52 protein-coding genes (2 of these 52 running past the window's edge) are annotated in these 56,526 nt (G+C 63.2%); 23 read left to right on the forward strand and 29 right to left on the reverse strand.

The features are described from left to right. The 3 genes from kdpC to AAHK21_RS22250 form a co-directional block, all read left to right on the forward strand. Positions 1–256, forward strand: partial view of a potassium-transporting ATPase subunit KdpC gene (gene kdpC, locus AAHK21_RS22240; RefSeq protein WP_367858339.1) — the 3' end only. 302 nt of this gene lie to the left of the window's left edge; the window shows 256 of its 558 coding nt (coding positions 303–558); its start codon lies beyond the left edge, outside the window; its stop codon occupies positions 254–256. Positions 257–321: 65 nt separating this feature from the next. Beyond that, entirely contained in the window at positions 322–2,976 is a 2,655-nt protein-coding gene (locus AAHK21_RS22245; RefSeq protein WP_367858340.1) for a DUF4118 domain-containing protein, read from the forward strand. After that, positions 2,973–3,662 (forward strand): response regulator, encoded by a 690-nt coding sequence (locus AAHK21_RS22250; RefSeq protein ID WP_367858341.1) that lies wholly within the window; start codon positions 2,973–2,975, stop codon positions 3,660–3,662. The genes AAHK21_RS22245 and AAHK21_RS22250 overlap by 4 nt, the downstream gene beginning before the upstream one ends. Positions 3,663–3,675: 13 nt before the next feature. Here AAHK21_RS22250 and AAHK21_RS22255 read toward each other — a convergent pair whose 3' ends face one another. The 3 genes from AAHK21_RS22255 to lysA all read right to left on the reverse strand — a co-directional run bounded on the left by AAHK21_RS22255 (position 3,676) and on the right by lysA (position 9,407). Further along, positions 3,676–7,314, reverse strand: a complete 3,639-nt coding sequence (locus tag AAHK21_RS22255) for a transporter substrate-binding domain-containing protein (RefSeq protein ID WP_367858342.1) — start codon at positions 7,312–7,314, stop codon at positions 3,676–3,678. A 5-nt stretch (positions 7,315–7,319) separates the two neighbouring features. After that, a complete protein-coding gene (locus AAHK21_RS22260; RefSeq protein WP_367858343.1) occupies positions 7,320–7,937 on the reverse strand; it encodes a response regulator in 618 nt (205 codons plus the stop codon). Between the two features lie 240 nt (positions 7,938–8,177). Further along, positions 8,178–9,407: a diaminopimelate decarboxylase gene (gene lysA, locus AAHK21_RS22265; protein WP_367858344.1), complete on the reverse strand. Its 1,230-nt coding sequence runs from the start codon at positions 9,405–9,407 to the stop codon at positions 8,178–8,180. 142 nt (positions 9,408–9,549) lie between these two features. On the opposite strand from lysA, the gene AAHK21_RS22270 reads away from it, so the two are divergent. Continuing rightward, positions 9,550–10,464 carry a LysR family transcriptional regulator gene (locus tag AAHK21_RS22270; RefSeq protein ID WP_367858345.1) on the forward strand — a complete coding sequence of 305 codons (915 nt, stop codon included), beginning with the start codon at positions 9,550–9,552 and terminating at the stop codon, positions 10,462–10,464. 92 nt (positions 10,465–10,556) lie between these two features. Next, entirely contained in the window at positions 10,557–10,895 is a 339-nt protein-coding gene (locus AAHK21_RS22275) for a hypothetical protein (RefSeq protein WP_046854794.1), read from the forward strand. Here AAHK21_RS22275 and cynR read toward each other — a convergent pair. Further along, positions 10,883–11,800, reverse strand: coding sequence for a transcriptional regulator CynR (gene cynR, locus AAHK21_RS22280; RefSeq protein ID WP_367858346.1), 918 nt, complete (start codon positions 11,798–11,800; stop codon positions 10,883–10,885). The genes AAHK21_RS22275 and cynR overlap by 13 nt on opposite strands. A gap of 112 nt (positions 11,801–11,912) precedes the next feature. Here cynR and AAHK21_RS22285 point away from each other — a divergent pair, with 112 nt between their 5' ends. The 3 genes from AAHK21_RS22285 (at position 11,913) to AAHK21_RS22295 (ending at position 14,380) form a co-directional block, all read left to right on the forward strand. Continuing rightward, complete coding sequence (locus tag AAHK21_RS22285) at positions 11,913–12,572, forward strand: carbonic anhydrase (protein WP_046854796.1); 660 nt, start codon at positions 11,913–11,915, stop codon at positions 12,570–12,572. A gap of 28 nt (positions 12,573–12,600) precedes the next feature. Continuing rightward, complete coding sequence (cynS, locus tag AAHK21_RS22290) at positions 12,601–13,071, forward strand: cyanase (RefSeq protein ID WP_367858347.1); 471 nt, start codon at positions 12,601–12,603, stop codon at positions 13,069–13,071. Between the two features lie 85 nt (positions 13,072–13,156). Beyond that, a complete protein-coding gene (locus AAHK21_RS22295; RefSeq protein ID WP_367858348.1) occupies positions 13,157–14,380 on the forward strand; it encodes an amidohydrolase family protein in 1,224 nt (407 codons plus the stop codon). Between the two features lie 9 nt (positions 14,381–14,389). Here the strand turns inward: AAHK21_RS22295 and AAHK21_RS22300 are convergent, their stop codons facing one another. From AAHK21_RS22300 to AAHK21_RS22310, 3 genes are read right to left on the reverse strand one after another with little or no spacing between them, the layout of a single operon-like run. Then, positions 14,390–15,643: an arsenic transporter gene (locus tag AAHK21_RS22300; RefSeq protein ID WP_367858349.1), complete on the reverse strand. Its 1,254-nt coding sequence runs from the start codon at positions 15,641–15,643 to the stop codon at positions 14,390–14,392. Between the two features lie 56 nt (positions 15,644–15,699). Further along, positions 15,700–16,041 carry an antibiotic biosynthesis monooxygenase gene (locus tag AAHK21_RS22305; protein WP_052752580.1) on the reverse strand — a complete coding sequence of 114 codons (342 nt, stop codon included), beginning with the start codon at positions 16,039–16,041 and terminating at the stop codon, positions 15,700–15,702. A gap of 6 nt (positions 16,042–16,047) precedes the next feature. Continuing rightward, entirely contained in the window at positions 16,048–16,446 is a 399-nt protein-coding gene (locus AAHK21_RS22310) for a hypothetical protein (protein ID WP_046854799.1), read from the reverse strand. A gap of 177 nt (positions 16,447–16,623) precedes the next feature. On the opposite strand from AAHK21_RS22310, the gene AAHK21_RS22315 reads away from it, so the two are divergent. Beyond that, positions 16,624–17,409: a helix-turn-helix transcriptional regulator gene (locus AAHK21_RS22315; RefSeq protein WP_367859019.1), complete on the forward strand. Its 786-nt coding sequence runs from the start codon at positions 16,624–16,626 to the stop codon at positions 17,407–17,409. A 38-nt stretch (positions 17,410–17,447) separates the two neighbouring features. Here the strand turns inward: AAHK21_RS22315 and AAHK21_RS22320 are convergent, their stop codons facing one another. From AAHK21_RS22320 to AAHK21_RS22335, 4 genes are all read right to left on the reverse strand, one after another. Beyond that, complete coding sequence (locus AAHK21_RS22320; protein ID WP_367858350.1) at positions 17,448–18,236, reverse strand: outer membrane protein OmpK; 789 nt, start codon at positions 18,234–18,236, stop codon at positions 17,448–17,450. A 92-nt stretch (positions 18,237–18,328) separates the two neighbouring features. Then, positions 18,329–18,667 (reverse strand): hydroxyisourate hydrolase, encoded by a 339-nt coding sequence (locus tag AAHK21_RS22325; protein ID WP_367858351.1) that lies wholly within the window; start codon positions 18,665–18,667, stop codon positions 18,329–18,331. Positions 18,668–18,675: 8 nt separating this feature from the next. Then, on the reverse strand, positions 18,676–19,185 hold the full coding sequence (locus AAHK21_RS22330) for a deaminase (protein WP_367858352.1): 510 nt from the start codon (positions 19,183–19,185) through the stop codon (positions 18,676–18,678). Between the two features lie 78 nt (positions 19,186–19,263). Next, positions 19,264–20,598, reverse strand: a complete 1,335-nt coding sequence (locus tag AAHK21_RS22335; protein ID WP_367858353.1) for a nucleobase:cation symporter-2 family protein — start codon at positions 20,596–20,598, stop codon at positions 19,264–19,266. A gap of 181 nt (positions 20,599–20,779) precedes the next feature. Here AAHK21_RS22335 and AAHK21_RS22340 point away from each other — a divergent pair, with 181 nt between their 5' ends. Both AAHK21_RS22340 and AAHK21_RS22345 read left to right on the forward strand, forming a co-directional pair. After that, entirely contained in the window at positions 20,780–21,694 is a 915-nt protein-coding gene (locus tag AAHK21_RS22340; protein WP_046854805.1) for a LysR family transcriptional regulator, read from the forward strand. 125 nt (positions 21,695–21,819) lie between these two features. After that, positions 21,820–23,172 carry a spinster family MFS transporter gene (locus AAHK21_RS22345; RefSeq protein ID WP_367858354.1) on the forward strand — a complete coding sequence of 451 codons (1,353 nt, stop codon included), beginning with the start codon at positions 21,820–21,822 and terminating at the stop codon, positions 23,170–23,172. A gap of 88 nt (positions 23,173–23,260) precedes the next feature. On the opposite strand, the gene AAHK21_RS22350 is transcribed toward AAHK21_RS22345, so the two are convergent. Then, positions 23,261–24,082: a helix-turn-helix domain-containing protein gene (locus AAHK21_RS22350; RefSeq protein WP_367858355.1), complete on the reverse strand. Its 822-nt coding sequence runs from the start codon at positions 24,080–24,082 to the stop codon at positions 23,261–23,263. Between the two features lie 124 nt (positions 24,083–24,206). On the opposite strand from AAHK21_RS22350, the gene AAHK21_RS22355 reads away from it, so the two are divergent. Together AAHK21_RS22355 and AAHK21_RS22360 are read left to right on the forward strand one after the other, a co-directional pair. Then, the gene (locus AAHK21_RS22355) at positions 24,207–24,521 is read left to right on the forward strand and encodes a DUF2834 domain-containing protein (RefSeq protein ID WP_367858356.1); all 315 of its coding nucleotides are present in this window, start codon (positions 24,207–24,209) and stop codon (positions 24,519–24,521) included. Beyond that, positions 24,518–25,012 carry an MAPEG family protein gene (locus AAHK21_RS22360; protein WP_367858357.1) on the forward strand — a complete coding sequence of 165 codons (495 nt, stop codon included), beginning with the start codon at positions 24,518–24,520 and terminating at the stop codon, positions 25,010–25,012. The genes AAHK21_RS22355 and AAHK21_RS22360 overlap by 4 nt, the downstream gene beginning before the upstream one ends. A 19-nt stretch (positions 25,013–25,031) precedes the next feature. Here the strand turns inward: AAHK21_RS22360 and AAHK21_RS22365 are convergent, their stop codons facing one another. Then, entirely contained in the window at positions 25,032–25,799 is a 768-nt protein-coding gene (locus AAHK21_RS22365; RefSeq protein ID WP_367858358.1) for a hypothetical protein, read from the reverse strand. A 152-nt stretch (positions 25,800–25,951) separates the two neighbouring features. Between AAHK21_RS22365 and AAHK21_RS22370 the strand changes: the two genes are divergently transcribed. Next, a complete protein-coding gene (locus AAHK21_RS22370) occupies positions 25,952–27,115 on the forward strand; it encodes an AAA family ATPase (RefSeq protein ID WP_367858359.1) in 1,164 nt (387 codons plus the stop codon). Between the two features lie 48 nt (positions 27,116–27,163). Then, a complete protein-coding gene (locus AAHK21_RS22375; RefSeq protein WP_367858360.1) occupies positions 27,164–27,862 on the forward strand; it encodes a hypothetical protein in 699 nt (232 codons plus the stop codon). 131 nt (positions 27,863–27,993) lie between these two features. On the opposite strand, the gene AAHK21_RS22380 is transcribed toward AAHK21_RS22375, so the two are convergent. The 13 genes from AAHK21_RS22380 to gloB all read right to left on the reverse strand — a co-directional run bounded on the left by AAHK21_RS22380 (position 27,994) and on the right by gloB (position 42,937). Then, on the reverse strand, positions 27,994–28,140 hold the full coding sequence (locus AAHK21_RS22380; RefSeq protein WP_367858361.1) for a hypothetical protein: 147 nt from the start codon (positions 28,138–28,140) through the stop codon (positions 27,994–27,996). A 363-nt stretch (positions 28,141–28,503) separates the two neighbouring features. Next, entirely contained in the window at positions 28,504–28,842 is a 339-nt protein-coding gene (locus AAHK21_RS22385) for a hypothetical protein (RefSeq protein WP_367858362.1), read from the reverse strand. Then, the gene (locus tag AAHK21_RS22390) at positions 28,839–29,462 is read right to left on the reverse strand and encodes a hypothetical protein (RefSeq protein ID WP_367858363.1); all 624 of its coding nucleotides are present in this window, start codon (positions 29,460–29,462) and stop codon (positions 28,839–28,841) included. The genes AAHK21_RS22385 and AAHK21_RS22390 overlap by 4 nt, the downstream gene beginning before the upstream one ends. 249 nt (positions 29,463–29,711) lie before the next feature. After that, positions 29,712–29,981 (reverse strand): DUF3077 domain-containing protein, encoded by a 270-nt coding sequence (locus AAHK21_RS22395; protein ID WP_110703515.1) that lies wholly within the window; start codon positions 29,979–29,981, stop codon positions 29,712–29,714. Positions 29,982–30,135: 154 nt separating this feature from the next. Then, complete coding sequence (locus AAHK21_RS22400) at positions 30,136–30,381, reverse strand: hypothetical protein (protein ID WP_367858364.1); 246 nt, start codon at positions 30,379–30,381, stop codon at positions 30,136–30,138. A 547-nt stretch (positions 30,382–30,928) separates the two neighbouring features. Then, on the reverse strand, positions 30,929–33,019 hold the full coding sequence (locus AAHK21_RS22405) for an AAA family ATPase (protein WP_367858365.1): 2,091 nt from the start codon (positions 33,017–33,019) through the stop codon (positions 30,929–30,931). Positions 33,020–33,087: 68 nt separating this feature from the next. Next, positions 33,088–34,689 carry an ABC transporter ATP-binding protein gene (locus tag AAHK21_RS22410; protein WP_367858366.1) on the reverse strand — a complete coding sequence of 534 codons (1,602 nt, stop codon included), beginning with the start codon at positions 34,687–34,689 and terminating at the stop codon, positions 33,088–33,090. A gap of 1 nt (position 34,690) precedes the next feature. Then, entirely contained in the window at positions 34,691–35,710 is a 1,020-nt protein-coding gene (locus AAHK21_RS22415) for an ABC transporter permease (RefSeq protein ID WP_046854816.1), read from the reverse strand. Between the two features lies 1 nt (position 35,711). Further along, a complete protein-coding gene (locus AAHK21_RS22420; protein WP_046854817.1) occupies positions 35,712–36,785 on the reverse strand; it encodes a microcin C ABC transporter permease YejB in 1,074 nt (357 codons plus the stop codon). 1 nt (position 36,786) lies between these two features. Then, complete coding sequence (locus AAHK21_RS22425; RefSeq protein WP_367858367.1) at positions 36,787–38,619, reverse strand: extracellular solute-binding protein; 1,833 nt, start codon at positions 38,617–38,619, stop codon at positions 36,787–36,789. Beyond that, complete coding sequence (locus AAHK21_RS22430) at positions 38,616–40,448, reverse strand: extracellular solute-binding protein (RefSeq protein ID WP_231867477.1); 1,833 nt, start codon at positions 40,446–40,448, stop codon at positions 38,616–38,618. The genes AAHK21_RS22425 and AAHK21_RS22430 overlap by 4 nt, the downstream gene beginning before the upstream one ends. A 178-nt stretch (positions 40,449–40,626) precedes the next feature. After that, entirely contained in the window at positions 40,627–42,057 is a 1,431-nt protein-coding gene (locus tag AAHK21_RS22435; RefSeq protein ID WP_046854819.1) for a lytic transglycosylase domain-containing protein, read from the reverse strand. Between the two features lie 100 nt (positions 42,058–42,157). Next, positions 42,158–42,937 carry a hydroxyacylglutathione hydrolase gene (gene gloB, locus AAHK21_RS22440; protein WP_367858368.1) on the reverse strand — a complete coding sequence of 260 codons (780 nt, stop codon included), beginning with the start codon at positions 42,935–42,937 and terminating at the stop codon, positions 42,158–42,160. An 84-nt stretch (positions 42,938–43,021) separates the two neighbouring features. Between gloB and AAHK21_RS22445 the strand changes: the two genes are divergently transcribed. The 4 genes from AAHK21_RS22445 (at position 43,022) to AAHK21_RS22460 (ending at position 47,551) form a co-directional block, all read left to right on the forward strand. Continuing rightward, positions 43,022–43,795: a methyltransferase domain-containing protein gene (locus tag AAHK21_RS22445; protein WP_038706475.1), complete on the forward strand. Its 774-nt coding sequence runs from the start codon at positions 43,022–43,024 to the stop codon at positions 43,793–43,795. Between the two features lie 13 nt (positions 43,796–43,808). Further along, positions 43,809–44,255, forward strand: a complete 447-nt coding sequence (gene rnhA / locus AAHK21_RS22450) for a ribonuclease HI (protein ID WP_023629443.1) — start codon at positions 43,809–43,811, stop codon at positions 44,253–44,255. A 157-nt stretch (positions 44,256–44,412) separates the two neighbouring features. Continuing rightward, positions 44,413–45,168, forward strand: coding sequence for a DNA polymerase III subunit epsilon (gene dnaQ, locus AAHK21_RS22455; protein ID WP_367858369.1), 756 nt, complete (start codon positions 44,413–44,415; stop codon positions 45,166–45,168). Between the two features lie 142 nt (positions 45,169–45,310). Further along, entirely contained in the window at positions 45,311–47,551 is a 2,241-nt protein-coding gene (locus tag AAHK21_RS22460) for an Orn/Lys/Arg decarboxylase N-terminal domain-containing protein (RefSeq protein WP_367858370.1), read from the forward strand. On the opposite strand, the gene AAHK21_RS22465 is transcribed toward AAHK21_RS22460, so the two are convergent. After that, a complete protein-coding gene (locus AAHK21_RS22465) occupies positions 47,535–47,753 on the reverse strand; it encodes a hypothetical protein (protein WP_028690532.1) in 219 nt (72 codons plus the stop codon). The genes AAHK21_RS22460 and AAHK21_RS22465 overlap by 17 nt on opposite strands. Positions 47,754–47,911: 158 nt before the next feature. On the opposite strand from AAHK21_RS22465, the gene AAHK21_RS22470 reads away from it, so the two are divergent. Beyond that, positions 47,912–48,472, forward strand: coding sequence for an NADPH-dependent FMN reductase (locus AAHK21_RS22470; protein WP_217866555.1), 561 nt, complete (start codon positions 47,912–47,914; stop codon positions 48,470–48,472). 67 nt (positions 48,473–48,539) lie between these two features. Here the strand turns inward: AAHK21_RS22470 and phnX are convergent, their stop codons facing one another. Together phnX and AAHK21_RS22480 are read right to left on the reverse strand one after the other, a co-directional pair. Beyond that, positions 48,540–49,367, reverse strand: coding sequence for a phosphonoacetaldehyde hydrolase (gene phnX, locus AAHK21_RS22475; protein ID WP_102683689.1), 828 nt, complete (start codon positions 49,365–49,367; stop codon positions 48,540–48,542). A 34-nt stretch (positions 49,368–49,401) separates the two neighbouring features. Further along, on the reverse strand, positions 49,402–50,508 hold the full coding sequence (locus AAHK21_RS22480) for a 2-aminoethylphosphonate--pyruvate transaminase (protein WP_367858371.1): 1,107 nt from the start codon (positions 50,506–50,508) through the stop codon (positions 49,402–49,404). A 113-nt stretch (positions 50,509–50,621) separates the two neighbouring features. Here AAHK21_RS22480 and AAHK21_RS22485 point away from each other — a divergent pair, with 113 nt between their 5' ends. The 3 genes in view from AAHK21_RS22485 to AAHK21_RS22495 are tightly spaced (at most 57 nt apart) and all read left to right on the forward strand, a layout consistent with a single transcriptional unit that may run on beyond the window. Continuing rightward, positions 50,622–51,485 (forward strand): LysR substrate-binding domain-containing protein, encoded by an 864-nt coding sequence (locus tag AAHK21_RS22485; RefSeq protein WP_367858372.1) that lies wholly within the window; start codon positions 50,622–50,624, stop codon positions 51,483–51,485. A gap of 57 nt (positions 51,486–51,542) precedes the next feature. Beyond that, the gene (locus AAHK21_RS22490) at positions 51,543–52,586 is read left to right on the forward strand and encodes an AraC family transcriptional regulator (protein ID WP_367858373.1); all 1,044 of its coding nucleotides are present in this window, start codon (positions 51,543–51,545) and stop codon (positions 52,584–52,586) included. Between the two features lie 49 nt (positions 52,587–52,635). Further along, a protein-coding gene (locus tag AAHK21_RS22495) for an NEL-type E3 ubiquitin ligase domain-containing protein (RefSeq protein ID WP_367858374.1) crosses the window boundary here: on the forward strand, positions 52,636–56,526 show its 5' portion. The gene runs 651 nt beyond the window's last position; only the first 3,891 of its 4,542 coding nucleotides appear in the window; the start codon lies at positions 52,636–52,638; its stop codon lies beyond the right edge, outside the window.

Raw genomic sequence — 56,526 nt, forward strand, 5'->3', positions numbered from 1 at the left:
TTCCCAGCAGTACCAGGCGCAGCAGGGGCCAGTGCCCCAGGCGCTGTTGACCACCTCCGGCAGCGGGCTGGACCCGCACCTGCCGCCCGAGGCCATCGCCTACCAGCTGCCGCGCGTGGCGGCGGCGCGGCAGGTCTCGGAGGAGCGCTTGCAAGCGTTGGTGAATGGGGCCACCCTGCGGCCATTGGTCGGGCCGCCGGTGGTGAATGTGCTGGCGTTGAACCAGGCGCTTGAACGCCTTGCGCCGAGCCACTGAAGCCGGGGCCGCTTTGCGGCCCATCGCCGGCAGGCCCTCATTCGTTACATTTTGAAGGATGAAGCATGAGCAACCCCACCCGCGCCGACGCGCTGTTGGCCGGCCTGCCCCGCGAAGGCCGCGGCAGGCTCAAGGTGTTCCTCGGCGCCGCGCCCGGGGTCGGCAAGACCTTTTCCATGCTCCAGGCCGCCCACGCCCAGCAACGCCAGGGCGTTCAGGTGGTGGCGGGGGTGGTCGAGACCCACGGTCGCGCCGAGACCGAAGCCCTGCTCGGCGGGTTGACCCAACAACCCCTGCTGCGCAGCGAATACCGCGGCGTGATGCTCGAGGAAATGGACCTCGACGGCCTGCTCAAGGCCGCGCCACCGCTGGTGCTGGTCGACGAACTGGCGCACACCAACGCCCCCGGCAGCCGCCACGCCAAGCGCTGGCAGGACGTGCAGGAACTGCTCGCCGCCGGCATCGACGTCTACACCACGGTCAACGTCCAGCACCTGGAAAGCCTCAACGACAAGGTCCGCGACATCACCGGTGTGCAGGTGCGCGAGACGTTGCCCGACTGGGTGCTGCAGGAAGCCTTCGAACTGGTGCTGATCGACCTGCCGCCGCGCGAGCTGCTCGAGCGCTTGCGCGAGGGCAAGGTCTACGTGCCCGAGCAGGCGCGGGCGGCCATCGAGGCCTATTTCTCCCAGACCAACCTCACCGCCCTGCGCGAGCTGGCCATGCAGACCGCCGCCGCCCAGGTGGACGCGGACCTGGCCAGCGGCTACCGCCAGCGCGGCCAGGAAGCCCCGGCCCTGCGCGGCCGGCTGCTGGTGGGTATCGATGGCGACGAGCAGGCCGAACGCCTGGTGCGCCATGCCTGCCGTGTCGCCCAGCGTCGCCATCTGCCATGGAGCGTGGTCCACGTCGACAACGGCCGCCTGCGCGACGAAACGGCCCGCCATCGCTTGCAGGCCGCCCAGCAACTGGCCGAGCGCCTTGGCGGCGAAGTGGTGCTGCTGCGCGCCGGCGAAGTGGCGCGCACGCTGATCCAGCACGCCGCCGAGCGCCGCGCCAGCCTGGTACTGGTGGGCCAGTCCCGTGACCTGTTGCGCCGGCGCCTGTTCGGCGCCGGCGTGGCGGCGCGCCTGCTGCGTGAGAGCCACGGCCTGGAGATCAACGTGCTCGACCGCGATGCCCAGCCGCCAGCGGCGCGCACGGCGGTAAAGCGCGTATGGGTGTGGCGCCATTATGTGCTGGCGCTGGTCGCCACGCTGCTGGCCGCAGGCCTGGCCTGGGCCGTGTCGAGCGTGCTGGCGCTGCCCAACATTTCCCTGGTGTTCCTCGCCGCCGTGCTGCTGGTGGCGGTGCGCAGCAGCCTGGGGCCGGCGCTGGCGTGCGCGGCGCTGTCGTTCCTCACCTACGATTTCCTGTTCATACCGCCGAACTTCTCCTTTGCCATCCAGCGCGAAGAGGACGTGCTGACCCTGGTGTTCTTCCTGCTGATGGCCGCGCTGACCGGCAACCTCGCCGCGCGCCAACGCCGCCAGTTGCAGGCGTTGCGCGAGACCCAGGCAGAGACCCGCCAGTTGCTCGACCTGTCGCGCCGCCTGACCGTGGCCACCGACCGCCAGGCGGTGTTCAGCGCTGCCGGCCAGCATATGGATGGCTGGCAGGGCGTGCAGGTGTGTCTGCTCGAACGCAGCGCCGACGGCCTGCTGCAGGTGGCCAGTGGTGGCTCGCCAGCCTTCACCGACAATGAACGCGCCGCCGCCGAATGGGCCTGGCAACATGGCCAGGCCGCGGGCTTTGGCAGTGACACCTTGCCCCACGGCCGCTGGTGGTGGTGGCCGCTGGCCGTGGAGGAACAACCCCTGGCCCTGCTCGGCATCCGCCCACGCGACGGCGAACCACTGAGTGACCCGCGTCGCCGACTGTTGATGGCCCTGGCGCAGCCCCTGGCCCAGGCCCTGGCCCGCGCCCGCCTGGGCGAGCAACTGGAAGCCGCCCGCCTGCATGGTGAAACCGAACAACTGCGCAGCGCCTTGCTCGCCTCGGTCTCCCATGACCTGCGCACGCCGCTGACGTCGATGCGCGGCAGTATCGACAGCCTGCTGGCGCTGGGCGACGCCATCCCCCCGGACGACCGCCGCGAGCTGCTGGAAGGCACTCGCAACGAAGCCGAGCGCCTGGATCGCTACATTCAGAATCTGCTGGACATGACCCGCCTGGGCCACGGCACGCTCAAGCTGGCCCGCGACTGGGTAGCCCCGGCCGATATCGTCGGCAGCGCCCTCAACCGCTTGCGCGTGGTGCTGGCGCCCCTGCGCGTGCACACCGAAGTCCCGCCCGAGCTGCCGCTGCTGTTCGTGCACGCGGCGCTGATCGAGCAGGCGCTGATCAACGTGCTGGAAAACGCCGCGCGCTTTTCCCCGGCCAACGGCCGGCTGCAACTGCAGGTCTCGGTGCAGGATGAACAGCTGTGCCTAGCGGTCGCCGACGAGGGCCCCGGCATCCCCCAGGACGAGCGCGAGAAGATCTTCGACATGTTCTACACCGCCGCCCGCGGCGATCGGGGCGGGCAGGGCACCGGCCTGGGCCTGGCGATCTGCCAGGGCATGATCGGTGCCCATGGCGGGCGCATCCTGGTCGACGATGGCATCGATGGCCACGGCACCCGCATCACTCTATGCTTGCCGCTGCCGACCCAACCCGACACCGAAAGTGAAGCCCCATGAGCCAAGCCGCCACCCTGCTGGTCATCGACGACGAGCCGCAGATCCGCAAGTTCCTGCGTATCAGCCTGGCGTCCCAGGGCTACAAGGTGATCGAGGCCGGCACCGGTAGCGAGGGCCTGGCCCAGGCCGCCCTGAACAAGCCCGACCTGGTGGTGCTCGACCTCGGCCTGCCGGACATGGACGGCCAGCAGGTGCTGCGCGAACTGCGTGAATGGAGCACGGTACCGGTGATGGTGCTGTCGGTGCGTGCCAGCGAAGTGCAGAAGGTCGATGCGCTTGACGGCGGGGCCAACGACTACGTGACCAAGCCCTTCGGTATCCAGGAATTCCTCGCCCGGGTGCGGGCGTTGCTGCGCCAGGCACCCCAGGTGGGGGCAGCCACGTCGGCGGCGAGCTTTGGGCCGTTGGTGGTGGATTTTGCCTATCGCAAGGTGACCCTGGAGGGCGTCGAGGTGGCGCTGACGCGCAAGGAGTATGCGTTGCTGGCGCAACTGGCCGGGCACCCCGGGCGGGTGATCACCCAGCAGCAACTGCTCAAGGATATCTGGGGGCCGACCCATGTCGACGACACCCACTACCTGCGCATCGTGGTGGGGCACCTGCGGCAGAAGCTGGGGGATGACCCCACCGCGCCGCGGTTCATCATCACCGAGGCAGGGGTGGGGTATCGGTTGGTGACGCCCTGACACGCCAGCAGATTCAGCTATCGGTCTGGCCATGATTGTTGATCTTGAACAGCAGGGCGTCATGCAGGGTCATGATCGCTTCCTCGAGGTTCGCCGCCAGCGCTTCCAGTTGCTCGGTCGATGCCCCGGATCGACAGGCGTCCTCGAACACCTCGCAGTGCCGCTCGATCTCGTAGGCGCAGACAATCTTCGCGCCGCCCTTGATCTTGTGCGAGATGTCCTTGAGCTCGTTGCGGTCACCGTCAAGGTTGGCGTGCAGTGCGCAGATGTCTTTCTCGTTTTCCAGGATCAGCTCGTGTAGCAGCTCGTTGGTGATGAAGTCCGCCTGTGCGGGCTGCCTGCTAGCGTCGTGTGCTTCGGGGCAGGCGATGCTGTGTTCGACAGGGTCGAGTTTCTCCGCCAGGTCTACCAGGCGGGCGGGTTTGAACAGGCAGTCGTTCATGCCCGCCGCCAGGCAGTGCTCGCGCTCACCGGCCTGGGCGTTGGCGGTGAAACCGAATACGGTGCAGCGGGGACGATGCTGGGCAGTTTCCGCCGCGCGGATGGCACGCGCCAGGTCATAGCCAGTCATCTCGGGCATGTTGCAATCGGTGATCACCGCGTCTACCCGATGCGCATTCCACAAGGCGAACGCCTGCGCGCAGGTACTGGCCTGCAGCACGCGATGGCCCAGGTAGTTGAGCTGACGGTCGAGCAAGGTAAGGTTCGCCGGGTGGTCGTCGACGATCAGCACGGTGAGTGTCCGCCGGGGCTTCTCGACGAGCAATTCGGACACCTGCGGAATAGGTGGAAGCTGATCGAGGGTCGGCAAGACCAGGCAAATGGTCACGCAGGTACCCTGGTTGGGTTCGCTGCTGAGGGTAAGCTTGCCGCCCATCAGTTCGGTCAGGGTCTTGCAGATCGACAGCCCCAGCCCGGTGCCTTGCTTGCGGGTGCTCTGGCCATCAGCCACCTGCACGAAGGGGGCGAAGATGCGTTGCTGATCGGCCGCCCGTATGCCGATGCCAGTATCACTGACACTCAGTGCCACCGCCAATTGGTTGTGCGACGCGTCGGGTAGTGAAATCGCCTGCAGGCGAATCAGCACATTGCCTTTGTCAGTGAACTTGATGGCGTTGGCCACCATGTTGGAGAGAATCTGTTTGAAGCGCACCGAGTCGATCAGCACATCAGTCTGGATCGCCGGGTCCAGCTCCAGCTTGATGGCCAGGCCTTTCTGCCGGGCAAGCCCTTCGAACACCCGGAATACCGAAGTGGCGATATCACCCAGATTGCCGCGCGAAGGGGCCAGGGCCAGGTGCCCGGATTCGACCTTGATCACATCGAGGATGTTGCCGATCAACTCCAGCAGGCCATTGGCCGAATCGTAGGCGACTTCGATGGCGAAACGATCCAGCTTGCCCTGGTCGGCTTGCTTCAACGACATTTCCAGCATGCCGATCACCGCGTTCAGCGGCGTCCTGATCTCGTGGCTCATAGTGGCCAGGAAAGTGGTCTTGGCCTTGTTGGCGATGTCGGCCTGTTCCTTGGCTGCCAGCAGGCTGACTTCCAGGACCTTGCGCGCGGTAATGTCGACCCATCCGCCGACGATGCCCTGTATCTCGCCTCGGTTGTCGCGATAAGGCAGGATCCAGTGGTAGATGTCCCGGGTTTCCCCGGTATCGCGCAAGCGGATGCGCCGGTCTGCAATGATTCGGGCTCCCTCCCTGAGCACCCGTGCGTAATCCTGCAGGTAGCGCTCTTCCTCCTCCTGTGTCGCGGAGGGTGCCTGGTCGAGGTTGTCACCGATCACCTCGTGACGCTGCAGTGACAAGGCTTCGAGGTAGGAGGCATTGCAATGCAGCATGATGCCTGCCTTGTCCCGGATGTAGATGGGATTTGGCGTGCCATCGATGAGGCTGCTCATGAAACCCAGCTGGTCGCCGAGTGCCCGTTCGGCCTCTTTGCGCTTGATGACCTGGCGCCGCAGATGCAGACCCCAGCCGAGGGAAACCGCCAGCAGCAAGCTGAGGATCGATCCCAGTTGCAGCAGAATGGTCTTGTTGCGTACCCAGAACGACGGCCCCTCGTGGGGCCCATCGGTCCATTGATCGTTGATCGCGTCGATCTTCTGCGCCGGGGTGGCCAGCAGCGACTTGTCGAGGATGGAGGCGAGGATGTCGTTGTCGTGCAGGCTTGCGAATGAAACGGTTTCGGAGGTATCGCCGACCACCGAGGCGATGCGCAGCCCGTCGAAGCCGTTGCGGATCTTGTACTGCGCCGAGACCAGCACGTCGATGGCGGCGTCGGCCTTGCCGCTCTCCACCCTCTGGAACGCTTCGCCGATCGTGTCGACCTTGACCAGCCTCACATTCGGGATGTCCTTGAGAATGCGGGCGCTGGCCCTGCTGTCATGGATGGTCGCCAGCTTCTTGCCGGCCAGTGACGACGCCGAAGAGATGCTGGTATCGTCCTTGCGCGCCACCAGCACCAGCGTACTGACCAGGTAGGGCCGCGAGAACGACACTTTCGGGTTCTGCACCAAGTCAGGGTTGAGCGCGCCCACCATGTCGTATTCACGACGTGCCAGGGCGTCGACAAGCTGCTGCTCGGTCATCCCTCTGGTCGGCAGCATCGTAAAGGAAAGGCCCGACTGGGCGCTGATCACGTTCAGCAGGTCGTTGACGATGCCTTCGACCTGGCCATCCTTGAGCGCCTTGGACAAGGGCAGGTCATCGGCGTCGACCATGACACGCACCTTGGGATGGGTCGCTATCCACTCCAGCTCGGTTTGCGAATACTGGACGCGCTGCGCCCCGAAGATATAGCTGCCGTTGACGTCCCAGCGCCGGATGATGGGCATGCTGTCGCTGGGCAAGACCGAGAGCAGGGCAGTATCCACCAGCCGCTTCAGCGTCGTGTCGGTCTTGTTCAAGGCAAAGGCGAAGTTCGCCACGTGGATGGCCGAGAAATTGGCGGCCCGCAACTGCCTGAACGAGCTGTTGGCGGCCCAGTGCCCGGTGCTGACGAGGTCGCCCAGGTAGGCGTCGGCCTGGCCGAATGCCACTGCACCGATACCGCTGGCCGTCGACGGGAACAGTTGCACGGTAGCTTCCGGGTAGAAGTCATGCACTGCCGCCACCGGGAGGTAGTGGTTGAGCATGGCTATCCGCTTGCCCGCCAGGCGGGTGTTGACCAAGCCTTCCTCGCCTACTCGGGTCAGCAGCACTGGCTGGTCGTCGAGGTAGGGCAAGCTCAGTCGCAACGTGGGGTCGGCCGCCTCGAAGCTGTTCGCGCTGCCCAGCAGGTCGATCTCGCCATGCTTGAGCGCTTCGATAGCGCGGGTGCGTGAGGGGAACTGGCGAATCTGTATGGCTACATCGAGGATCTTGCCGATGAGGCCTGCGTACTCGGCGGTAATACCGTCGTACATCTGGCCATTGATACTGATATCGAGCGGTGGATAGTCCGGCGCGGACACTCCGATGGTCAGGACGCCCTTACGCTTCAACCATGCTCGGTCTTCGGCGCTCAGGGTCACCATGGAGGAGGTATAGGCGCGCTCGACCAGCTTCAGGGGTTTGACGGCCAGAGGCTGCGCTTCGCCGAAGGCGAGGCTGCTGATGGCCAGGCAACCGACAAGGGCCACCTGCACGCGAAGCAGAGTGGGCATGGATATCATGCAATCAGGTCTCGCCGGGCGATGTCGATCAGGTCCACGAAGGTATTGACCTGCAGCTTGTCCATGATCCGGTGCTTGTAGCTGCTGATGGTCTTGTTGCTGAGCATCATGGCATCGGCAATTTCCTTGTTGGTCGCGCCCGCTGCCAGTTGCCTGAGCACTTCGATCTCGCGGCCGGTCAGGCGGTTGATGCCGCTGTCTTCCTTGGGTGTATTGATCACGCTGCTCAAGGGCAGGTTCGGGAAGTATGAATAGCCGGCCTTGATGGCTGCCAGGGCACCGCTGAACTCGCTCAGGTCGCCGGCCTTGCAGACGAAACCGGCGGCACCCGCCCACATGCAACGTGGGGAAAACACCGCAGCCGGCTGTGAGGTGAAGACCAAGGTCTTGGTCAGGCTGCCTTGCAGTTTCAGGCGCTGGATGACGGCAAGTCCGTCGATTTCGGGGATGCCGATGTCGAGAATCAGCAGGTCGGGCATCAGTTCACGGGTCAACTGGATGGCTTCCTTGCCATTGCTGGCCTCGCCGACGACGGTATAGCCGCTGTTTTGCAGGACGGTTTTCACGGCCATGCGGATGACTGGGTGATCATCGATGATAATCGCGCGTTGCATGTTGTTACCTCGTTTGTCCATTCTCCCTCTATCCATATTTCAAGCTTGGTTTGATTGTTGCCTGACATTGCTTGTCAGACACACTGATGCTATCGCTGGCCTGGAAATGGAGAGAACAAGGCAGGGCTGATCTTCGTTTGAGACACGCTCGCAAATCTGTGTTGAGAACTCCCGGACATCGGGAAGTGCGCACAGGTAGGTTGCGGAGAAGTCTGCATGGCCGCCTGGCGTGCGTCGTTTCTACACCTCCTGCTCCAACGCCAACAGCTCTTCCACACGCTGACGACGACGGATCATCTTCAGGCCGTTGTTCTCCAGCAGAAACTCCGGCAGCAACGGTCGGCTGTTGTAGTTCGACGACATCGATGCGCCATAGGCCCCGGCGTCGTGAATCACCAGCAGATCGCCCACTTTGGCCTGGGGCAGGTCCTGGGGCGTCAGCTCCTCGTCGTTCTGGGTGAACACATCACCGGACTCGCACAGCGGCCCGGCCACCACGGTCGGTTGCAGGGGGCGATTGACTGGGCGCCCCACGGCATCGAACAGGCTCATGCGGTGATAAGCCCCGTACATCGCCGGGCGCATCAGGTCGTTGAAGCCGGCATCGACCAGGATGTAGTGGCGGTCGCCCATCTGCTTGACGGCGCGCACCTCGGCTACCAGGTAGCCGCACTCGGCCACCAGGAAACGCCCCGGCTCGATCTCCATGCGCACGGGGTGGCCGAGCATCGCCTCGATCTCCGAACGCGCCACCGCCCAGGTGCGGGCATAGCGCTGCAGGTCAACCGGCTGGTCGCAGTCGCGGTAGGGCGTGGACAGACCGCCGCCGATGGAGAAGGCCTCGATGTCCATGCCCAGGCGGCCGATCAGCCCGACCATCGCGCTGGCCACCTGCTCCAGGTGCTGGTAGTCCACCCCCGAGCCGATGTGCATGTGCACGCCCACCAGATGCAGGCCGTGTTCTTTCACGCAGGCCAGCGCCTCGGGCAGTTGTTCGTGCCAGATGCCGTGCTTGCTGTTCTCGCCGCCGGTATTGGTCTTGCGGCTGTGGCCATGGCCGAAGCCGGGGTTGATGCGCAGCCAAACCCGGTGGCCGGGGGAGCGCTCGCCGAGCTGACGGAGCATGTCGATGGAGCCGGCGTTGACCTCGATACCGGTCTCCACCACCCGCGCCAGGGTCGGCTGGTCCAGCACGTCGCAGGTCAGCACCACGCCGGCGGGTTCGCCGCCCACCGAGGCCCCGGCGGCGAAGGCGCGTTCCATTTCGCCCAGGGACACCGCGTCGAGCACCAGGCCGCGTTCGCGGATCAGGCGCAGCACGTGCAGGTTGGGGTTGGCCTTCTGCGCGAAGCGCACGGTGTCGAAGTGCTGCGTGAGCTGGTCGATGCGCTGATGGATGGTCTGGGCGTCGTATGCCCACAGCGGCGAGCCGTGCTGGCGGACGGCGTCGGCCAGGAGGGTGGTGGTCATGGTGGCGTTCCTTGTTTTGGATACGCCGATGGTGAGGCAGTTATGGTGATTCAGAAAAATAGCTATTGTTCTGAAGGTAATTCATATTTGATATGAACCAGCCCCTCCAGATTTCTGCTCACGCCCAGGTCTTGCCTCAGCCATGCGACTTTCCATCCGTCATATCGAAGTGTTCCGCGCCATCATGGCCGCCGGCAGTGTCACCGGCGCCGCGCGCCTGCTGTTCACCTCGCAGCCCACGGTCAGTCGCGAGCTGGCGCGCATGGAGCAGGTCACCGGCCTGAGCCTGTTCGAACGCGAAGGTGGGCGCCTGGTGCCCAGCGCCCAGGCCTTGCTGCTGATCGAGGAAGTCGAGCGTGCCTTCGTCGGCCTCGAGCGCATCGACCGCTTCGCCCAGGCCATCCGCAATTTCGAGCAGGGCCGGCTGGCCATCACCTGCCTGCCGTTGTTCTCGCAAACCCTGCTGCCGAGGGCCTGCAAGGCGTTTCACCAGCACCATCCCGGGGTCAGCCTGAGCATCACTGCCCAGGAGTCGCCGTTGCTGGAGGAGTCGCTGGTCGCCCAGCAGCACGACCTCGGCCTGACCGAAACCGCGCAGGTGCCGCGGGGCGCGGTCGGCGAACTGTTGTTCAGTGCCGACATGGTCTGCGTACTGCCCGCGCAGCACCCCCTGCTGGCCAAGCCAGTACTCCAGCTGCAGGACTTCCACGAGGTCGATTTCATCAACCTGGCCAGCCTGGACAGTTACCGGCAGCAACTCGACCGGCATTTCCGCGAGGCCGGCGTGAACCGCCGCACGATCATCGAGACCACCAGCGCCGCCTCGGTGTGCGCCATGGTCCGCCAGGGGTTGGGGGTGGCGATCATCAACCCGCTGAGCGGGCTGGAAGCGGGGCAGGGCGGGCTGGCGATCCGCCGCCTGGACCTGTCGGTGCCGTACCAGGTAATGCTGATCCGGCCCGAGCTGCGGCCCGCATCAGCAGTGCTGGAGCCGTTCTGCCAGGCGCTGCGGGAGCAGGCCAGGGCAATGAAGGCGGCCTTGGCGCAAGGCGCCTGAGCGGCTGGGCGAACGATTGGAACGTTCCGAACCACGCCAGGGTCAACCCCATCAGCAGTGATCGAAAATGCTCCACAGCATGAGGAATCGCCATGAGTACGCTGACGATCGAAGGCTGGTTCAAAGGTGAGGGTGATCGCAGGTCCACCCCGGTGGGTGATATTCACTTCGACATCCAGGGCGTGAACCACCGCAAGTTGGAGCAGGCCGAGGAACGCCTGCAACAGAGCCACGAGCCCGAGGCGATGGTGGATGTCGACATGGACAGCCTGAACCTGGTGCTGCCCGAGGGCTACGGCCCGTTGTCGGACTGCCGCCTGCGCGTCTACCTGAGCGACGACGAGCGTGGCCAGTTCCACCTGGTCGGGCATCGGGCCAGCGATGGCAGCCTGATCTACACCAATGCGGTGTTGATCGCTCAGCTGAGCTGAGTATCGGCAGCGCTGTCGCCGGTTTCCAAGCGTGCCGCCACTGACGTTGCCACTTCGATGAAAGCCCGCGCTGCCGCGCTCTGGTAGGCGCCCCTGCGCTGCATCAAGACTGCGGTGCGCTGCAGGCGCAATGGGTCCAGGGCAATGGCGGTCAGGTCGTCATGGGCCAGGGCGAGGTTGGCGGGCAGCAAGGTCGACAGTGTCGTGCGGCGCACCACTTCGATCACTGCGCCAATGGCGTTGGCCTCCATCCGTACCCGTGGGCGTATACCGTGCTGGCGGCAATAGCGCTCGATCTGCTCGCGCGTGGCGAACTCGGCGCTGAGCAGGATCAGCGACTCGTCGTTGAGTGCCTGCGGGCCAATGCTGCGGGCAGTGGCCAGCGGATGCGCGCGGCCGACCACCAGCGCCAGGGTTTCCACCAGCAGCGGGCGGCTGTCGATGTCCTGGTTGTGGACCTCATCGAAGGCGATGCCGACATCCAGCTCATCGGCCTGCAACAGCTCCTCCATGCTCTCCTGGGCGATTTCGCGCAGGTTCAGGGTGATGTTCGGATAACGCGCATGGAAGGCCTCGACCAGCGGGCCGATCAGGTAGGTGGTGAAGGTCGGCGTCACCGCCACCCGCAGCGATCCCCGGCTCAGGTCGCCCACGTCATGGATGGCGCGCCTGGCCTCCAGCAGTTCCTGTTCCGCCCGCTTGGCATAGCGCAGGTAGACCTCCCCGGCATCGGTCAGCCGTGTGCTGCGCCCGGAACGGTCGAACAACTGCGCGCCGAGGCTTTCTTCCAGTTGCCTGACCTGCTGTGACAGCGCCGGCTGGGAGACATGCAGCGCCGCTGCGGCGCGGGTGAAGCTGTGGTGTTGCGCCACTGCGAGAAAGTACTGGAGGTGCCGGGCAAGCATGACTGTTCCCATAAGATAATCTGATGTGCTTCATCATAAATGAGACTTTTACCTTATGTAATGCGCTACGTAACCTTTGCCTCAACACACCGCGACATTGAGGCAAGCAGCCATGAAAGACATCATCGACGGTTTTCTGAAGTTCCAGCGCGACGCCTTCCCCGAACGGGTCAAGCTGTTCAAGGACCTGGCCACCCAGCAAAGCCCCCGGGCGCTGTTCATCTCCTGCTCCGACAGCCGCCTGGTGCCCGAGTTGGTCACCCAGCGCGAGCCGGGCGACCTGTTCGTCATCCGCAACGCAGGCAATATCGTGCCGTCCTACGGCCCTGAGCCTGGCGGGGTATCGGCCTCGGTCGAATATGCCGTCGCCGCCCTGCAGGTAGCCGACATTGTCATCTGCGGCCACTCCGACTGCGGCGCCATGACCGCCATCGCCACCTGCAAGTGCCTGGACCACATGCCCGCCGTGGCAGGCTGGCTGCGCTACGCCGACTCCGCCCGGGTGGTCAACGAGGCGCGCCAGCATCACAGCCCGCAGGCCAAGGTCGAGGCCATGGTGCGCGAGAACGTGATCGCCCAGCTGGCCAATATCCAGACCCACCCCTCGGTGCGCCTGGCCCTGGAAGAGGGCCGCGTGCGCCTGCATGGCTGGATCTACGACATCGAAAGCGGCCGCATCGACGCCTTCGACGGACGTACCGGCCAGTTCGTCGCCCTGGCGCAGAACCCCGACGTCAATGCCGTTTCCCACCCTTCCAGGCACGTTGCCTGAACCCCTTTCAAACCCAAGGAGACACACCATGATCCAGTCGCAAATCAGCCAGAACGCCCGCCTTGCCCTGAGCGAAGTCATCCTCCTGGCCAAGGCCCGCAAGGACCTGTCGTTCGCCCAGATCACCGACGGCACCGGCCTGTCCGAAGCCTTCGTCACTGCCGCGCTGCTGGGCCAGCACCCGCTGCCGGCGAGCGCTGCCCAGGTGGTGGGCGACAAGCTTGGCCTGGACGCCGATGGCATCGCCCTGCTGCAGACCGTGCCACTGCGCGGCAGCATCCAAGGCGGCGTGCCGACCGACCCGACCATCTACCGCTTCTACGAGATGCTGCAGGTGTACGGCACCACCCTCAAGGCACTGGTCCACGAGAAGTTCGGCGACGGCATCATCAGCGCTATCAACTTCAAACTGGACATCAAGAAGGTCGACGATCCGGAGGGTGGCTCCCGCGCGGTGATCACCCTGGATGGCAAGTACCTGCCGACCAAGCCGTTCTGATTCGCCCTTAGGGAAATGGCCCGGGCGTCGCACGACGCCTGGGTCATTTCCACGCAGGCTATTGATCCCCTACAGGAGCGACGGCATGGACCTGATCTTCAGAAATGTCCGCATTGACGATGCAAGACCCTTGATGGATGTGGCCGTGCGCAACGGCAAGATCACTGATATCGCCCAGACGATCACGGCAACGGCAAACCAGGAAATCCAGGGCAACGGCAATGTCCTGGTCCCCGGCTTCGTCGAAGCCCACCTGCACCTGGAAAAAGCCAATGTCATGCAGCGCAAGGCCAACCGCTCCGGCACCTTGAAGGAAGCGATCGCCGTCACTGCGGCGCTCAAGCCCACCCTGACCCGTGACGACATTCGCGAGCGCTCTGTGCAGGTGTTGCGCGCCCTGGTGCAGGCCGGCACCACCCATGTGCGTGCCCACGCCGAGTTCGATCCGGCCCAGGGTTTCACCGGCCTGGACGTGGTCCTGGAGCTGCGCGAGACCTTGCGTGATGTCATCGATATCCAGGTAGTGGCGTTTCCCCAGGAAGGCATCCTGAAACTGCCCGGCATGAAAGCGATGATGGTCGAGGCCATGGAGAGGGGCGCCGATGTGGTTGGCGGCATTCCCTACAACGACGTCTCGCCCCTGGAGCACATCGATTTCGTCTTCGACCTGGCCCAGCGCTACGGCAAGGACATCGACCTGCACCAGGACTTCGCCGACGACGCCGAGCACATGACCATCGAATACGTGGCCCGGCGGACCCTCGCCGCGGGCTACCAAGGGCGCGTCAGCGTCGGCCACCTGACCAGCCTGGCGGCCGTCGAGCCAGAGCGCCAGGCGCGCATCATCGCGCTGCTGCGCGAAGCCGGCATCAGCGTGATGTGCCTGCCCGCCACCGACCTGCACCTGGGCGCCCGTGGCGACAGCCATAATGTGCGGCGCACCTTGACCCCGGTGCGGGCGTTGCGCGATGGCGGGGTGAACGTGTGCCTGGCCACCAACAACATCCGCAATGCCTTCACCCCCTACGGCACCGGCGACCTGCTGCACATCGCGCAGCTGGCCATCCCCGCCTGCCACCTGGGCGGGGCGGACGACCAGGCCACGGTGCTGCCGATGCTCACCAGCAACCCGGCCAAGGCCCTGGGGTTGCAGAACCATGGCCTGGCGGTGGGTAACGACGCGGACCTGGTGCTGATGGATACCCACCGTGTCAGCGACGTGATCCTCGACCTGCCGGCGCGGCTGATGGTGCTCAAGCGCGGCAGGGTGGTGGCAACAGCCGAGCAGCGGCGTTCGGTGGTGTTCTGAAGGCCGGGCTCAGACCGCCAGCAGCAACAGCGCCGCCACCAGTGCCGGGGGCATTACCAGCACGCCCAGGCGCAAGAAACTCAGCGCGCCGACATGCTCGCCCTCGCGGCGGATCGCCACCAGCCACAGCAGCGTGGCCAGGGAACCGGTGATCGACAGGTTCGGCCCCAGGTCGACGCCGATAAGCAAGGCGGCGGTGGTCTGCCGGGGCAGCTCGACCAGCTGGCCGATGGAGCCGGCGATCAGGCCGGTGGGCAGGTTGTTCATCAGGTTGCCGGCCACTGCGGAGATCACGCCCGCGGCCCAGCTCGCCGTGCCCGGCGATTGCTGCGCCAGGGTCGCCAGCATATGCGCGAGCCGTTCGATCACGCCGGTATGGGCCACCGCCTCCACCAGCACGAACAAGCCCGCGACCAGCGGCAGCACGCCCCAGGCCACATGGCGCAGCAACGGCGCCGGGCTGCGCCGCTGGCGCAGGTGGATCAGCCCGACCGTGGCCATGCCTGCGCAAAAGGTCGGCAGCCCCAGCGGCACGTCCAGTGCCGATACCGTCAACAGCAAGGCGCCGGTGAACATCAGGCCCAGCGCGCAAAGCCGGGCGCCGGCCGACAAGGGGCGCATCTCGATGGCCACGGCCAGCGGCTGGCGGATGCGCTTGCGCATGGTCAGGCGCAGCATCAGGTAGGTCGCGGCGATGGCCGCCAGCGACGGCAGGCTGAACTGGCGCAGCCACTCCAGGAGCGGCGGCATCTGGCTGCCGAAGACCACCAGGTTGGCCGGGTTGGAGATGGGCAGCACGAAGCTGGCGGCATTGGCGATGAAGGCGCAGATGAACAGGTAGGGCAGCGGCTCGGCCTTGGCCGCCTTGCATGCCGCGTACACGGCCGGCGTCAGCACCACGGCGGTGGCGTCGTTGGACAGGAACACCGTAACCAATGTACCGACCAGGAACACCAGGTCGAACAGGCGCTGGCCGGAGCCCTTGGCGTGCTGCACCGCGTACCTGGCCAGCCAGTCGAACAATCCCTCCTGGCGCGCCAGTTCGGCCAGCACCATCATGCCGACCAGGAACAGGTAGACATCGCCACCTTTGGCCACCGCCGACAATGCCATGCGCCACGGGATCAGCCCGCAGGCCGTCAGCAGCACGGCGGCGCCCAGCGCCCAGACGTATTCCGGCACACGACCGGGGCGAACGATGACCAGGGCGGTGGCCAGGGCCGCGACCGACCAGATGATCAGGGCGGTATCAGGCGCGAGCATGGGAAGGCGAGGTCACGTGGCACTCCGTCTATTTGTGAAACACCACACTAGCACCCCTATGCACGGGCATCGATACCCTTCACGTCGCCCGGGGGTGTGCCGGGTGTGGCGAGCAGAAATGTCCTGAAGCACAAGCGCACGAGCAGCCGCTGCGACGCCAGTTCAAACAGCTCAGCCAGGCAGGGCAGCTCGAAGTGCGCCGTCATCCGTTCGGTGCACTGCCAATAGCCGGTGATGAGCCAAGTTGCGCGTGCACCTGCAGGGCAGGCGAGGGTGTAACCCGCGCAGCCTGAGGTGCGGTTGAGCGTCTCCAGCAGGGTGTCCAGGCGCAGCTGCAGGGCAGCCGTGGTGCCGGGGGCGGGGTCGATCTCCACGGTATTGATTGCAACCAGGCCCATGGTTCATCACTCCATCGGTTGTTTCGCCAGCAGCCGGTCTGCGACCGTGAAGGCTTCTTCCTGGGTGTTCACGACGAACAGCGGATACCCCCAGAACGCCTCGAACATGGGCATGAACGCGCGCAGCGGCGCTTGCCTGGCAGGGTCGGGCTGCACATTGATCTGCCCTTTGACAAAGGCACGCAGCGCGGCCTTGTGGCGTTTCATCCACAGTGACAATTGCTTGCGCTCTTCATGGGAGTGTTGCTGATTCTCGTGCTGGGCGCTGTCGGCATCCAGCAACACGAAGGGTTCTTCGCGCAGCAGCAAGGCCTCGAAAGCCGCAAAGCCCTCGTCGCCGATATCGATACCAGCGCTGCCGTGCTTCATCCAGACCAACGGAAAATAGGTGGTGTTCAACAGCATCTAATGTGCCCTCCAGAAAACAAGGCGTCGATGACGCAAGGCCACGATAGCCCTGGCTTCGCTGGACGTCATTACGCAATCTTGTCATTCTGTTTTTCATTTCGGCCATCACCCAGGACATGCGTCGTGCAGCCTATTCCCGCAGCAGACAACCCGCGTTCATGGGATATCGACCGCATGGCCTGCCAGGTCATCGCCCTGAACGCCTCTTCGGTTGGCAGGGACTGGGAGCATGCGCCGCACCGCCATCGCAAGGCGCAGTTGATCTACTCGGTGCGTGGCATCCTCAACTGCGAGGTGGACACCGGGGTGTGGATCGTGCCGCCGCAATGCGCGCTGTGGATCCCGGGCGACCTGCTGCATTCGGTGCGTGGCTCGGGGGAAACTGAATGCTACTGCCTGTTCGTCGAACCACAGGCCGTGGCGGGTTTGCCTGCGGTGTGCTGCACGCTGGCAGTGCCGCCCTTGCTGCGCGAGCTGTTGCTCAAGGCCAGCGGCTTCAAGATGCCATACCCCCAGCAGGGGCCGCAGGCCCGGTTGATCGCAACACTGCTGGATGAGTTGTGTGCCGCCCCGGTGGAAGACCTGTACCTGCCAATGCCCAGCGACCCCAGGCTGAGGCAACTGGCGCAATGGCTGCTGGCCGACCCCGCAAGCAAGGTGCCGAGCGGCGAATGGGCCCGGCGCAGCGGCATGAGCGAGCGCAGCATGAGCCGGCTGCTGCAGCAGGAAGTTGGCATGAGCTTCGGCCGCTGGCGCCGGCAGTTGCACGTGATTCTGTCGTTGCAACGGTTGGCCAGGGGCGAGCGTGTGCAGGCGGTAGCGCTGGACCTGGGGTACGAAAGCGCCAGTGGCTTCGTCACCATGTTTCGCAAGGCGATGGGCAAGCCGCCGGCGCGGTATCTGCTGGAGCGCGGTGGTGCTGAAGAAGGCGAGGCGGGGCGTATCGTGCTGGCACCCTGAGCGCTGGCGCGCCCGCCCCTGCGGTAGGTGTGCGTGGTTCAGAAGTGGTACTTCAGCAGAAGACTGGTGGTGTTCTGGTCCGTACGAAAGCCCTTCGAATCCTGGATGCCGTACTTGTTCGACCAGTAGTCGTATTCCACCCCCACGTACAGATGCCTGGCCTCATGCCCCAGCGCCTTGCCCAGGTCGTATTTGATCTGGGGGTTGAAGTGCAGGTTGGCATGGTAGTCGCTCTGGTGGCTGCGGCCGCTGCTGGCGTCCTTGTTGTTCACGACCCAGTCGATATAGCCGTCGATCAGCAGGTTCGACCGCCCCAACGGCAGGGTGTACGACCAGGCGGGGGTGATTTGCCAGGCGCCGGCCGGTACACGGTGGCCGTCGGGTTTACGGTAGTAGAGGTTGACCTGGAAGTAATCGAAGCCGGGGATGTCCAGGTCCAGGCCCGGCCCGATCAGGTAGCTTTCACTGTCGCCTTCGCCGAACTCGAAGGCGGTGGCCAGCAGCACATCCTTGACCGGGCCGAACGACAGGTCAGCGCCGCCGAGTTTGCCGAACGAAAGCCGTGGCTGCAGCTCGCCATAGTAGGTACTGCTGCCTTGGCCAGGGTCCTTGCGGCCTTGATAGTTGATCTGGTCGACGAACAGGAACAGGTCGCCCCAGCTCCAGCCGCTGGCGTGTTCCAGGGTGAAGGTCTGCTGGGTCGCCGGGTTGACCCGGAAGTTGTCGCCCCACAGGTAGGTGAGGCTTTCATCGTGCCAGAGCAGCCCGGCCTGGGCGGCGGGGGCGAGGAGGGCGATGGACAGCGCGCCGATGCGAAGTGGTGACATGATGGGCTCCGTTGTTGTTCTTGTGGGCAGCAGCGTCCGCGGCATCACCCCAAGGTGATGCCGGGAAGCGCTGTTGGGAAAGGTGTTACGGGTCAGGCGCCGCCGCGGAAGCAGGAAACGCCCCAGGCGGTGAGCTTGAACGGCAGGTGGTAGTGCTGGCTGGCGTCGCCGATGCCGAAGCGATAGACCAGCACGTCGAGGAACGGCGTGTCGGGCAAGGTGGTTCCGGCTGCGCGGTAGAAGTCAGCCACCTGCAGCCGCACCTCGTAGACGCCGCTGGCCAGATGCGCGGCGAGGGTGTCCAGCCCTGGCAGCAAGCCGTGCTCGTCGATGCGTCCCTCCAGCAGGCATTCACCGCCCTGGCGCTCGAGGCTCAGCGCGAGCCCCTGGGCTACGCGCCCGCTGGCGATATCCACGACATGGATGGACACCCCGCCGTTCATTTCCAGAACCCTTCGTGCACCACGCCGGCTTCCGCCTCCAGCAACGGCCCGTGCACCACGACCGCCCGCTGGCCACGGGCGAACACTTCACGGCACGGCAGGGAGAAGGTCGGGTTCTCCGGGTGCGCGCCGGTCAGGCCCAGCAGTGCATGCTCGGACAGCGCGTAGACCACCCGGCCAATGCCAGTCCAGTAGATCGCCCCGGCGCACATGCAGCAGGGTTCGGCGCTGGTGTAGAGGGTGCAGTTGGCCAGCTGTTCGGGGGTCAACAGCGTCGCGGCGCGGGCGGCGGCGACCAGCTCGGCGTGCTGGGTGGGGTCGCCCTCGGGCGGCATCGAGTTGTTGCCGGCGCTGGCGATCACCCGGCCCTCGGCGTCGGCGACCAGCGCGGCGAACGGGTGCCGGCCACGTTCGCGGGATTCCTCGGACAGGCGGATCGATTGACGCAACAGGTTGAGGTCCAGCTCGGACAGGGTGGCGGGGGTGAGCTTGCTGATGTTGTTCATGGTGATTCCTTGGCAGATGAACATGAATCGCTTGCACAAACCCTGTGGGAGCAGGCTTGCCCGCTCCCACAGGGCCGTTCAATGAGTGGTTTCTGGTTGTTCGGCGAGGCTCTGCGCCTGCTTGTCGTTGTTGAGCAGCACGTTGAGCACAATGGCCGTGATCGCGCCGAGGAAGATGCCGCTTTCCAGCACCAGCTTCAGCGGCCCGCTGGCGTGCTCGAACAGGGCGGGGAAGGACATCGGCAGCACGCCGACGCTGACCGATACGGCGACGATGATGCCGTTGCGGGTGCCTTCGAACTTCACCCGCGACAACTCCTGGATGCCGGCCACGGTGGTCATGCCGAACATCACGATGGCGCAGCCGCCCAGCACCGGCGTCGGCACCGCGGCGATCAGCGCGCCCAGCTTGGGGAACAGCCCCATCAGCACCATGATTGCCCCCGCCGCGGCCACCACGAAGCGGCTCTTGACGTTGGAGAGGGCGATCAGCCCGGTGTTCTGGGTGAAGGCGTTGTACGGGAAACTGTTGAACAGGCCGCCGAGCATGGTCGACAGGCCGTCGGCGCGAAACGCGTCGCCCAGGGTGCGCTGATTGGTCGGCTTGCCCACCAGCTTGCCGATGGCCAGGCAGTTACCGGTGGTCTCGGCCATGATCACCAGCATCGCCAGGACCATGATCAGGATCGGCGTGATCGAGAACTGCGGCGTGCCGAAGGCCATCGGCGGGCTCAGCTCGAACCAGCTGGCGGCGCTCACCTGGCCGAAGTGGGTCATGCCGAAGGCCGCCGCGATCAGGCTGCCGAGCACCAGGCCGATGAGCACGCTGAGGTTGCCGATAAAGCCCGAGAAGCGTGCATAGATCACCAGGGTGATGGCCACCGTGGCCAGGCCCAGCAACAGGTTGGCCGGCTTGCCGAAGTCCGCCGCGTCCGGGTTGCCGCCGCCGAGCCAGATGGCCGCGGCGGGCATCAGCGAGATACCGATGATGGTGATCAGGCTGCCGATCACCACCGGCGGGAAGAACCGCAGCATACGGCTGAACACCGGTGCCAGGCCGATGGTGATGGCCCCGGCGGCGATCACCGCGCCGAACACCTCCTGCAGGCCGAACTGCTTGCCGATCATGATCATCGGCGCCAGGGCGATGAACGAGCAGCCCTGGATCATCGGCAGGCGGGCACCGAAGCGCCAGAAGCCGAGTGTCTGGATCAGCGTGGCGATGCCCGAGGTGAGCAGGTTGGCGTTGATCAGCGTGACGATCTGCGCCTGGGTCAGGCCCAGGGCGCTGCCGAGGATCAACGGCACCGCCACGGCGCCGGCGTACATCACCAGCACATGTTGCAGGCCGAAGGTGAACAGCTGCCGCAGAGGCAGCACTTCGTCCACCGGGTGGACGCGGGTAAGGCTCATGTCGTGGATCTCCTGAAGGTGCGGCTGTTGTTGTTATTCGGGCGCCCGGAGTGACAGTCAGCACAGGTCTGGTCTGGCAGCTGGCTGATGTCGAGCGTGATGGTCTTACGGAATGAGCGATGGAACAAATGAGTAACCATCGTTAGGATCGATGGATCAGTCAGGGGACAAGGAGGGCGCAATGCGTTTTTCGCTGGAGCAGTTGCAGGTGTTCACCACCGCCGTGCAGGCTGGTTCGTTCTCGGCTGCGGCCCGGCGCCTGGGGCGCACCCAGTCGACCGTCAGCGCGGCCATTGCCAACCTGGAAACGGACCTGGGCGTGGAGTTGTTCGACCGCTCGACCCGTGTCCCCACGTTGACTGCGGCCGGGCAGAAGCTGCTGCTGCAAGCCGAGACGGTGCTGGAGCGCTGCTATGCGCTGGAAGGCAGTGCCGACAGCCTGGCCGAGCAGGTCGAGGCCTCGCTGACCCTGGCCATCGAGGTACCCTACGGGCCGTTGATCCCGGTGCTGCGTGAGTTCGACGTGGCGTTCCCCTATGTAGATCTGCTGATCCGCCACCCGGTGCATGGCGATGTCAGCGAGATGGTGCTCAAGGGCGAGGCCAGCGTCGGCGTGGCGTTTGCGCAGCCGCAGTACCCGCAGGCGCTGGAGTTCCAGCAGCTGGGCAAGTTGATCATGGCCCATGTGTGCCAGGCCGGCACCGCGCTGGCGCGCCTGGAACGGGTGAGCTTTGCCGACCTGCACGCGCACCGCCGCCTGGCGTTCCACGCCCACACGCAGAAGCTGCCGAGCAGCGAGTACCTGCGCGCCGCACAGGTGTGGCAGGCGGAAAGCTACCTGGCGCTGGTGGAGATGGTGCGTGCCGGGCTTGGCTGGGCGACCTTGCCCAGGCAACTGATCCAGCGTGAGCTGGAACAGGGCGAACTCGTGGAGTTGCAGTTGGAGGCCTATCCGCACACCGACTGGCTGGTGGGGGTGGATCTGCTCTGGCACCGCCAGCGGCGCCCGGGCAAGGCCGAGCGCTGGCTGCGCGAGTGCCTGCGGCGCAGCAAGGTGTTCGAGCTCGACCGACGTGGGGTGGCGACGACGTTGTAGGTCGAAAGGCCAGGTTCATGACCTGCCATCAATGCAGTCAATGTTGGCAGACGACCCGACCATCCCTCTCTAGATTGCGTGTGGCGTGCTGGACGCCCCGAACAACAATAACGAGGGACCTGACTATGCCCACCGCCCCCCAAGCGTCCAACGCCTGGCGCATCCTGTTCCTGCTGTTCCTGGCCAACCTGTTCAACTTCTTCGACCGCACCATTCCCGCCATCGTCATCGAGCCGATCCGCCTGGAGTGGCACCTGAGCGACTTCCAGATCGGCATCATCGGCACCGCTTTCACCCTGGTCTACGCCATCGCCGGCCTGCCGCTGGCACGTATCGCCGACACCGGTTCACGCAGCAAGCTCATGGGCTGGGGGCTGCTGGCCTGGAGCGGGCTGACGGCGGTCAACGGCATGGTCGGCAGTTTCTGGAGCTTCCTGCTGGTGCGCATGGGCGTGGGCATCGGCGAGGCCAGCTATGCGCCCGCCGCCAACTCGCTGATCGGCGACCTGTTTCCCGCCGGGCGGCGGGCAAGGGCGATGGGCATCTTCATGCTCGGCCTACCGTTGGGCCTGTTGCTGGCGTTCTTCACAATCGGTGCGATGGTCGAGGCCTTCGGTACCTGGCGGGCGCCTTTCTTCATCGCCGCCGTGCCCGGCGTGCTGCTGGCGCTGTTCATCTTCATGATCCGCGAACCCGCGCGCGGTGCGGCGGAGACCGTGGTCATCGCCCAGACCCCGCTGGACCGCCCGCTGCGCCGGGTGCTCAGCGTGCCCACCTTCGCCTGGCTGGTGCTGGCGGGGCTGACCTTCAACTTCTCCACCTACGCCTGCAACTCGTTCATGGTGCCGATGCTGCAGCGTTACTTCGCGCTAACGCTGCACGACGCCGCAGTGGCCACTGGGCTGATCGTCGGCCTCAGCGGCCTGGTGGGCCTGACCCTCGGCGGCTGGGTGGCCGACAAGGTGCACCAGCGCTTTGCCAATGGCCGCCTGGTGTTTGCCGCGCTGAGCATGCTGGTGGCCAGCCTGTGCACCGCTTGGGCGCTGCATGCCGGGCGCATCGAGTTGGGCGTGTTCGTGGCGGTCTTTGGCATTGGCTGGCTGTTCTCGTACAACTTCTACACCTGCGTGTACACCGCTATCCAGGACGTGGTGCAACCGCGCTTGCGGGCCACGGCCATGGCCCTGTTCTTCGCCGGGCTGTACCTGCTGGGTGGCGGGCTGGGGCCGGTGGTGGTCGGCGGGCTGTCCGACCACTTCGCCGTGGCGGCCATGACGGCGGCAGGTGAGGGCCTGATGAACGAGGCGTTCAAAGCACAGGGGCTGCATGACGCAATGTACCTGATACCCGTGGCGCTGATGCTGACCATGGTGTTCCTGCTGGCGGCTTCGCGGTGTTTCAGCCGGGATGCGCAGCGGATGCGCGAGGGGATGGTGCTGGAGGGTGGGGCGGTGGCGGGGCAGGCGGCACAGGCTTGAGTCCGTGCTTACCGGCCTGGACGCTAGCACTTGCTTGTCGAGAAGGTTGGCATTGAAGTTCATCGAGTCCTGACGCCGCGATTGTCACTCAAATCTCGGCGTTGCGGATCACCCGTTGATACGCCGCCGTCATGGCTTGCCATGTCTCGCTGTCGGCGGGCACCAGGTGCTCGATACGCAGCGACGCCACCGTGATGTCCTGCGGCATGCCGAAGGTGGTGAAGGTGGACAGGAAGCGCAGCTCACCCTCGGCAGCGCGCACCCGGGTCAGCACCAATGGAGACACAGGCGTATCTGCCGCCCATGCGGGTGGCACGGGCAAGTCTTGCAGCAGTCTCGCCAGGTCAGGATTGCTCACCGCCTCCCTGGCCGCCCGCTGCCAGGCGATCGCCCGTATCTCGTCGGCATTGACCAGATGATCCCCTAGCCCGCCCGGGCGCAGCAGGGTGTCCAGCAGGTTGAGGCCCGAGGTGCTGCTGGTCGGTATGCCGGCCATGGCGAACAACAGCCCGGCACTGGCATTGGCCGCCGTGATGTCCCAATTGCTGGCGATGACGATGGCCGGTGCGGGGTTGTTGGCCTGCAGGATGTGCTCCACGGCGTCGTGCACCATCTTCATGGCCGGGGCGTCCGCTGCAGAGGCCATGTAGCGCGGTGCATAGCCAGCCGCGAGGAACACTTCGTTGCACTGATCGAGCGGTACCTGCAGCGCGCTGAGCAAAGCATGCAGGGTACTTGTGCTGGCCTTGGCGCGGCCGGTTTCCACGCAGCTCAGGTGGCGTTGCGAAACACCGGCGAGCAACGCCAGGTCGAGCTGGCTGAGCCCGGCCTGGCGCCGCAGGCGGCGCAGATGCGCGCCCGCGTCGGTAGCGGTGGGCGGGTGCGGGGTGTGGAAGGGAAGAGGGCTCATGCTGCGACTCTGACTGTCCTTGGCTGAAGCGTCCATGACCTGTGAGGTCATTGCTGCGCAGGCGACTGTATCACTACCGTGAGGCCAACTTCGTCCGCCAGATCGACAGGTATGGAATTCGACTATGAGAGCTGAATGGATCGCGCTGCCGCTGTTGCTGCTGTTCGCCCTGTACACCGGCTGGACCATGATGATTGCGGAGCAATCACTGATTGCCTTTGGCCTGGAGCTGATGTCCCGGCCGGACACCGCGCAGGTGGTTATCGACCTGTACGTGATGGCCGGGCTGGGCTGCGTCTGGATGGTCAGCGACCAGCGCAAGCGCGGCGGCTCTTTGCTTGGCGTGATGCCCTATCTGCTGCTGACACTGGTGTTCGTCTGCATGGGGCCGCTGCTGTACATCGTGGTCAAGGGTGGCATGCCGAGGCACGGGCAATGAGCACCGCCCTGTTGGTTTATGCCTGCTGTGTGGTGGCGTTGTTCATCAAGATGCTGGCGATTTCCTGCTACCAGGGTTACTTCCGCCTGCGTTTCCTGGCCTTCACCAACAGCGAGGATGCGGCGGTGTTCAGACGCTCGGCTTGTCCCGCTGAACTGCCGCAGGTCACGCGCGCCGCGCAGGCTTGGCGCAATGACCTGGAGAACATTCCGCTGTTTCTCTCGTTGTCTGGGCTGGCAGTTGCGCTTGAAACACCGTCGATCCCGAGCGCCTGGCTGATGGGGCTATTCACCGTCGCACGGATACTGCACACGGCGACCTACCTGGCGAGCATTCAACCGTGGAGGACAGTAAGTTACGCCTTGGGGGTAATCTGTTTGATCGGGTTGGCGGCCTTGGTCATCGAGGCAGTGGCCAATTTCAGCAGCGACGGGCGCGTTTGCGAGCACCCCGCCCCAGCTCGACTCCAGCTCGACAACGGTTCTGGATAAGCCCTTGGGCGCTGCGGCCTCAGCGAACTTTCTGATTCCCATGCCGATCATTGGCTGTGCGCCTGTGGTCGGCAAGGCAGGTCGAGGTCAGGGCCTGCATTTGCTCGTAATGAGCGCGCGTTTCCGGCGCGTCGGGGGCGCCAGTGATGGCCAGCAGGTAATGGGTGTCAGCCTGGTACTGCTTCAGGTCCAGCTGGGCCGAGGTGAAGTTATCCGACAAGTCGGCTGACGGCCCCGCGAATTTTTTGAAGCAAGCCGATGATCGGGTTGGCAGGGGGTAAAAGGCTGCATACGGGTCGGGCTGCGCCAACGCTTTGGTCGCTTGCATGCGCAACCGTACCAGCGTGGGTTCGGCGAGGTCGACGGGGATTGGCTGTACGCGGCATGTGCGTAGCGTCGCCACCGCCGCGGCCAGTAACCCTTGCTCCGCAGCGGCCTGGTATAGCGCGCAGATTCGTGGCCGTCGCTCGATCCATGGCGTTTGCCTGCTCGATTCCACGAAAGCCAGGAGGTAGCTGACTACGGGGTGGCCACTGTCGTTGACCGCGTTCAGCTCGTCGGCGATCACCTCGGTTTTCTTCACGATCTCGGCCCTGGCCTTGACCCAGCTCGGCCAGTCGAGCTGGCCCTGTCGTTGCTGTTCGACTGTGCGGTCGATCCACTGCAGCTCCGCTTCAGCCTTGCGTATGGCCTGTTGCACGGTGGCCTCATGCGCGATGTTGGGGGTGGCGTGCACGGCGGTACTCAGCGCGAGGCAGAAAAACAGGGTGGGAAATTTGAGTATCAACGGGTGGCTCCTCCTTGAAGCGCAGCCTGGTTGTGCCAGCTGGGGGCGGCGGATTCTACCGAGAAAGCCGGACGTTCGCCTGCGGGCTGCGTCTTTACATTGAATTATTCCAGGACAATAATTATTGCCATGGAATAATTGCGGATAAACCCATGGCTGACATCTTCCTGCGACCTGAACTGGCGGCCGACATGGCCCGGCAACTGCTCGAGCCGTCCGCGCTGGATATCGGCCTGCGGTCCGGATTGTTCCTGTCTGGCCTGCGGCGCACCGGCAAGACCACCTTTCTCAGGAACGACCTGATCCCGGCGCTGGAGGCCAAGGGCGCGCTGGTGATCTACGTCGACCTGTGGAGCGACACCCAGACCAGCCCGGTGCAGCTTGTACTCACTGCTGTGCGCAAGGCCCTGCGCGAGCTGCAGACGCCGGCCTCGTCGTTCATGCAGCGGCTCAGGGCCCTGCGCGGCGCCGAGGTGGAGCTGGCCGGGTTCAAGTTCGGCTTCAACCTCGACACCCTAGGCGAGGCGGGCGGCGTGACCTTGGCCCAGGCCCTGGGCGAAGTGGTCGACCAGGCCAAGGCCAATGTGGTGCTGATCGTCGACGAAGTGCAGCACGCCATCACCACCGAAGACGGGCAGCAGATGATGCTGGCGCTGAAGGCCGCGCGTGACGCCATCAACCCACGCCCAGCCCCGGCTGGGCATTTCCTGTTCATCGGCACCGGCTCGCACCGGGCGATGGTCAACGAGCTGACCGCCCGGCGTAATCAGGCCTTCGCCGGCGCCACCAACGTGGCCTATCCGGTGCTGGGCGAGGACTATGTGGCGTTCTGGCTTGAACGGCTCGCAGCCGATGGCCTCGACAACCTGCCTTCGCTGGCGGTGGCGACCGAGGCGTTCCAGACGCTGGGCAGCCGCCCCGAAGAGTTCATCCGCGCCCTGCGCCAGTTGATTCATTCGCCCAGCCTGGCTTCCGGAGCGGATGTGGTGTTGCCGGTGATCGCTGCCACGCTGCGTTCGGCGGCGGCGGACCTGGAGCTTATGAAGGTCGAGGAGCTGGGTGTGCTGGCCCAGGCCATCTTCGCCCGCATCGCCTCGGTGGACGGCGAGACACGCGGGGTGTTCTCCGCCGAGGCGGCGGCGCAGTACTCGACGGTCGTCGGGCGTGAAGTGCGGGTGGAGGAAGTGCAGCCCGTGGCCAACGACCTGCTGGCGGCCAATCTGATCATCCGCCGCGGGCATGGGTTGTATGGGGTGACGGATCCGTTCGTGCAGGAGATCTGGCGGGAGCGCCAGGCGATGTTGGGCAAGCGCTGAAAAGATTAATGGGGACCGTTTTTTACTTTACTAATTGGGGTAATAGATATGCTGTCGCTTCCTTTTCATGGCGTAATTTTGCTTGAAAAATCTGAGAAAAATTTAACGGACGACGGGGCTGTACACGTTGCGTTGTGTGCGATGGCGGTAGAAGCTTTTCTTCAAGACTTCAAGAGCTTTTATCAGTCCGTTTCGAAGCTACGCCCTTATTCAGTTCCACGTACTTTGTTCAAACCTGCGGAAACCAGATTTTCTGGTGGTGGGCTTCTAGTTGGCGAGACAATGGAGTACATCCAGCGTGATGAACGGTGGTTGATGGCATTGCTTGATGGGCTAGAGAAAGAAGGGCTAAAGGCAAAATATGAAAAGCTGCTGATCGCTTTGGTGCCCGGGTGGAAGGAAGGTGAGGATGAGGTATTTAAAAATCTCAGTCGGTTGGTGAAGTTGCGAAATAGTCTTGTTCATATAAAATCGGATGAGCTTGAGCTTGATGAAGAGCAGAATGTAAACAAACTGCCTAAAGAAATTTTGGAGCTTCAACGACTTGGCGTGATTGGTAGCGATAGAAGTACTGTTTCTTGGGTTTTTATGCTTGACGATGCTCGACTGGTGCGGTGGGCTAGAATGACAGCAGTGAAAATCATCAAGGCTGTCCTACAAAGTGCTCCGGATTTTCCTGTGACGAGTGTCTTCAGGGATAGTTATGTTTTCGAGATCGATAGTCTAAATTTTGAAGTTCCGACCTAGGTTTTTTGGTTTGGCGCATAATGCTGTGTATGGATCGCTGTGTCGCGCTTGCGAATTTTTGGTAGGTCCAAATGCTATGTTGCTATTATTTGCCTCCGACTCTGTACTAAGATTGCTCGTGACAGCCTGTCTCAATATTCAAGCCCAGCCGTCAGTTCGTCCATCGCGGCAAGGTTGGCTTTGTCACAATTGCCCTGAAAAGCCCCTAAATCTGAGAATGTGATACCCCGTTCACCGTCAGTGATATTGCGCTTAGCGCGACGGATCTGATGTTCCATGAGCGTATCCCGGATTGATGTCTCTAAAGCCTAAACCCGGTTAGAGCGGCCTTGTGTTGCGGAAGTGTCGCAAAGCGGGCATTTCTCGAAATCGGCACGACCCTCGATCAGGGCTTGCCAATCATCAAGCAGGGAGGTGTCCACTCTGGCTGGCTGGCTGGCTGGCTGGCTGGCTGGCTGGCTTGGCTTGGCTGGTGTGTGGTGGGTTGTACCTGATGTGGCTGACGGCGGGGTTCAGCAAGCTCCACGCGGGGTTTCATTGAGGTCGAGAGCTGAAAGCGCAGGGCGCCCAAGTCAGGTATCTGGTGGGAGCGGGCTTGCCTCGCGATCAGCTGAGTTCGAAATAAAACGAGGCATGGCAAGCTATACCTCAGTTCCACGACTGAATCCTGCCATGAACTTTTCCATATCGCTTTTGACATCGTTCGCGTTTGCAGTAACTTCTTCAAAAATACCCTTCATAAGCCCATATCCCTGTTCTTTTTCAGAAACGGAAAATGGCGTAGAGCGCGTGCTGCCATTCAGGCGGAACCAGAATGTGTTGATATCGCGGTCTGGGTCGTAATCAGAGGAGATGATCAAGGTGATGTCCTCGTGAGACGCAACGAAGCTACCGCCCTCGCCAATGCCCCATTGCAAGTCGCCATTTTGAGTATGGGCCAAGACGAATTGCATAAAGCGTTCGAAGTGAGATGGAATCATGCGGGGTCACCTATGTATTCATTTTTTGAAGCCGAATGGATCAGCAGGTCATCTTGCATTCGTTTCAGTGTATCGATGGTCAGTCTATAGGGGTTGTCGGAAGTGCCGGGATTGGGTTTGGGATACTGGCTTCCTGCATAATTGGGATTGGTTTTGGTCTTGAGCGCTCGAGATTGCACGAGATGTTCGTAGCTATTCAGAATGCTCAGGTTTTCTCGGTAACGATCAGGTATCCCGGCTTTTGCGAATGACGAGATGTAACCTTGTTTGATTCGGGTGATAAAAATGACTGGAACGGCCTTCTTGTTGTACAGGTCGCTTAGTGCGGAATTTATTATTTCAATGCAGGCTTGGACTTCATGATGTTCCATTTGACGCTTGAGCCTGTTGTGTGAGGCCTCAGCAACGCGAGCCATTTGATGAGCCACTGAGCCGTTGCGTACAATTTCGCATATGGCAACAATCAAGCCGTACAGTGTTAACCAGAACCCCAGGAAGCCCAAGGTGTTGACGTCGGTGTCATGCAATGCCGGATATCTATGTGCAGTGAAAAGTGCACCTGCTGTGAGGAGTACCAGGATAGCCATGTACATCAATCGGCTTAAGGGGATTCCTTTCATGGGTGAGTTCCATTGTTTGTACTGTATCGGTCCGAACAAGAAAACTGATTGTAGTGTCAAGGCAAACGGTAAAGTTGTCCGATAGCGTGACTCGATGTGTCAGTACTTTCCCAAACAGCACTGAGGTGGCGCTTCTGCCATGTCCAACCTCATACAAATCTCCAGGAGTGGCGTTGTGCCGCGAAGGGCCGCGACGCAGCCCTTTCGCGGCACAGGGCCGCTCTTACACGGGCCGCTTGTGCCTGCAAGTCAATGCTTCATCCCCAGTTCCGCATCATCCATCAGCGCCTTGGCCAGCGCGCTCAGGTAATACGATGCCCAGATCAGCTGAGGTTTTTCCTCCATGATCCCGGTGATGGTCAGGTCGCACACGCAGCCCATCAACTCCGAAGCCTGTTCCCGTGCGTGCTGGCAAGGGATGCCGGGTTCGATGCAGAACAGCGGGTCGGTATGCCCTTCACCCTGGTAGAACCGGGTCTTGCCCACCGTGGTGTGGGGCGTGGTGTCGTTTGTGCTCATTGCTCAATCTCCCTGAAATGATCGGTGCCTGGGCGAGCTCTCGCAGTTAGATCCGCTATCAGCTACACAGCATCTGCCGCGCAATCACGCCGATCCCCTGTGGGAGCCGGCTTGCCGGCGATGAGGCCAGCCCAGGCAACCCATGGCTAACGGCCTAGTGCAGTGTGCGAGGCTCCACCTGCGGCATCTGCACCTGAATCAACGCTGATTCGAGCAGCACCCGCAGCGCCTCCATTTCATGCATCGCGGCCAGGACCAGAATCGACACGGGCGACTTGGGATGCAGCAGAACAGCCTGATGCGCCACGGTCTGCGCGCACAGGGCGTATTCCGTGGCCTGGATGATGGTGTCTTCGAGGGAGTGGTGGTTGTGGGGTGAATCGGGGACTATCTTCAGCATGGTTTTGTGCCCTTTGATGGGGCCGCTACCGGACTGCTGTCAAACAGGTAGGTGGCAGCTATGCATAGGTTGACAGACCGGCGGACACAAAAACCGGCGCACGCAAGCGTGCCCCATGCACAGCCGCCATAAAGGGCAAGCAGTGCGGGTGTCGCGTCGCGGCCTGTCAAAGCCGATCGCTGATTTGCAGCGACCTGCCGAGACTAGAGTGATGGCAATGCGAGCGCAACGAAAATGTGATCGTAACAGTATGTTTGGGAAATGGACTACAAGGAAGGGGAGAAGTCTGATTTTTTGCAGTCTTGGGATTAAAGTTAAGGTATGTAGCTAGGTTTGTTTGAGTGGAATAGGAGTTTTGATAAATTGTTAACGGATGGTTACTGACTAAAGGTTGGACGGGCTTGCGTGGTGCTATCTAGCTTTTGAGTGAGGTGAGTGTTTTTGGTTAAAGAAAAGTATGCGTGAATTTTATGGAACTCCTAGGCAGGAAGTGGGTCGAAATTCTGCCTAGGATGCTATGAGCTAGATTCTGTCGCAAAGGTAAGCTCTAATGCTCCCGTGTGATATTTTCTTTGGTTGTCGTCAGTGAGAAAATGTTTTCTGCGTGTTCTAGTACTTGATTTAATCTTTCTAGTGTAACTTGCGCTAATTTTGCTTTGTCGCCAATGGCGTTTGCGCAAGCCTCTGCTAAATACCATCCGATTTGTTTTTTGCTTGGCGATTTTTCAAGTTTTAAGTGCTGCATTGCAAGTTTTATTGTTTCATTGCATAGAAGTTTTTCTAATGCCATTCCTCCAAATTCTGCATTCACGCAACCTAAAGTGAAAACAGTTTTTTTTGGTAAGAACCATTCGTCCCGATAGCGCGCTGCTGCTTTTTTTCCTTCGTGATCATCATCGAGAAGGATTGCGAATTCTTGAGCTTGGCCTATTAGTTGACTAATTATTGGGTCCGATGCCCCTGATCCAACGCCGGGCATTATGTTGAATTTTAATTCCTTTTTAAGGATTTTTTTTGCTAATTCGAGGGAGTAGTAGTCGGAGATTCCTTCTACAATTAAGTATGGACCTTTTCCAATTAGCTCTGGAGGGGTGTATTCGAGTTTCTCGATGACGGGCTGAAAGTAGCTTGATCTTGAAGGAAAGTTGGCTACGAACTGCCTGTATGGTGTGGCACTTATCTTTGTTGGTTTGGCATTTAATCCGAAATAGCTATCTTGATCGAAATCTAGTGCATCATTCTCGATTATGTAGGCTGAGCCTAGCCATCTTGGGTTGATCATGTGATGGCTGTGGGTTGAGTAGACTATCATGTTGCCGTCGGAGGCTATTCTAGAAAAACTAGTTAATAGTTCCGCCTGAGCTTTTGCATGTAGGTTTGCAGCAGGCTCATCAAATATCAGCATGGCCTTTTTTTGTGCGGATCGTTTAAATGCGGTGAACAATAGGAATGAGAAAAACCATCGGAAACCTAGAGATCTTTCGTTTATTGTAAAGCGTGACTCACCATCGGAGACAAAAAAAGTGGCATAAGGAGTATTGTTTTTTGTGGAGTCAATGTTCCATTCCACAGCAATCCTATTTGCTGAGATAGGTCTTTGGAATATTCTTTGCCAACTACCTAGAACTTCTTTTGTAATGGCATTCGATAATTTTTGGAATACTGAGTCTATAGGGCCCTTGTCGGGGCTTCCAAAAAATACTGACAGCCAGTTGGAGCTTTTATCTTTTTCTTGGTAGTCGCGAATTCTTTGGCAGACATGCTTTTCGAGGTTTAGATCCTCTGCTAGACTGTCTAGAACTTCCTGGATTACGAATCTGTAGTGCCGGTTAATTGCTGTTTCGCCGTCGTGCTCTTCGAGAAGTATTCGAGAAGGGATGTCGACAAGGAAGGTAGGGAAATAAGATATTTGTGGTAGCTTGTTCTGTATATGCCTAACTGACTCTAGCCACAGGTCTTTTGTGTTGGGGTTTTTTTCTGGTCGCTCATATTCATTGAATTTACCTTGTTTTTTCTTTTTGGTGTTTATAGGTATCCACCAGATATTAGTTGTCTTTTCGAGGGCGCTATCATCGAATTGAAAATCCCTGCTAACTAGAAAAGGCTCGCGTAAGGAGTTGGTGTCTAGAATTAATTCGTGAGAGTTTGCTATTTCGACTAGTTCATCTATGTCTTTGCTATCTAGCTGTATCACTGCTTGAACCGCAACTGTAGCGCTGAATGCGGCTTTGCGGTGCATTGGTATAATCCGGTAGCCAGAGGAAATAGAATATGCGCCATCAAACAATGCTGCCATGGTTTTGTCACCAGTGACAAAGTGAGATAGTGCTTCAAGGATCGTTGTTTTCCCACTCTCATTGAGCCCTATGAGGGTGATTACAGGGCATGTTGCTCTTTCAGATACGTCGATTTCAATGTGCTCAATGCCTTTGAAGTCGCGTATTATAAATTTCCTTATTTCTGGCATGCTTTGCTCCAATTTCCTAGAGGAGTATTTCGAATAGTTTTGCGATATGTTGTGCTTTTTTGGTTTATTTTTTGTTTTTCTATAGGGTTTTTTGTCGGAGTTATGCTTCTCTCTATCTATATGAAGGTAGCATCTGTTGATTTTTTGCTGAATTGGGTTGTCGTTACTCAAGCGGGTTGTTGTTACTTTCTTGGCTGTTTCTAGATGGCAATATGCCTGTGTTTACGGCATCAGAACACTTAGGTTATTCCCAAAAACGCCGCCTCCAACAACTGCCTCGTATACCCATGCTGCGGCTCGTGGAAAATGGCCCCCGCATCCCCCTGCTCAACCACCTGCCCATGCTTGATCACCATCAACTGATGACTCAACGCCTTGACCACCGCCAGGTCATGGCTGATAAACAGATAAGTCAGGTTGTACTTAACCTGCAAATTCCGCAGCAACTCAACCACTTGCCGCTGCACCGTCCGATCCAGCGCCGAGGTCGGCTCATCCAGCAGAATCAACGCCGGCTTCAACACCAACGCCCGAGCAATCGCAATCCGCTGCCGCTGCCCGCCGGAAAACTCATGGGGATACCGATGCCGCGTCCGCGGATCCAGCCCCACTTCCTCCAACGCCGCGATAATCGCCGCTTCCTGCTCAGCCGGTGTGCCGATCTTGTGAATGCGTAGCCCCTCGCCAACGATATCCGCCACGCACATGCGCGGGCTCAAGCTGCCAAAGGGATCCTGAAACACCACCTGCATCTCTCGCCGCAGCGGCCGCACTTCCTTCTGGTTCAGCCCTTCCAGATTCTGCCCGTGGAAGCGAATCCCGCCCTGACTGGAGATCAACCGCAAGATGGCCAGCCCCAAGGTGGACTTGCCCGAGCCACTCTCGCCAACGATGCCCAGCGTCTGCCCCTGGGGTAGGCTGAAGTTCACCCCGTCCACGGCCTTCACGTGGTCCACGGTGCGGCGCAGCAGCCCCTTCTTGATCGGGAACCACACCTTCAAGTCCTTCACCTCCAGCAACGGCGCGCCTTCGGCATTCGCAGCCGGTGCGCCGCTGGGCTCGGCATTGATCAGCATCTGCGTATACGGATGCTGCGGCTTGCTGAACAACGTGGCGCAGTCGGCCTGCTCGACGATCTTGCCGCACTGCATCACGCACACGCGGTGGGCGATGCGGCGTACCAGATTGAGGTCGTGGCTGATCAGCAGCAGGGCCATGCCGAGGCGCGCCTGCAACGACTTGAGCAGGTCGAGGATCTTCAACTGCACGGTCACGTCGAGCGCCGTGGTGGGCTCGTCGGCGATCAGCAGTTCGGGTTCGTTGGCCAGGGCCATGGCGATCATCACCCGCTGGCGCTGGCCACCGGACAGCTCGTGGGGCAGGGCTTTCAGGCGCTTGTGCGGCTCGGGAATGCCGACCAGCTCCAGCAGCTCCAGGGTCCGCGCCGTGGCGGCCTTGCCGGTGAGGCCCTTGTGCAGCAAGAGGATCTCGTTGATCTGCTTCTCGATGCTGTGCAGCGGGTTCAGCGAGGTCATCGGCTCCTGGAAAATCATCGCGATGCGGTTGCCGCGAATGCGCTGCATGGGCTTTTCGCCCAGGTGCAGCAGGTCCTTGCCTTGGTAATGGATGGTGCCAGAAGGATGCCGCGCCAGGGGGTAGGGCAGCAGGCGCAGGATCGAGTGGGCGGTCACCGACTTGCCCGAGCCGCTTTCGCCGACCAGGGCCAGGGTCTCGCCCTTGCGGATGTCGAAGCTGATGCCGTCGACCACGCGGTTGACCTGCTCGCCGGTGACGAACTCCACCGCCAGGTCGCGGACTTCGATCAGGGTGTCTTGGCTCATGTCATTTCCTCGGGTCGAAGGCGTCGCGGGCGGATTCGCCGATGAATACCAGCAGGCTCAGCATCACCGCCAGCACGGCGAAGGCGCTGATGCCCAGCCACGGGGCTTGCAGGTTGGACTTGCCCTGGGCCACCAGCTCGCCCAGCGAGGGGGAGCCGGCGGGCAGGCCGAAGCCGAGGAAGTCCAGAGCGGTGAGGGTGCCGATGGCGCCGGTGAGGATGAACGGCATGAAGGTCATGGTCGAGATCATCGCGTTGGGCAGGATATGCCGGTACATGATCGGGCCGTTGCGCATGCCCAGGGCGCGGGCGGCGCGCACGTATTCCAGGTTTCGCCCGCGCAGGAACTCGGCGCGCACCACGTCCACCAGGCTCATCCACGAGAACAGCAGCATGATGCCCAGCAACCACCAGAAGTTGGGCTGCACGAAGCTGGCGAGGATGATCAGCAGGTACAGCACCGGCAGGCCGGACCAGATCTCCAGGAAGCGCTGGCCGGCCAGGTCCACCCAGCCGCCGTAGAAGCCCTGCAGGGCGCCGGCGATCACGCCGACGATGGAGCTGGCGATGGTCAGCGTCAGGGCGAACAGTACCGAGATGCGGAAGCCGTAGATCACCCGGGCCAGCACGTCGCGGCCCTGGTCGTCGGTGCCCAGCAGGTTGTCGGTGGAGGGCGGCGCGGGGGCGGGCACCTTCAGGTCGTAGTTGATGCTCTGGTAGCTGTAGGGGATCGGCGCCCACAGCACGAAGGCGTCTTTCTTGGCCAGCAACTCGCGGATGTACGGGCTCTTGTAGTTGGCCTCCAGCGGGAACTCGCCGCCGAAGGTGGTCTCCGGGTAGCGCTTGAAGGCCGGGAAGTACCATTCGCCGTCGTAGCGCACGGCGATGGGCTTGTCGTTGGCGATGAACTCGGCGCCCAGGCTGAGCACGAACAGCACCAGGAAGATCCACAGCGACCACCAGCCGCGGCGGTTGGCCTTGAAGCGCTCGAAGCGCCGGCGATTGAGGGGGGAGAGGGCCATGTCAGTGCTCCCGGCTGGCGAAGTCGATGCGCGGATCGACCAGGGTGTAGGTGAGGTCGCCAATCAGCTTCACCACCAGACCGAGCAGGGTGAAGATGAACAAGGTGCCGAACACCACCGGGTAGTCGCGGTTGATCGCCGCTTCGAAACTCATCAGGCCCAGGCCGTCGAGGCTGAAGATCACCTCGATCAGCAGGGAGCCGGTGAAGAAGATGCCGATGAACGCCGAGGGGAAGCCGGCGATCACCAGCAGCATGGCGTTGCGGAACACATGGCCGTAGAGCACGCGGGTGCGGCTCAGGCCCTTGGCCTTGGCGGTGACCACGTACTGCTTGTTGATCTCGTCGAGGAAGCTGTTCTTGGTCAGCAGGGTCATGGTGGCGAAGTTGCCGATCACCAGGGCGGTGATGGGCAGCACCAGGTGCCAGAAGTAGTCGAGCACCTTGCCGGTGGTGCTCAGCTCGTCGAAGTTGTTGGAGGTCAGCCCGCGCAGCGGGAACCAGTCGAAGTAGCTGCCCCCGGCGAACAGCACGATCAGCAGGATGGCGAACAGGAACGCCGGGATGGCGTAGCCGACGATGATCGCCGAGCTGGTCCACACGTCGAAGTGGCTGCCGTGGCGCACGGCCTTGGCGATCCCCAGCGGGATCGATACCAGGTACATGATCAGTGTGCTCCACAGCCCCAGCGAAATGGACACGGGCATCTTCTCGGCGATCAGGTCGATGACTTTGGCGTCGCGGAAGAAGCTGTTGCCGAAGTCCAGCTGGGCATAGTTCTTGACCATGATCCACAGCCGCTCGGGCGCGGATTTGTCGAAGCCGTACATGCGCTCGATCTCGGCGATCAGCGCCGGGTCCAGGCCCTGCGCGCCACGGTAGTTGGAGCCGGCCACCGAGACTTCGGCGCCGCCGCCGGCGATGCGGCTGGTGGCGCCTTCGAAGCCTTCGAGCTTGGCGATCATCTGCTCCACCGGGCCGCCGGGGGCGGCCTGGACGATGATGAAGTTGATGATGAGGATGCCGAACAGGGTGGGGATGATCAGCAGCAGGCGCCGCAGGATATAGGCCAGCATGTCAGTTGGCCTCATCCGGTGCAGCGGCTTCGCTTACCGCGGGCGTGACGTCGGGCTTGATCCACCAGGTGTCGATGCCGATGTCGTACTTGGGCGATACGGCGGGGTGGCCGATGTGGTTCCAGTAGGCCACGCGCCAGGTCTTGATATGCCAGTTGGGGATCACGTAGTAACCCCATTGCAGCACGCGGTCCAGGGCGCGGCAGTGCTCGATCAGGCTCTGCCGGGAGTCGGCGTTGATCAACTGCTCCACCAGCTGGTCGATGCCAGGGTCGCGCAGGCCGATGAAGTTGCGGCTGCCGGGGTTGTCGGCGGCGGCGCTGTTCCAGTACTCGCGCTGCTCGTTGCCGGGCGAGTTGGATTGCGCGAAGCCACCGACGATCATGTCGTAGTCACGCGAGCGCAGACGGGTGATGTACTGCGACACGTCCACGCGGCGGATCTCGAGGTTGATGCCAAGGTCCGCAAGGTTGCGCTTGAACGGCAGCAGCACGCGCTCGAACTGGGTCTGGGCCAGGAGGAACTCGATGGTCATCGGCTTGCCGTCTTTATCGACCATCTTGTCGTCGACGACCTTCCAGCCGGCCTCCTGCAGCAGCTTGTACGCCTGGCGCTGCTGGTCGCGGATCATGCCGCTGCCGTCGGTGACCGGGTTGTGGAAGGCGCCGTTGAACACCTCGTCCGGCACCTTGCCGCGCAGCGGCTCGAGGATCTTCAGCTCGGCGGGGCTGGGCAGGCCGCTGGCGGCCATTTCGGAGTTCTCGAAGTAGCTGCCGGTGCGGGTGTAGGCGCCGTTGAACAGCTGCTTGTTGGTCCACTCGAAGTCCAGCAGCAGGCTGATGGCGTGGCGCACGCGGATGTCCTGGAACATCGGCTTGCGCAGGTTGAAGATGAAGCCCTGCATGCCCACCGGGGTGCCGTTGGGCAGTTCTTCCTTGATCAGCCGGCCGTCGCGCACGGCGGGCACGTTGTAGGCGGTGGCCCAGTTCTTTGCGCTCACCTCCAGGCCGTAGTCGAACTGGCCGGCCTTGAGCGCTTCGAGGGCGACGGTGTTGTCGCGGTAAGAGTCAAAGGTCATCACGTCGAAATTGTAGAAGCCGCGGTTGATCGGCAGGTCCTTGCCCCAGTAGTCCTTGACCCGCTCGTAACGGATCGAGCGGCCGGCCTTCACCTCGGCGACCTTGTACGGGCCGCTGCCGAGCGGGATCTCCAGGTTGCCGCGGTCGAAGTCGCGGCCTTGGTACCAGTGCTTGGGCAGCACCGGCAGCTGGCCGAGGATCAGCGGCAGCTCGCGGTTGTTGTTGTGCTTGAACTTGAACAGCACCTTGAGCGGCGCTTCGGCGACCACTTCGGCGACGTCGGCGTAGTACTGGCGGTACAGCGGCGCGCCGTCCTTGATCAGGGCGTTGAAGGTGAATAACACGTCCTCGGCGCGCATCGGGTGGCCGTCGTGGAAGCGTGCTTCGGGGCGCAGGTAGAAGCGCACCCAGCTGTTGTCGGGGGCCTTTTCGATCTTGCCGGCCACCAGGCCGTACTCGGTGAAGGGTTCGTCCAGGCTCTGGCGCATCAGGGTGTCGTAGATGGCGCCGACGTTGTCGGCGGGCACGCCCTTGTTGATGAACGGGTTGAGGCTGTCGAAGCCGCCGAAGCTGGACTGGCGGAAGGTGCCGCCCTTCGGTGCGTCGGGGTTGACGTATTCGAAGTGCTTGAAGTTGGCCGGGTATTTCGGTGCCTCGTCGTACAGGGTCAGGGCATGCTGTGGGGCGGCCACGGCCGGGAGCGTGAGGCAGGCCAGCAGCAGGCTGGCGGCCAGGCGGCGCAGGGTCGGCGTCATTTGGCTTTCTCCGAAGTCTTCTTGATCCACCAGCTGTTCAGCCCGAGGGTGTAGGGCGGCGTGGTGACGAAGGCGAACCGGTTGCGGTAGGCCAGGCGGTGATTGTCGAGGTACCAGTTGGGGATCATGTAGTACTGCCATGAGAGCACGCGGTCCAGGGCGCGCGCGGCGGCGATCTGGTCATCGCGGCTGCGGGCGGCGAGCAAGGTGTCGAGCAGGTGGTCGACCACCGGGTCCTTCACGCCAGCATAGTTCTTGCTGCCCTTGGTGGCGGCCTGGCTTGAGTGGAAGTACAGCCACTGCTCGAGGCCCGGGCTCAGGGTCTGGTTCAGGGTCATCAGGATCATGTCGAAATCGAACTGGTCGAGCCGTTGTTTGTACTGGGCGCGGTCCACGGTGCGCAAGCGCGCATCGATGCCGATGCTGGCCAGATTTTCGACATAAGGTTGCAGGATGCGTTCGAGGTTGGGGTTCACCAGCAGCAGCTCCAGCCTGAACGGTTGGCCTTTGCTGTCCACCAGGCGCTGGCCGTTGAGCTTCCAGCCGGCCTGGGCGAACAACGCCAGGGCCTGGCGCAGGGCCGGGCGGCTGATGCCGCTGCCGTCGGTGTGGCTGACCTGGTAGGGCTCGGTGAACAGCTTGTCCGGCAGCTGGTCGCGGAATGGCTTGAGCAGCAGCCATTCCTTGCCGGTGGGCAGGCCGCTGGCGGTGAAGTCGCTGTTGGGGTAATAGCTGGTCGAGCGGCGGTAGGCGCTGCTGAACAGGGCGCGGTTGGTCCACTCGAAGTCGAGCATCAGGCCCAGCGCCTGGCGCACCCGAGGGTCGCTGAACGCGGCGCGGCGGCTGTTCATGAACAGGCCTTGGGTCTGGGTGGGGATCTTGTGCGGGATCTGCGCCTTGATCACCTCGCCACGGCGCACGGCGGGGAAGTTGTAGCCGTTGGCCCAGTTCTTCGCCTGGTGCTCGATGTAGATGTCGAATTCACCGGCCTTGAACGCCTCGAAGGCCACGGTGGCGTCGCGGTAGAACTCGTATTCGACGCGCTTGAAGTTGTACTTGCCGCGGTTAACCGCCAGGTCCTTGCCCCAGTAGTCCTTCACTCGTTCGAACACCAGCCGGCGGCCGGGTTGCACTTCGCTGATGCGGTAGGGGCCGCTGCCCAGCGGCGGCTCGAAGGTGGTGGCCTTGAAGTCGCGTTTGGCCCAGTAGTGCTTGGGCAGCACCGGCATCTCGCCCAGGCGCAGGATCAGCAGCGGGTTGCCGGCGCGCTTGAACACGAAGCGGATGCGCAGCGGGCCGAGGATATCGACGCGGGCCACTTCCTGCAGGTTGGTGCGGTAGATCGGGTGGCCGTCCTTGAGCAGGGTGCGGTAGGAAAACGCCACATCCTGTGCGGTGATCGGCACGCCATCGTGGAAGCGCGCCTCGGGGCGCAGATTGAACACCACCCAGCTGCGGTCCTCGCTGTACTCGACCGAGCGGGCGATCAGGCCGTAGCTGGAGGTGGGCTCGTCGCCCGAGGGGTCGTACATGCCGGTGCCGACCATCAGCGGCTCGTTGAGCTCGTTGATGCCGTACTGCAGGAAGTTGGGCGTGGTGACCGGGCTCGAGCCCTTGAAGGTGTAAGGGTTGAGCGTGTCGAAGGTGCCGAAGGCCATGGCCCGCAATGTGCCGCCTTTGGGGGCTTGCGGGTTGACCCAGTCGAAGTGGGTGAAGCTGGCCGGGTACTTGAGCGTGCCGAACTGCGCGTATCCGTGGCTTTCGCTCACCATCGCGACGGCGGGGAAGCTCAAGGCCAGGCTGAGTGACAGCAGGAGGGGACGTATCAAGTCGGCATCCGATCCAGAGGGCGTTGGGCTTGGTTCGGGGTACAGTAACAGCTTGTCTGGAATGGAAAAAGGGTAGGGCGCGGGGCTTTGCTTCAGCCTTCAAAGCATCGCGGGGCCAGCCCGCTCCCACGCCGATCGCGACTGGCGTGGGAGGAGGGCTGGCCCCGCGAGCGAGGTATCAGCGCGCCAGGTAGACGGTCAGGGTCTGGCCTGGCTTGAGCGCGTGCCCGGTGCGTGGGTTCCAGCGCTTGAGGTGCTTCATCTCGACGTTGAAACGCTTGGCTACCAGGTAGTACGAGTCGCCCTTGCGCACCTTGTACTGGGTGGAGCGCTGCTTGGAGTCGGCCACGCGGTTGGCCGCCGCGCTCGGCGCGCTGCCGCCACGCAGGGCCAGGACCTGGCCGACCTTGAGGTTGTTGCCACGGATGCGGTTCCAGCTTTGCAGCTGCTTGACCGACACCCGGTTGGCCTTGGCGATGCTGCCCAGGTTGTCGCCACGCTTGACCCGGTAGCTGCGCGCCGCAGGTGCCTTGGCCTCGGCCAGGGCGGCCTGGAACACGGCCTTGTTCGGTTGCAGGCTGACCAGTTCCTCGGGCTTGAGGTTGGACATGCGGTCGCTGAGCAGTTGCGCCTTGGCGGTCGGCACCAGCAGTTGCTGCGGGCCGTCCACGGTCATGCGCTTCTTGAAGGCTGGGTTGAGCTGGATCAGTTCGTCTTCGTCGATGTCGGCGAAAGCGGCCACGCGGGACAGGTCGAGGCGGTCGTTGATGGCGACGGCTTCGAAGTACGGCTCGTTGGCGATCGGGTTCAGGTTGACCCCGTAGGCGGCCGGGGTGTTGACCACCTGCGACAGGGCCAGCAGCTTGGGCACGTAGTCACGGGTTTCCTGCGGCAGCGGCAGGTTCCAGTAGTCGGTCGGCAGGCCCAGGCGCTCGTTGCGCTCGATGGCGCGGCTGACCGTGCCTTCACCGGCATTGTAGGCCGCCAGGGCCAGCAGCCAGTCGCCGTTGAACATGTCGTGCAGGCGGTTCAGGTAGTCCAGCGCGGCGTTGGTCGAGGCGGTGACGTCGCGACGGCCATCGTAGAAGTTGGTCTGGCGCAGGTTGAAGTGGCGCCCGGTGGACGGGATGAACTGCCACATGCCGGCGGCGTGCGCGCGGGAGTAGGCCATCGGGTTGTAGGCGCTCTCGATGGCCGGCAGCAGGGCCAGCTCCAGCGGCATGTCGCGTTCTTCGAGGCGCTCGACGATGTAGTGCAGGTAGAGGCTGCCGCGCTCGCCAGCGTTCTCGAGGAACGACGGGTTGCTGGCGAACCACAGGCGCTGCTGTTCGATGCGCGGGTTGACGTCCATGCCGTCCTGCAGGGCGAAGCCCTGGCGCATGCGCTCCCAGACGTCCTGCGGCGGTGCCTGCTCCTTGGGCTTGACCACCAGCGGCGCCGGTTTGTGCTTGATCCGCGCCTGGTAGTTGTGCGCGCGAACGCTGTCGGCTTCGTCGAGCTGACGGGTGCTCTGGCAGCCGACCAGGGTGGCGGCCAGCGCCAGTGCACTGATCTGGGCCAGTCGCGTCAGGGCGACCGAATGAGAGGTTCTGCGGCTACGGGAAGACATCGGCTGGGACGGTTATCCGGGCGAAAAAGTTGGGCGATTCTAGAAACCGCTCCCCGCCGGGTCAACCATCGGGCCTATGATGCGATATATCTTGGGGTTATCAGAACACGTCCTTCCAAGACCTCAAGGCAGCAAAAACAGTGGCTTGGCTGGGGTTGGAATGTCCCTTCCATTCGTCTGCTTTTTGTTTAACGAATGTTTCAGCGGTGCGCAAAAACGGGTTGGTCAGGCGCTCCAGGCCAATGTTGGAGGGCAAGGTGATGCGATTGTCGGCGCGCAACCGGGTAACGTCCTCGAACCGTTGGCGAACGTGTTCGTTGTCGGGTTCCACGGCACGGGCGAAGCGCAGGTTGCTCAGGGTGTATTCGTGGGCGCAGTACACTTCGGTCGCGGCGGGCAGCGCCGCCAGGCGTTGCAGCGAATGGTGCATCTGCTCGGGCGTGCCTTCGAACAGGCGGCCGCAGCCGGCGGCGAACAGGGTGTCGCCACTGAACAGTAGCGGTGTGGGCGATTGCGCAGTGTAATAGGCGATGTGCCCCAGGGTGTGGCCGGGCATGGCCAGGACCTCGAAGGCCAGGCCCAGCACCTCGATGCGGGCGCCGTCTGCCAGGGCGATATCGCGGCCCGGGATATGTTCGCTGGCCGGGCCATACACCTGGGCGCCGGTGGCCTGTTTCAAGGCTTCGACGCCGCCGACGTGGTCATGGTGGTGGTGGGTGACAAGGATTGCCTCCAATGCCCAGTCCGGGTGCTGCTCCAGCCACGCGCGCACCGGCTCGGCGTCACCGGGGTCGACCACTGCGCAGCGGCGATTGGCAGTATCCTGTAACAACCAGATGTAGTTGTCGTTGAAAGCGGGTAGGGCATCGATCTGTATCATGTGCGGATCCGTATCGCCAAGCCTGGACATTGAGGGCATCTTAGCCGCGATGGCGCGAGCGGAGAACCTTCGAGGGAGAACGCAATGACCGACCAAGCCTTCGCCCAGGCCGACCCCGACTGGGTCGAGCTGATCCGCCTGGCCCGCGACTGGTTCGATGGGCCTCTTGGGCAGTTGATGCTCAAGGAGGAGGAAAAGTTGCTTGAAGAAGAGCTGCGGCGCTTCTTCGGTGGCTACCTTGTGCACTACGGCCCCTGCGCCGAACCCCCGCCCAACGCCCCGCAGGTGCAGCGCAACGTGCGCCTGGGCGCGCCGTTGCCGGGGGTGGAGATCGTCTGCGAAGAGCAGGCCTGGCCGCTGTCGGAGCACGCCGCCGACGTGGTGGTGCTGCAGCACGGTCTGGACTTCAGCCTGTCCCCCCACGGGCTGCTGCGCGAGGCCGCCAGTTCCGTGCGCCCGGGTGGCCACCTGCTGATCATCGGGATCAACCCCTGGAGCAGTTGGGGCGTGCGCCATTTCTTCAGCCACGGGGCCTTGCGCAAGGCCCGTTGCATCTCGCCGTCGCGGGTCGGCGACTGGCTCAACCTGCTGGGCTTCGCGCTGGAGAAACGCCGCTTCGGGTGTTATCGTCCGCCGCTTGCCTCGCCGGCCTGGCAGCAGCGCCTGGCTGGCTGGGAGCGCGTGGCCGGCGGCTGGCAGACTGCCGGCGGCGGTGTCTACCTGCTGGTGGCGCGCAAGATGGTGGTGGGCCTGCGGCCGCTGCGCCTGGAGCGCCGCGAGCCGATGGGCAAGCTGCTGCCGCTGCCGCTGGCCAAGGTCAACCGCAGCGCCACCCATCCCGAATCCGAAAAGCACTGAACATGAGTGGTACATGAGCGATAGCGTCGAGATCTACACCGATGGTGCCTGCAAGGGCAACCCTGGCCCGGGCGGCTGGGGCGTGCTGATTGTCTACAAGGGCGTCGAGAAGGAGCTGTGGGGCGGCGAGCGCGAGACCACCAACAATCGCATGGAGCTGATGGCGGCGATCGAGGGCCTCAAGGCGCTCAAGCGCGAGTGCGAGGTGCTGCTGACCACCGACTCGCAGTACGTCATGAAGGGCATCAACGAGTGGATGGTCAACTGGAAGAAACGCGGGTGGAAGACCGCCGCGAAAGAGCCGGTGAAGAACGCCGACCTGTGGGTGCAGCTCGATGAACAGGTCAACCGGCACAAGGTGACCTGGAAGTGGGTCCGTGGGCATATCGGCCATCCGGGCAACGAGCGGGCCGACCAGCTGGCCAATCGTGGGGTTGATGAGGTTCGCGCTCAGCGTTGATCCGATTGGGGCTGCTGTGCAGCCCATCGCCGCGGTTCGTCGCCACGGCAAGCCGGCTCCCACAGGGATCGCGTGAACCCTGCGGCGGGCCGCAAAGCGGCCCCGATTTCGTTATACTCCCACCCCGAATTCAAGCACCGCCAGTTGGAGTCCCCGCGTGGAGCAGCAGCAAGACAAACGGTTCGTCATCCTCGACACCGAGACCACCGGCATGCCGGTGGCCGAAGGCCACCGCATCATCGAGATCGGTTGCGTCGAGGTCGTGGGCCGGCGCCTGACCGGGCGGCACTTCCATGTCTACCTGCAGCCCGACCGCGAGAGTGACGAGGGCGCGATCAACGTCCACGGCATCACCGACGCCTTCCTGGTTGGCAAGCCGCGTTTCGGCGAGGTGGCCGAGGAGTTCTTCGAGTTCATCCAGGGCGCTACCCTGGTCATCCACAACGCCGCGTTCGACGTTGGCTTCATCAACAACGAGTTCGCCCTGATCGGCCAGCAGGATCGTGCCGATATCTCGCAGCATTGCCCGATCCTCGACACCCTGATGATGGCGCGCTCGCGCCACCCGGGGCAGCGCAACAGCCTCGATGCCCTGTGCAAACGCTACGGCATCGATAACTCCGGTCGTGAGCTGCACGGCGCACTGCTCGACTCGGAACTGCTGGCCGACGTCTATCTGGCGATGACCGGTGGCCAGACCAGCCTGTCGCTGGCGGGCGAAGGGGCGGGCGACGAGGATGGGCAGGGCGGCACCGGCAGCGAAATCCGCCGTATCGTCGGGCGTGCGCCGGGGCGGGTGATCATGGCCAACGAGGAAGAGCTCGAGGCCCATGCCGAGCGTTTGGCGGCCATTGCCAAGTCGGCGGGTGGGCCGTCGATGTGGCAGGCATTGACCGAGCCAGCCGCCAGCTGACTTGAAGGCAGGCCCGGCCCATCGCTGGCAAGCCAGCTCCCACAGGGACCGGATCCAGCGCTGCACCTTGTGAGCCGGCCTGGCGATGACAGCATCACACTCGACTACCCTGAGGGAAATTACCCGCAGAGGTAGCCGCCCGATGTACAAGGACCTGCAGTTTCCGATCCTCATCGTCCACCGGGCCATCAAGGCCGACAGCGTCGCCGGCGAGCGGGTGCGTGGCATCGCCGATGAACTGGCCCGTGACGGCTTCGCCATCCTCGCCGCCGCCGACCAGGCCGAAGCGCGGCTGGTGGCCGCTACTCATCATGGTCTGGCCTGCATGCTGATCGCCGCTGAGGGCGTCGGCGACAACAGCCGCCTGCTGCAGAACATGGCCGAGCTGATCCGCCTGGCGCGGCTGCGGGCGCCCAACCTGCCGATCTTCGCCCTGGGCGAGCAGGTCACCCTGGAAAATGCCCCGGCCGAGGCCATGGGCGAGCTGAACCAGTTGCGCGGCATCCTCTACCTGTTCGAAGACACCGTGCCGTTTCTCGCCCGCCAGGTGGCGCGGGCCGCGCACAACTACCTCGACGGCCTGCTGCCGCCGTTCTTCAAGGCCCTGGTGCAGCACACCGCGCAATCCAACTATTCCTGGCACACACCGGGCCACGGCGGTGGCGTGGCCTACCGCAAGAGCCCGGTGGGGCAGGCCTTCCATCAGTTCTTCGGTGAAAACACCCTGCGCTCGGACCTGTCGGTCTCGGTGCCGGAGCTGGGTTCGCTGCTCGACCACACTGGCCCGCTTGCCGCCGCCGAGGCACGGGCGGCACGCAACTTCGGCGCCGACCATACCTTCTTCGTCATCAATGGCACCTCCACCGCCAACAAGATCGTCTGGCACGCCATGGTCGGGCGCGGGGACCTGGTGCTGGTGGACCGCAACTGCCACAAGTCGGTGGTGCACGCGATCATCATGACCGGTGCCATCCCCATCTACCTGTGCCCGGAGCGCAACGAGCTGGGCATCATCGGGCCGATCCCGCTCAGCGAGTTCAGCCCGGCGTCTATCCAGGCGAAGATCCAGGCCCATCCTCTGGCCCAGGGAAAGCCTGCGAAGATCAAGCTGGCCGTGGTCACCAACTCCACCTACGACGGCCTGTGCTACCACGCCGGGATGATCAAGCAGGCCCTGGGTGCCAGCGTCGAGGTGCTGCACTTCGACGAGGCCTGGTTTGCCTATGCCGCTTTCCATGAATTCTTCGTTGGGCGCTATGCCATGGGTACGCCGCGTGGCGACGATGGGCCGCTGCTGTTCAGCACCCACTCCACCCACAAGCTGCTGGCGGCCTTCAGCCAGGCCTCGATGATCCATGTGCAGGACGGTGCCAGCCGCCAGTTGGACCGCGACCGTTTCAACGAAGCGTTCATGATGCATATCTCCACCTCGCCGCAGTACAGCATCCTCGCCTCGCTGGATGTGGCCTCGGCGATGATGGAAGGCCCGGCGGGGCGTTCGCTGTTGCAGGAGATGTTCGATGAGGCCCTGAGCTTTCGCCGGGCGCTGGCCAACCTGCGCGAGCACCTCGCTGCAGATGACTGGTGGTTCAGCATCTGGCAGCCGCCGACGGCGCAGGCCGGCGAGCTGTACACGGCGGACTGGCTGCTGCAACCGGGGGCCCAGTGGCATGGCTTTGGCGGGCTGGGCGACGACTATGTCTTGCTCGACCCGCTCAAGGTCACTTTGGTGATGCCGGGCGCCGCTGGCGCAGCGGATGGCCATGGAATTCCCGCGGCAGTGGTGGGCAAGTTTCTCTGGGAGCGCGGGCTGGTGGTGGAAAAGACCGGCCTGTATAGCTTCCTGGTGCTGTTCTCGATGGGGATCACCAAGGGCAAGTGGAGCACGCTGCTCACCGAGCTGCTGGAGTTCAAGCGCCACTACGACGCCAATACCGCACTGGCCGACTGCCTGCCCAGCGTGATGGTGGAGCAGCCGTCACGCTACCAGGGGCTGGGGCTGCGCGACCTGTGCCAGCAACTGCACGATTTCTACCGTGGCAATGCCACGTCCAGGCAGCTCAAGCAGCTGTTCACCCGTTTGCCCGAGGTGGCGATGGCTCCGGCCGAGGCCTATGACCGGATGGTGCGCGGGGAGGTGGAGGCGGTGCCTATCGAGCATCTGCTGGGCCGGGTCGCGGCGGTGATGCTGGTGCCCTATCCACCAGGGATACCGTTGATCATGCCGGGCGAGCGCTTCACCGAGGCGACCCGCTCGATCCTGGTCTACCTGGACTGCGCCCGGGCCTTCGACCAGGGTTTCCCGGGCTTCGTCGCCGACGTGCACGGCCTGCAGCGGGATGGGCAGTTGTATACGGTGGACTGCGTCAAGGAATGCGAATGATCTCGACGCCAGTCTGGGCCAGCTCGAAACGGTCGTCGCCCAGGTGGTTGACGCGGTCGCCGATAGCCAGGCGATAGCTGGTAACCGGCGCGCCGAGGGTGCTGCCGTCGGCCTGGAGGGTGGACTCCTGGAACTCGTGGACCGGGTAGATACGGCCTTCGGCGTCGCGGGCGTGGAACTGGCCGACCATTACTGCTGCCATTTAGGTGGAAACCTCTGAATCGTGTAGGAAATGTCTGTAGGCATAGACCAGTGAAACGCCCGGGAAGTTTTCAGCCGAATGGAAAAAAACCGCGAAGCCGAGGAACGGTCATCTATAACTAACTGGTCCCATTCCCAGAGCAGAGGTTGCAAAACGCCATGAGCCAGGTCTATTCGGTAGCGGTTGTCGTCGGCAGCTTGCGCAAGGAGTCCTACAACCGCAAGGTGGCCCGCGCGCTGTCTGAGCTGGCGCCGTCCAGCCTTGCCCTGCGGATCGTCGAGATCGGCGACCTGCCGTTGTACAACGAGGATGTCGAGGCCGAGGGCGCTCCTGAGGCGTGGAAGCATTTTCGCGACGAGATCCGCCGCAGCGACGCGGTGTTGTTCGTCACCCCGGAGTACAACCGTTCGGTGCCGGGCGGGTTGAAGAATGCCATCGATGTGGGGTCGCGACCTTACGGGCAGAGCGTATGGGGTGGCAAGCCGGCGGCGGTGGCCAGTGTGTCGCCCGGGGCGATCGGCGGATTTGGTGCCAATCATGCCGTGCGTCAGTCACTGGTGTTCCTTGACATGCCGTGCATGCAGATGCCCGAGGCGTATATCGGCGGGGCGGCGACGCTGTTCGATGACAGTGGCAAGTTGAATGACAAGACCCGGCCGTTCCTGCAGGGGTTCATCGACAAGTTTGCCTCGTGGGTGAAGCTGAACCGGGCGGTCTGAAGCCTCATCGCCGGCAAGCCGGCTCCTGGGGGAGCCGGCTTGCCGGCGATGGCCATCACGCGGGCGATCAGCAAGCCTGCGGCATCTCACCCTTGGCTAGCCGGCGGTTGATATCGGCGATCACCTCGGGCAGCTCGTTGATGGTGTCGATCAGGTAGTGCGGGCGCGACCCTGCAAACATCGCGTGAATACGCTTGCGCTCGCTCTCCAGCTTTTCCGCGCTCAAGGCCTGATAACCTTCCCAGGTCAGGCCCAGGGCATTGCCCGAGCACACCAGCGCCACGGTCCACATCCCGGCGCGGCGGCCTTCGAGAATGCCCGGCACGGTGTCGTCGACCTTCACGCAGGCCGCCACATCGTCGATCCCCAGGGCGATCACGTTGGCCAGGGCCTGGGCCGGCCATGGGCGGCCGTTCGGGGTTTCGTCGGTGGCCACCACGTGGTCGGCGACGTAGCCATTGCGTGCCGCCAGCTCCACCACCTTGTCCATCACCACTTTCGGATAGCCCGAGCAGGAGCCGATCTTCAAGCCGCCCTTGCGCAGGCCGGTAAGGGTGTCCAGCGCGCCGGGGATCAGCGCCGAGTGCAAGGCGATCTTCTCGATCTGCAGCGGCATGAAGCGTTCGTAGATGGCGGTGACGTCATCATCGCTCGGCGTGCGGCCAAACACCTTGCGGTAGCGCTCGGCGATCTCCGGCACGTCGCACAGGGTACGGATATGGTCCCATTTGCCCATTCCCATCGGCCCACGGGCCTCCTCGATGGACACCTGTACGTCGAACTCGGCGAAAGCCTCGACGAAGATCTGGGTGGGGGCGAAGGAGCCGAAGTCGACCACGGTGCCGGCCCAGTCGAGGATGGCGGCTTGCAGCTGGGTAGGGTTGCTGTAGTTCATGTGCGCTGTTTCCTTGAATTGGGTAGGCAGAAGGTCAGATGTCCAGTACTTCCATTTCCCGCAGCACCTCGGCCACGGCGTTCACGGCGGCCTGCATGCCCTCGGCGCCGACCACGCCGATGCAGCCGACGCGGAAGGTCTCGACCTGAGTCAGCTTGCCGGGGTAGAGGATGAAGCCCTTGGCCTTGACCCGCTCGTAGAAGTCCTTGAACTGGTAGCGCGCATCGTTCGGGGCGTGGAAGGTGACGATGATCGGCGCCTGGATCTCGGCCGGGAGGAAGCTGCGCAGGCCAATCCGTGCCATGCCATCGAGCAGGGTCTTGCAGTTGTCGGCGTAACGCTGGTGGCGAGCAGGCAGTCCACCTTCCTCGTTGTACTGTTGCAACGCTTCGTGCAAGGCAGCGACCACGTGGGTCGGCGGGGTGAAGCGCCACTGGCCGGTCTTGGCCATGTAGGCGTGCTGGTCGTGCAGGTCCATGGCCAGCGAATGGGCGTTGCCTTCGGCGGCGGCCAGGGCGGCTTTTTCGGCGAAGACGAAGCCCATGCCCGGCACGCCTTCCAGGCACTTGCCGGAGGCAGCGATCAGCGCTTCGAAAGGCACCTGGCGGGCATCGATCGGCAGCGCGCCGAACGAGCTCATGGCGTCGATGATCAGGCGTTTGCCGTGGCGCTGGACCACTTGGGCGATCTCGGCCAGCGGATTGAGGATGCCGGTGCTGGTCTCGCAGTGGATCAACGCCACGTGGGTCACGGCGGGGTCAACGGCGAGCAGGCGGTCGACGTCGGCGGCGGTGGTCGGCTGGTCCTCGGCGGTCTCGAAGGTGCTGTAGGCGCGGCCCAGTACCTTGCAGATCTTCGCCAGGCGCTGGCCGTAGGCGCCATTGATCAGCACCAGTACCTTGCCGTCGCGCGGCACCAGGGTGCCGATGGCCGCTTCCACGGCGAAGGTGCCGCTGCCTTGCAGTGGTACGCAGTGGTGGCTGGCGGCGCCGTCGAGGATCGCCAGCAACTGCTCGCACACGCTGGCGGTCAGCTGGTTGAAGTCGCGGTCCCAGGAGCCCCAGTCCACAAGCATGGCCTGGCGGGTGCGCAGCGATGTGGTCAAAGGACCGGGGGTCAGCAGGATCGGGGCGTTGCTCATTCCGTGGTTCCTCACTTGCGGTGGGCTGGAAACTAGTGGGGCTAGGTTGCAATTCGCCGAGCCATCAATCAAATTGTTTGTAGATATGCCAGCCATAAGTAAGGCCGATAGATATGAACCTGTTCCAGCTCCGTGCCTTCGATGCCGTCGCCCGCGAGGGCAGCTTCACCCGTGCCGCCGAGCGCCTGTTCATCAGCCAGCCGGCGGTAACCGGGCACGTGAAGGCGCTGGAGGAGCACTACCAGATCACGCTGCTGCGGCGCACTGCCCGGCGGGTCGAGCTGACCGAGGAGGGCACACGCCTGGCGGCCATCACCCGGGCGATGTTCAGCCTGGCCGAGGAGGCCCAGGCCATGCTCGAGGCCAACCGGCAGTTGCTCACTGGACGGCTGGAGGTCGCCGCCGATGGTCCGCACCGAGTCATGCCCATGCTGGCGCAACTGCGCGAGCGCTACCCTGGCATCACCGTCAACTTGCGCCTGGGCAATGCCCAGGAAACCTTGGCCGCGTTACTGACCGAACATGCCGATGTAGCAGTGCTGACCGAAATCGAGCCACGCAAGGGGCTGCACCTGCAGAGCCTCTGCCAGTCGCGCCTGTGCGCCCTGCTGCCGGTGGGGCATGCCTGGGCCACGGTCACCGATGACTTGCCGCTGGCCGAGCTGGACAAGCAGATCATGGTGTTGCGCGAACCCAGCTCGACCACTCGCCGCACCTTCGACAAGGCTTGCGCCGATGCCGCGGTGCAGCCGCGGGTGCTGCTGGAGCTGGACAGCCGCGAGGCGGTGACCGAAGCCGTGGCGGCCGAGTTGGGCATCGGTGTGGTGTCGTCCACCGAGGTGGCGCATGACCCGCGGGTGGTGGCGCGGCCGTTGAGTGGCGCCGGTCTGGTCAACCAGCATATGGTCGGTTGCCTGGAGCGGCGCCGGGAGCTGCGCCTGATCCAGGCCTTCCTGGGCCTGGCGGCGGGCCTGTGATGGCTGTTTTCAGCGGTGCGGCCTAAGATGGCCGGCAATCTGACGACAGGACGGTCGATGAGCGAGAAAGACACCATCTCCATGCAACTGGTGCGCGAGGCGCTGTTGCAGACCTGCCCGGCGGGTGCCGATACGGCATTGCTGGCACGTGCCGGTATCGATGCCGGCCAGCTTGACCTGCCCGAGGCGCGTGTCGGCGCCGAGGCCTATGCCCGGCTCTGGCGCCTGCTGGCGCGGCGCTGCAACGATGAGTTCTTCGCCATGGATCCGCGCGGCCTGCGCAGTGGCAGCCTGGCATTCTTGTGTCGGGCGAGCATGGCACAGCCGACCCTGGCCGCTGGTATCGAGACCGCGCTGGCGTTCCTTGGCCTGATGCTCGAGGACCTGCAGCCAAGCCTGGTACGTCAGCAGGGGCTGGCCGAAATCGTCATCAACGAGCCGCGTGATACGCCACGCCGGGCCTTCACCTACTTCACCTTCTGGATGATCGTGCATGGCGTGGCGTGCTGGCTCGCCGGGCGCCGCATCCCGATCCTGGCCATCGAGCTGCGTTGTGCCGAGCCGCCGTTCTGCGACGACTATCGGGTGATGTTCTCGGAAAACCTGCAGTTCGACCGGCCGCGCACGCGCATGATCCTCGCCGCCGATTGCCTGGACCTGCCGTTGCGCCGCCACCCGGAGGAGTTGCAGCGGTTCCTCGCCGAAGCACCGGGCAACATCCTGGTCAAGTACCGCGACCCGGCAAGCCTGGCCCGGCGCCTGCGCGGCGACCTGCGTGGGCGGGACCCGGCCAGCTGGCCGGATGCCGAGGGCCTGGCCAGCGGCCTGTGCATGTCGGTATCGACCCTGCGCCGTCGCCTTGCCGAGGAGGGGCAGACTTACCAGGGGCTCAAGGATAGCGTTCGCCGCGAACTGGCCATCGCCTGGCTGGCCGACCCGGCCGTCGGGCTGGGCGATATCGCCGCGCGCCTAGGCTTCGCTGACAGCAGTTCGTTCTACAAGGCGTTTCGCAAGTGGTTCGGCTGCAACCCTGGCCAATACCGCTCGGTGGCGTTGGGGCAGGAGGGTTCGGGGGCTGGGGTTCCCGCTGCCGAACCCTGAGCATCTTGCGCAGAGTCTGGGTTTCCTTACCCTCACATGGATACCCAGCATGACCACTCAAGCAACTGCTTTGAAGGCGACGGCCCGCGCCGCCAAACTGGCGCATGCCACTGACGACTTCATTGCCGAACAACTACCGGCGTGGCTCAAAGGAGGCGTGCCGGGCGCGATCAACCGGCTGCGCGACAGTGCCCGGGCGCATGGCCTCACCCAGGCGCACCTGGGCAAAGCCTTGGGCAAACTTGAGCCACTGGACCAGTTCGTGAGGCGCAAGCTGCAGGCCGAGGTGATAGCGCCTCTGGAACTGACCCAGGGCTTGAGCGGGCTGTATTGGCGCGAGGGCCATGGCACGTTGCATCGGCCGCACCCCCCTCTGGAACTCCCTGGGGTCGACATCCAGTACGTCATGGAGCCCTTGCAGCAGCGCTTGATGCGAAACTTCCAGGCCAATGCCCGTTTTTTTGAAGGCACAGGCTTGGCTTCTGCGCAGGGCACGCTGGTCCTGTCCGACACCGTGCGCATCGTCGAGCGCTGCCGCCGGGCCGATATCGGGCAGCAGTACCAGCAGCATCTCGATTCGATCTTCACGTCGACAGTGCGCGAGCAACTGGCCCAAGACAAGCGTCACGCGCTGGCGATGGCCCTCGATATCGCTGTGCTGAAAAACCAGCTGCTATCCAAGGACGAAGCATTGTTGCGTCTGCTGCTGGCCGACAAACCGCTGAAGCACCAGGATGGACCGAGGGTGCAGGTTTGCGCCCTTACGGCCATTGGCGCCACGGTTACCGGTAGCCTTGCGCTCGAGATTTCCGGCTTATGGCGACCGGGTTCGCTGCCGGCCCGGCGTCAGCAGGTGCAGGCAGTGCTGCTGTTCCTGCCAGACGATCCCGTGCCGTTCCGGCGCTTCGACTCCTGGGCAAGCGTGAGCGTCTGGCTGGGGCGGGCATTGCGTGACGACGGTTATCGTCAGCGATTCATCCAGCGCCTGGCGATCGCCGATCGTGCCGCCTTCATCGCGACACTGAACAAGCGCCTGGCGGATACCCAGACCGACGCACAGGCGGCTGGCCGTATGATGTCCGCTGGTGTGTTCGAACTGATGGCGCGCGACCTGGAGGCGCGGATCAGAGCTGATGCCCGGCAACTGCTGGTACCCACCGCCGACGCCGACCATGTCGCTGGCAGGGCCCTTTTCCAGGCTCTGGAGGCGGTGGGCCTGACCGCGCTCAACCTGGTGGGGTTGTTCGTGCCCGTGGTGGGGGCTTTGCTGATGACGCAAATGCTGGCGCAGGTCCTGGGGGAAGTGTTTGAAGGGGTGGATGATTGGGCCAAGGGGCACGATCACGAAGCCTTCGAACACTTGCTCGGGGTAGCGGAAACGGTCGCGGTGGCCACGGTATTGGGCGTCGCTGTGCATGGCGTTGCCGTGCGCTCGGCGGCACGGGGCTTCGAGCGCAGCGCGCTGGTCGACACGATGGTGCCGGTGGAGAGTGAGGGGCAGGGAAAACTGAGCGCCGTGGGGCTGGGCGATTATCGAGACTGGTCCGGCCCGCCGGCGAACGCTTCCCGTCAGGCCAATGGTCTGCTGGGGGCCAATGGCCGGTTTTGGTGGGTAGACCAGCATGTCACGTTTGAAGTCCGGCAGGCAGGTGAGCAATGGTATCTGCGGCACCCAACCAGGGAGTCGGGCTCGCACCCCCGTTTGCTGTACAACGGCGAACGGGGCTGGCGGCTGGCCAGCCAGCGCCCGCTGGAGTGGCAAGGTGCGCAGTATCTGCTGGGTTACCTGTGGCCCGAAGCGGTGGACATGGCACCGCAACGGGTTGCACAGGTGCTTAAGGTGGCAGGGGTGGATGAGAGCCAGCTTCGGCGTTTGCTGGTGGAAAACCGGGCGTTGCCGGTCGAGTTGCGAGACACGCTTGAGCGCTTCGCAGCTGATGCCCGGATCGAGGCTTTCCTTTCGCGGATCAGTGCCGGCGGTACACTCGATGAAGATGGCGCGTTGCTGCAAGCATGCCGCGACCTGCTGGGTATCGAATCATTGGAAGGCCAGGCGCAACTGGATGCCATCGGCGAGCACGCCGCGCAAGTCAGGGAAGGTCTGCTTGAACGCTTATCGAAAACGCACCTGCCCGAAGATTCGCTGCGACCTTTGCTGCAACGTGATTTTCCCGGCCTGCCCGATGCCTATGCCCTGCATTTGTTGGCCCAGGCCAGTGATGAGCAGCGTTTGCTGATGACCCAGGCAGGCCGTATCCCGCTTGCGCTTGCAGAGCAGGCGCGGCTGTTGCTGCAGACAGCCCGTTTCACACGTACTCGCGAAGCCTTGTATTTGCCTGGCAGTTATCGGGATGAAGTCGTCGAGCTGGTGTTCGCTTTGCTGCGCCATCACACCGATTGGCCGGCCTCAGCGAATCTGCTGTTACGACGCGGCACACATAGCGGGCCTGCGCTGTCCAGGCTCTATCCGTCTGGTGAGGCGACCGTGCTGGTGCGCAAGGCGGATGGGTTCGAACTGTACAGCGAGGAAGGTCTGCTTCTGGACCGCCAGCCACAGGCACTGGCAGGCCTGTGTGATGCGCTCGTCGCCTGTTTGCCCGAGCAGTGGACGTTCGGGCAACGCTGGCAAAGCCCGCAGGGTGCACAGCGGATGACCGAAGACTTGCAGACCTGGCTGCCGAGTGGGCGAGAGGCGCTTGTGAGGCTCATGGGCCTGCGTGAAATCAAGCCGTTCTTCAACCCGATGGTACGGGTGCTCGACGGGCGGATCGGCTATTCGTTGAGCGGTCGCGGTGCAGCCTGTGGCGATGCCGAGCAATTGTTGCGCGACGAAATTCGTGCCCTTTATCCCAGCTTCGATGATGCCTCTGTCCAGGCGTATCTGGAGCACTTGCTCGACATGCCCGGCTCGCCATTCACCCTGTTGCTTGAAAGACGCCGCAGCTATCGTGCTTTGGTCGATTCGCTTGAAAGCTGGGTTGCCCAGGAAGCGGACACCCACGTTGCTCAGGTTCGACGCGGCGTGGCCAGCGAGCTGCGTCGGTGCTGGCGGCGTGAGGGCGAGCGGTTGCTGGATATCCATGGCGACCCTGCCGGGATGCGTCTGGCGTTGGTCGGTTTGCACGCAGGGGGGCTGCCGGCGTTGCCAGTTGGCGTCGCGTTCACCCTTGTGACGGATCTGGTTCTCGTTGGCCTGCGGCTGCGCGAGATTCCGGAGGGCTTTCTGCGGGCATTCTCCAGTGTTCGTTGGTTGAACTTGAGCCACAACCGACTCAGTAGGATCCCCGCGGAGCTTGGTCTGATGCCGCGGTTGCGGGCACTACGCATGCCCCGTAACCGTATTCAGCTCGATGTGGGCAGTGAACAGGTGCTGGGGGCGATTGCTCGCCTGCACACGCTGGACCTGAGCGACAATCCGTTGAGTCAGGTGAATCTGGACTTCCAGGTCTTTGCGCATCTGCGCGAGTTGAACCTGCGTCGTGCAGGCTTGCTCGAATGGCCGAGCGGGCTGCACAACTGTGCGTTGCTGGAGCAGGCGGACCTGCGCGACAACCAGATCGCCAGCCTGCCCGAGTTCGTTCTTGACTCTCCTTGGGCCTTTCGGCAGCGTCTGGCGCTGAATGGCAATCCGCTGGCAGCGAGGGATTTCGCCCGGCTGGCCGAGCCGCGCGAACCCGCTGTCGTCGCGGTAGTGCCAGCGCAAGGCGCGCAGCCCTGGCATGAGGGGGTGGACGAAGGCGCGCTGGCTCGACACCGGATGCAATGGGCGAGCCTGCAAGCTGAAAACGGCAGCAACGATTTGTTCACCTTGCTCGATGAACTTACCGCCACCCGCGACTACCAGCGGGTGCCGCAGGACCTGCGCAGGCGTGTCAGGCTGCTGCTGGATGCGCTTTGGCAAGACAGTGGCTTGCGCCAGGATGTCTTCGAGCTGGCCGCC

It is taken from the genome of Pseudomonas sp. TE50-2 (assembly GCF_040813665.1).
Taxonomy (GTDB): Bacteria; Pseudomonadota; Gammaproteobacteria; order Pseudomonadales; family Pseudomonadaceae; genus Aquipseudomonas; species Aquipseudomonas soli.

Bases quoted from the DNA above. Each gene is read 5' to 3' on its own strand.
- AAHK21_RS22465 (WP_028690532.1), bottom strand. From the start codon at position 47,753: ATGGCAGCAGTAATGGTCGGCCAGTTCCACGCCCGCGACGCCGAAGGC.
- AAHK21_RS22355 (WP_367858356.1), top strand. From the start codon at position 24,207: ATGAGAGCTGAATGGATCGCGCTGCCGCTGTTGCTGCTGTTCGCCCTG.
- AAHK21_RS22445 (WP_038706475.1), top strand. From the start codon at position 43,022: ATGACCGACCAAGCCTTCGCCCAGGCCGACCCCGACTGGGTCGAGCTG.
- AAHK21_RS22470 (WP_217866555.1), top strand. From the start codon at position 47,912: ATGAGCCAGGTCTATTCGGTAGCGGTTGTCGTCGGCAGCTTGCGCAAG.
- AAHK21_RS22375 (WP_367858360.1), top strand. From the start codon at position 27,164: ATGCTGTCGCTTCCTTTTCATGGCGTAATTTTGCTTGAAAAATCTGAG.
- AAHK21_RS22255 (WP_367858342.1), bottom strand. From the start codon at position 7,314: ATGCCCACTCTGCTTCGCGTGCAGGTGGCCCTTGTCGGTTGCCTGGCC.
- AAHK21_RS22270 (WP_367858345.1), top strand. From the start codon at position 9,550: ATGCGACTTTCCATCCGTCATATCGAAGTGTTCCGCGCCATCATGGCC.
- AAHK21_RS22370 (WP_367858359.1), top strand. From the start codon at position 25,952: ATGGCTGACATCTTCCTGCGACCTGAACTGGCGGCCGACATGGCCCGG.
- AAHK21_RS22250 (WP_367858341.1), top strand. From the start codon at position 2,973: ATGAGCCAAGCCGCCACCCTGCTGGTCATCGACGACGAGCCGCAGATC.
- AAHK21_RS22310 (WP_046854799.1), bottom strand. From the start codon at position 16,446: ATGCTGTTGAACACCACCTATTTTCCGTTGGTCTGGATGAAGCACGGC.
- AAHK21_RS22395 (WP_110703515.1), bottom strand. From the start codon at position 29,981: ATGAGCACAAACGACACCACGCCCCACACCACGGTGGGCAAGACCCGG.
- AAHK21_RS22345 (WP_367858354.1), top strand. From the start codon at position 21,820: ATGCCCACCGCCCCCCAAGCGTCCAACGCCTGGCGCATCCTGTTCCTG.
- AAHK21_RS22490 (WP_367858373.1), top strand. From the start codon at position 51,543: ATGAGCGAGAAAGACACCATCTCCATGCAACTGGTGCGCGAGGCGCTG.
- AAHK21_RS22285 (WP_046854796.1), top strand. From the start codon at position 11,913: ATGAAAGACATCATCGACGGTTTTCTGAAGTTCCAGCGCGACGCCTTC.
- AAHK21_RS22485 (WP_367858372.1), top strand. From the start codon at position 50,622: ATGAACCTGTTCCAGCTCCGTGCCTTCGATGCCGTCGCCCGCGAGGGC.
- AAHK21_RS22340 (WP_046854805.1), top strand. From the start codon at position 20,780: ATGCGTTTTTCGCTGGAGCAGTTGCAGGTGTTCACCACCGCCGTGCAG.
- rnhA (WP_023629443.1), top strand. From the start codon at position 43,809: ATGAGCGATAGCGTCGAGATCTACACCGATGGTGCCTGCAAGGGCAAC.
- AAHK21_RS22360 (WP_367858357.1), top strand. From the start codon at position 24,518: ATGAGCACCGCCCTGTTGGTTTATGCCTGCTGTGTGGTGGCGTTGTTC.
- AAHK21_RS22295 (WP_367858348.1), top strand. From the start codon at position 13,157: ATGGACCTGATCTTCAGAAATGTCCGCATTGACGATGCAAGACCCTTG.
- AAHK21_RS22305 (WP_052752580.1), bottom strand. From the start codon at position 16,041: ATGGGCCTGGTTGCAATCAATACCGTGGAGATCGACCCCGCCCCCGGC.
- AAHK21_RS22300 (WP_367858349.1), bottom strand. From the start codon at position 15,643: ATGCTCGCGCCTGATACCGCCCTGATCATCTGGTCGGTCGCGGCCCTG.
- AAHK21_RS22415 (WP_046854816.1), bottom strand. From the start codon at position 35,710: ATGGCCCTCTCCCCCCTCAATCGCCGGCGCTTCGAGCGCTTCAAGGCC.
- cynR (WP_367858346.1), bottom strand. From the start codon at position 11,800: ATGCTTGCCCGGCACCTCCAGTACTTTCTCGCAGTGGCGCAACACCAC.
- AAHK21_RS22390 (WP_367858363.1), bottom strand. From the start codon at position 29,462: ATGAAAGGAATCCCCTTAAGCCGATTGATGTACATGGCTATCCTGGTA.
- AAHK21_RS22275 (WP_046854794.1), top strand. From the start codon at position 10,557: ATGAGTACGCTGACGATCGAAGGCTGGTTCAAAGGTGAGGGTGATCGC.
- AAHK21_RS22480 (WP_367858371.1), bottom strand. From the start codon at position 50,508: ATGAGCAACGCCCCGATCCTGCTGACCCCCGGTCCTTTGACCACATCG.
- AAHK21_RS22335 (WP_367858353.1), bottom strand. From the start codon at position 20,598: ATGAGCCTTACCCGCGTCCACCCGGTGGACGAAGTGCTGCCTCTGCGG.
- AAHK21_RS22350 (WP_367858355.1), bottom strand. From the start codon at position 24,082: ATGAGCCCTCTTCCCTTCCACACCCCGCACCCGCCCACCGCTACCGAC.
- AAHK21_RS22320 (WP_367858350.1), bottom strand. From the start codon at position 18,236: ATGTCACCACTTCGCATCGGCGCGCTGTCCATCGCCCTCCTCGCCCCC.
- AAHK21_RS22330 (WP_367858352.1), bottom strand. From the start codon at position 19,185: ATGAACAACATCAGCAAGCTCACCCCCGCCACCCTGTCCGAGCTGGAC.
- AAHK21_RS22425 (WP_367858367.1), bottom strand. From the start codon at position 38,619: ATGACGCCGACCCTGCGCCGCCTGGCCGCCAGCCTGCTGCTGGCCTGC.
- AAHK21_RS22260 (WP_367858343.1), bottom strand. From the start codon at position 7,937: ATGCAACGCGCGATTATCATCGATGATCACCCAGTCATCCGCATGGCC.
- AAHK21_RS22315 (WP_367859019.1), top strand. From the start codon at position 16,624: ATGGCCTGCCAGGTCATCGCCCTGAACGCCTCTTCGGTTGGCAGGGAC.
- AAHK21_RS22420 (WP_046854817.1), bottom strand. From the start codon at position 36,785: ATGCTGGCCTATATCCTGCGGCGCCTGCTGCTGATCATCCCCACCCTG.
- gloB (WP_367858368.1), bottom strand. From the start codon at position 42,937: ATGATACAGATCGATGCCCTACCCGCTTTCAACGACAACTACATCTGG.
- AAHK21_RS22245 (WP_367858340.1), top strand. From the start codon at position 322: ATGAGCAACCCCACCCGCGCCGACGCGCTGTTGGCCGGCCTGCCCCGC.
- phnX (WP_102683689.1), bottom strand. From the start codon at position 49,367: ATGAACTACAGCAACCCTACCCAGCTGCAAGCCGCCATCCTCGACTGG.
- cynS (WP_367858347.1), top strand. From the start codon at position 12,601: ATGATCCAGTCGCAAATCAGCCAGAACGCCCGCCTTGCCCTGAGCGAA.
- AAHK21_RS22380 (WP_367858361.1), bottom strand. From the start codon at position 28,140: ATGGAACATCAGATCCGTCGCGCTAAGCGCAATATCACTGACGGTGAA.
- AAHK21_RS22460 (WP_367858370.1), top strand. From the start codon at position 45,311: ATGTACAAGGACCTGCAGTTTCCGATCCTCATCGTCCACCGGGCCATC.
- AAHK21_RS22400 (WP_367858364.1), bottom strand. From the start codon at position 30,381: ATGCTGAAGATAGTCCCCGATTCACCCCACAACCACCACTCCCTCGAA.
- AAHK21_RS22385 (WP_367858362.1), bottom strand. From the start codon at position 28,842: ATGATTCCATCTCACTTCGAACGCTTTATGCAATTCGTCTTGGCCCAT.
- AAHK21_RS22410 (WP_367858366.1), bottom strand. From the start codon at position 34,689: ATGAGCCAAGACACCCTGATCGAAGTCCGCGACCTGGCGGTGGAGTTC.
- AAHK21_RS22435 (WP_046854819.1), bottom strand. From the start codon at position 42,057: ATGTCTTCCCGTAGCCGCAGAACCTCTCATTCGGTCGCCCTGACGCGA.
- lysA (WP_367858344.1), bottom strand. From the start codon at position 9,407: ATGACCACCACCCTCCTGGCCGACGCCGTCCGCCAGCACGGCTCGCCG.